The organism is Saccharospirillum sp. HFRX-2 (assembly GCF_043196805.1).
Classification (GTDB): domain Bacteria; phylum Pseudomonadota; class Gammaproteobacteria; order Pseudomonadales; family Natronospirillaceae; genus Saccharospirillum.
The window spans coordinates 1-56,183 of sequence record NZ_JBEBMU010000005.1; the positions used below are offsets into that span (position 1 = coordinate 1).

The 56,183-nt window shown below is 56.2% G+C and carries 56 protein-coding genes (1 of these 56 running past the window's edge); 38 read left to right on the forward strand and 18 right to left on the reverse strand.

The features are described from left to right. Positions 1-380: 380 nt before the first annotated feature. A complete protein-coding gene (locus tag ABMA60_RS11585; protein ID WP_392803130.1) occupies positions 381-1,136 on the reverse strand; it encodes an SDR family NAD(P)-dependent oxidoreductase in 756 nt (251 codons plus the stop codon). Between the two features lie 277 nt (positions 1,137-1,413). Between ABMA60_RS11585 and ABMA60_RS11590 the strand changes: the two genes are divergently transcribed. The 10 genes from ABMA60_RS11590 to ABMA60_RS11635 all read left to right on the forward strand — a co-directional run bounded on the left by ABMA60_RS11590 (position 1,414) and on the right by ABMA60_RS11635 (position 10,257). Then, the gene (locus ABMA60_RS11590; protein WP_392803133.1) at positions 1,414-2,337 is read left to right on the forward strand and encodes an AraC family transcriptional regulator N-terminal domain-containing protein; all 924 of its coding nucleotides are present in this window, start codon (positions 1,414-1,416) and stop codon (positions 2,335-2,337) included. A 194-nt stretch (positions 2,338-2,531) separates the two neighbouring features. Then, a complete protein-coding gene (locus ABMA60_RS11595) occupies positions 2,532-3,152 on the forward strand; it encodes a TetR/AcrR family transcriptional regulator (RefSeq protein WP_392803136.1) in 621 nt (206 codons plus the stop codon). Further along, the gene (locus tag ABMA60_RS11600; RefSeq protein ID WP_392803139.1) at positions 3,145-3,630 is read left to right on the forward strand and encodes a GNAT family N-acetyltransferase; all 486 of its coding nucleotides are present in this window, start codon (positions 3,145-3,147) and stop codon (positions 3,628-3,630) included. Before ABMA60_RS11595 ends, ABMA60_RS11600 begins: the two co-directional genes overlap by 8 nt. 220 nt (positions 3,631-3,850) lie before the next feature. Then, on the forward strand, positions 3,851-4,774 hold the full coding sequence (locus ABMA60_RS11605; protein WP_392803142.1) for a Fe(3+) dicitrate ABC transporter substrate-binding protein: 924 nt from the start codon (positions 3,851-3,853) through the stop codon (positions 4,772-4,774). Continuing rightward, entirely contained in the window at positions 4,775-5,761 is a 987-nt protein-coding gene (locus ABMA60_RS11610) for a FecCD family ABC transporter permease (RefSeq protein ID WP_392803145.1), read from the forward strand. Further along, on the forward strand, positions 5,758-6,774 hold the full coding sequence (locus tag ABMA60_RS11615) for a FecCD family ABC transporter permease (protein WP_392803148.1): 1,017 nt from the start codon (positions 5,758-5,760) through the stop codon (positions 6,772-6,774). The genes ABMA60_RS11610 and ABMA60_RS11615 overlap by 4 nt, the downstream gene beginning before the upstream one ends. Continuing rightward, positions 6,771-7,571, forward strand: coding sequence for an ABC transporter ATP-binding protein (locus ABMA60_RS11620; RefSeq protein ID WP_392803151.1), 801 nt, complete (start codon positions 6,771-6,773; stop codon positions 7,569-7,571). The genes ABMA60_RS11615 and ABMA60_RS11620 overlap by 4 nt, the downstream gene beginning before the upstream one ends. Before the next feature lie 100 nt (positions 7,572-7,671). Next, on the forward strand, positions 7,672-8,364 hold the full coding sequence (locus ABMA60_RS11625; protein WP_392803154.1) for a pirin family protein: 693 nt from the start codon (positions 7,672-7,674) through the stop codon (positions 8,362-8,364). 106 nt (positions 8,365-8,470) lie between these two features. Beyond that, positions 8,471-9,043, forward strand: a complete 573-nt coding sequence (locus tag ABMA60_RS11630) for a TetR/AcrR family transcriptional regulator (protein WP_392803157.1) — start codon at positions 8,471-8,473, stop codon at positions 9,041-9,043. Positions 9,044-9,075: 32 nt separating this feature from the next. After that, entirely contained in the window at positions 9,076-10,257 is a 1,182-nt protein-coding gene (locus tag ABMA60_RS11635; RefSeq protein ID WP_392803160.1) for an SGNH/GDSL hydrolase family protein, read from the forward strand. Between the two features lie 33 nt (positions 10,258-10,290). Here ABMA60_RS11635 and ABMA60_RS11640 read toward each other — a convergent pair whose 3' ends face one another. Then, complete coding sequence (locus ABMA60_RS11640) at positions 10,291-10,656, reverse strand: winged helix-turn-helix transcriptional regulator (protein WP_392803163.1); 366 nt, start codon at positions 10,654-10,656, stop codon at positions 10,291-10,293. Positions 10,657-10,765: 109 nt separating this feature from the next. On the opposite strand from ABMA60_RS11640, the gene ABMA60_RS11645 reads away from it, so the two are divergent. Further along, positions 10,766-11,890: an NADH:flavin oxidoreductase gene (locus ABMA60_RS11645; RefSeq protein ID WP_392803166.1), complete on the forward strand. Its 1,125-nt coding sequence runs from the start codon at positions 10,766-10,768 to the stop codon at positions 11,888-11,890. A 43-nt stretch (positions 11,891-11,933) separates the two neighbouring features. On the opposite strand, the gene ABMA60_RS11650 is transcribed toward ABMA60_RS11645, so the two are convergent. From ABMA60_RS11650 to ABMA60_RS11665, 4 genes are all read right to left on the reverse strand, one after another. Next, the gene (locus ABMA60_RS11650; RefSeq protein ID WP_392803169.1) at positions 11,934-13,760 is read right to left on the reverse strand and encodes a putative bifunctional diguanylate cyclase/phosphodiesterase; all 1,827 of its coding nucleotides are present in this window, start codon (positions 13,758-13,760) and stop codon (positions 11,934-11,936) included. A gap of 80 nt (positions 13,761-13,840) precedes the next feature. Beyond that, a complete protein-coding gene (locus ABMA60_RS11655) occupies positions 13,841-14,881 on the reverse strand; it encodes an osmoprotectant NAGGN system M42 family peptidase (protein ID WP_392803172.1) in 1,041 nt (346 codons plus the stop codon). Continuing rightward, positions 14,878-16,116, reverse strand: coding sequence for a M20 family metallo-hydrolase (locus tag ABMA60_RS11660; protein WP_392803175.1), 1,239 nt, complete (start codon positions 16,114-16,116; stop codon positions 14,878-14,880). Before ABMA60_RS11660 ends, ABMA60_RS11655 begins: the two co-directional genes overlap by 4 nt. Continuing rightward, positions 16,116-16,805 carry a DUF1028 domain-containing protein gene (locus ABMA60_RS11665; protein ID WP_392803178.1) on the reverse strand — a complete coding sequence of 230 codons (690 nt, stop codon included), beginning with the start codon at positions 16,803-16,805 and terminating at the stop codon, positions 16,116-16,118. The genes ABMA60_RS11660 and ABMA60_RS11665 overlap by 1 nt, the downstream gene beginning before the upstream one ends. A 186-nt stretch (positions 16,806-16,991) precedes the next feature. On the opposite strand from ABMA60_RS11665, the gene ABMA60_RS11670 reads away from it, so the two are divergent. The 5 genes from ABMA60_RS11670 (at position 16,992) to ABMA60_RS11690 (ending at position 23,418) form a co-directional block, all read left to right on the forward strand. After that, complete coding sequence (locus tag ABMA60_RS11670; protein WP_392803180.1) at positions 16,992-18,548, forward strand: ABC transporter substrate-binding protein; 1,557 nt, start codon at positions 16,992-16,994, stop codon at positions 18,546-18,548. Between the two features lie 284 nt (positions 18,549-18,832). After that, on the forward strand, positions 18,833-19,792 hold the full coding sequence (locus ABMA60_RS11675; protein WP_392803182.1) for an ABC transporter permease: 960 nt from the start codon (positions 18,833-18,835) through the stop codon (positions 19,790-19,792). Next, positions 19,789-21,708, forward strand: a complete 1,920-nt coding sequence (locus ABMA60_RS11680; RefSeq protein ID WP_392803185.1) for a dipeptide/oligopeptide/nickel ABC transporter permease/ATP-binding protein — start codon at positions 19,789-19,791, stop codon at positions 21,706-21,708. The genes ABMA60_RS11675 and ABMA60_RS11680 overlap by 4 nt, the downstream gene beginning before the upstream one ends. After that, positions 21,705-22,676: an ABC transporter ATP-binding protein gene (locus ABMA60_RS11685; protein ID WP_392803187.1), complete on the forward strand. Its 972-nt coding sequence runs from the start codon at positions 21,705-21,707 to the stop codon at positions 22,674-22,676. The genes ABMA60_RS11680 and ABMA60_RS11685 overlap by 4 nt, the downstream gene beginning before the upstream one ends. Before the next feature lie 13 nt (positions 22,677-22,689). Continuing rightward, positions 22,690-23,418 (forward strand): FadR/GntR family transcriptional regulator, encoded by a 729-nt coding sequence (locus ABMA60_RS11690; RefSeq protein ID WP_392803190.1) that lies wholly within the window; start codon positions 22,690-22,692, stop codon positions 23,416-23,418. A 12-nt stretch (positions 23,419-23,430) separates the two neighbouring features. On the opposite strand, the gene ABMA60_RS11695 is transcribed toward ABMA60_RS11690, so the two are convergent. Next, a complete protein-coding gene (locus ABMA60_RS11695) occupies positions 23,431-24,327 on the reverse strand; it encodes an AraC family transcriptional regulator N-terminal domain-containing protein (RefSeq protein WP_392803192.1) in 897 nt (298 codons plus the stop codon). Between the two features lie 142 nt (positions 24,328-24,469). Here ABMA60_RS11695 and ABMA60_RS11700 point away from each other — a divergent pair, with 142 nt between their 5' ends. The 3 genes from ABMA60_RS11700 to ABMA60_RS11710 all read left to right on the forward strand — a co-directional run bounded on the left by ABMA60_RS11700 (position 24,470) and on the right by ABMA60_RS11710 (position 27,018). Then, entirely contained in the window at positions 24,470-25,234 is a 765-nt protein-coding gene (locus ABMA60_RS11700) for an SDR family NAD(P)-dependent oxidoreductase (RefSeq protein ID WP_392803195.1), read from the forward strand. 112 nt (positions 25,235-25,346) lie between these two features. Continuing rightward, positions 25,347-26,618, forward strand: a complete 1,272-nt coding sequence (locus ABMA60_RS11705; RefSeq protein ID WP_392803198.1) for a D-amino acid dehydrogenase — start codon at positions 25,347-25,349, stop codon at positions 26,616-26,618. 76 nt (positions 26,619-26,694) lie between these two features. Next, positions 26,695-27,018: a hypothetical protein gene (locus ABMA60_RS11710; RefSeq protein WP_392803201.1), complete on the forward strand. Its 324-nt coding sequence runs from the start codon at positions 26,695-26,697 to the stop codon at positions 27,016-27,018. 3 nt (positions 27,019-27,021) lie between these two features. Here ABMA60_RS11710 and ABMA60_RS11715 read toward each other — a convergent pair whose 3' ends face one another. After that, complete coding sequence (locus ABMA60_RS11715; RefSeq protein ID WP_392803204.1) at positions 27,022-28,614, reverse strand: GMC family oxidoreductase; 1,593 nt, start codon at positions 28,612-28,614, stop codon at positions 27,022-27,024. A 254-nt stretch (positions 28,615-28,868) separates the two neighbouring features. Between ABMA60_RS11715 and ABMA60_RS11720 the strand changes: the two genes are divergently transcribed. Then, on the forward strand, positions 28,869-29,618 hold the full coding sequence (locus ABMA60_RS11720; protein ID WP_392803207.1) for a head GIN domain-containing protein: 750 nt from the start codon (positions 28,869-28,871) through the stop codon (positions 29,616-29,618). A 207-nt stretch (positions 29,619-29,825) separates the two neighbouring features. After that, positions 29,826-31,442 carry a hypothetical protein gene (locus tag ABMA60_RS11725; RefSeq protein WP_392803210.1) on the forward strand — a complete coding sequence of 539 codons (1,617 nt, stop codon included), beginning with the start codon at positions 29,826-29,828 and terminating at the stop codon, positions 31,440-31,442. A gap of 111 nt (positions 31,443-31,553) precedes the next feature. On the opposite strand, the gene ychF is transcribed toward ABMA60_RS11725, so the two are convergent. From ychF to ispE, 5 genes are all read right to left on the reverse strand, one after another. Then, positions 31,554-32,645, reverse strand: coding sequence for a redox-regulated ATPase YchF (gene ychF / locus ABMA60_RS11730; protein WP_392803213.1), 1,092 nt, complete (start codon positions 32,643-32,645; stop codon positions 31,554-31,556). Between the two features lie 29 nt (positions 32,646-32,674). Then, positions 32,675-33,262 (reverse strand): aminoacyl-tRNA hydrolase, encoded by a 588-nt coding sequence (pth, locus tag ABMA60_RS11735; protein WP_392803216.1) that lies wholly within the window; start codon positions 33,260-33,262, stop codon positions 32,675-32,677. Between the two features lie 66 nt (positions 33,263-33,328). Then, a complete protein-coding gene (locus ABMA60_RS11740; RefSeq protein ID WP_392803219.1) occupies positions 33,329-33,970 on the reverse strand; it encodes a 50S ribosomal protein L25/general stress protein Ctc in 642 nt (213 codons plus the stop codon). 164 nt (positions 33,971-34,134) lie between these two features. Next, positions 34,135-35,073: a ribose-phosphate pyrophosphokinase gene (locus ABMA60_RS11745; RefSeq protein ID WP_392803222.1), complete on the reverse strand. Its 939-nt coding sequence runs from the start codon at positions 35,071-35,073 to the stop codon at positions 34,135-34,137. Positions 35,074-35,147: 74 nt separating this feature from the next. Beyond that, positions 35,148-36,002 carry a 4-(cytidine 5'-diphospho)-2-C-methyl-D-erythritol kinase gene (ispE, locus tag ABMA60_RS11750; protein ID WP_392803224.1) on the reverse strand — a complete coding sequence of 285 codons (855 nt, stop codon included), beginning with the start codon at positions 36,000-36,002 and terminating at the stop codon, positions 35,148-35,150. 257 nt (positions 36,003-36,259) lie between these two features. Here ispE and ABMA60_RS11755 point away from each other — a divergent pair, with 257 nt between their 5' ends. The 4 genes from ABMA60_RS11755 (at position 36,260) to ABMA60_RS11770 (ending at position 42,732) form a co-directional block, all read left to right on the forward strand. After that, the gene (locus ABMA60_RS11755) at positions 36,260-37,240 is read left to right on the forward strand and encodes a TAXI family TRAP transporter solute-binding subunit (protein WP_392803226.1); all 981 of its coding nucleotides are present in this window, start codon (positions 36,260-36,262) and stop codon (positions 37,238-37,240) included. A gap of 82 nt (positions 37,241-37,322) precedes the next feature. Beyond that, the gene (locus tag ABMA60_RS11760; RefSeq protein ID WP_392803229.1) at positions 37,323-39,494 is read left to right on the forward strand and encodes a TRAP transporter permease; all 2,172 of its coding nucleotides are present in this window, start codon (positions 37,323-37,325) and stop codon (positions 39,492-39,494) included. 50 nt (positions 39,495-39,544) lie between these two features. Further along, on the forward strand, positions 39,545-41,383 hold the full coding sequence (locus ABMA60_RS11765) for an ATP-binding protein (protein ID WP_392803232.1): 1,839 nt from the start codon (positions 39,545-39,547) through the stop codon (positions 41,381-41,383). Further along, positions 41,380-42,732, forward strand: coding sequence for a sigma-54-dependent transcriptional regulator (locus ABMA60_RS11770; protein WP_392803234.1), 1,353 nt, complete (start codon positions 41,380-41,382; stop codon positions 42,730-42,732). The genes ABMA60_RS11765 and ABMA60_RS11770 overlap by 4 nt, the downstream gene beginning before the upstream one ends. On the opposite strand, the gene ABMA60_RS11775 is transcribed toward ABMA60_RS11770, so the two are convergent. Further along, positions 42,733-43,236, reverse strand: coding sequence for a hypothetical protein (locus ABMA60_RS11775; protein ID WP_392803237.1), 504 nt, complete (start codon positions 43,234-43,236; stop codon positions 42,733-42,735). It lies immediately after the preceding gene. 165 nt (positions 43,237-43,401) lie between these two features. Between ABMA60_RS11775 and yegQ the strand changes: the two genes are divergently transcribed. The 6 genes from yegQ to ABMA60_RS11805 all read left to right on the forward strand — a co-directional run bounded on the left by yegQ (position 43,402) and on the right by ABMA60_RS11805 (position 47,546). Then, positions 43,402-44,745, forward strand: a complete 1,344-nt coding sequence (gene yegQ / locus ABMA60_RS11780) for a tRNA 5-hydroxyuridine modification protein YegQ (protein ID WP_392803674.1) — start codon at positions 43,402-43,404, stop codon at positions 44,743-44,745. Next, positions 44,745-44,999 (forward strand): YfhL family 4Fe-4S dicluster ferredoxin, encoded by a 255-nt coding sequence (locus ABMA60_RS11785; protein WP_392803240.1) that lies wholly within the window; start codon positions 44,745-44,747, stop codon positions 44,997-44,999. The genes yegQ and ABMA60_RS11785 overlap by 1 nt, the downstream gene beginning before the upstream one ends. Positions 45,000-45,067: 68 nt before the next feature. Next, positions 45,068-45,601 (forward strand): GNAT family N-acetyltransferase, encoded by a 534-nt coding sequence (locus tag ABMA60_RS11790; protein WP_392803243.1) that lies wholly within the window; start codon positions 45,068-45,070, stop codon positions 45,599-45,601. A gap of 67 nt (positions 45,602-45,668) precedes the next feature. Beyond that, the gene (gene pip / locus ABMA60_RS11795; protein ID WP_392803246.1) at positions 45,669-46,634 is read left to right on the forward strand and encodes a prolyl aminopeptidase; all 966 of its coding nucleotides are present in this window, start codon (positions 45,669-45,671) and stop codon (positions 46,632-46,634) included. An 11-nt stretch (positions 46,635-46,645) separates the two neighbouring features. Continuing rightward, a complete protein-coding gene (locus ABMA60_RS11800) occupies positions 46,646-47,140 on the forward strand; it encodes a GNAT family N-acetyltransferase (RefSeq protein WP_392803249.1) in 495 nt (164 codons plus the stop codon). A 37-nt stretch (positions 47,141-47,177) separates the two neighbouring features. Further along, entirely contained in the window at positions 47,178-47,546 is a 369-nt protein-coding gene (locus tag ABMA60_RS11805; protein ID WP_392803251.1) for a hypothetical protein, read from the forward strand. 69 nt (positions 47,547-47,615) lie between these two features. On the opposite strand, the gene ABMA60_RS11810 is transcribed toward ABMA60_RS11805, so the two are convergent. Continuing rightward, positions 47,616-48,041, reverse strand: a complete 426-nt coding sequence (locus ABMA60_RS11810) for an organic hydroperoxide resistance protein (RefSeq protein WP_392803254.1) — start codon at positions 48,039-48,041, stop codon at positions 47,616-47,618. A gap of 126 nt (positions 48,042-48,167) precedes the next feature. Here ABMA60_RS11810 and ABMA60_RS11815 point away from each other — a divergent pair, with 126 nt between their 5' ends. After that, positions 48,168-49,007, forward strand: coding sequence for a cupin domain-containing protein (locus ABMA60_RS11815; RefSeq protein WP_392803258.1), 840 nt, complete (start codon positions 48,168-48,170; stop codon positions 49,005-49,007). A 4-nt stretch (positions 49,008-49,011) separates the two neighbouring features. On the opposite strand, the gene ABMA60_RS11820 is transcribed toward ABMA60_RS11815, so the two are convergent. From ABMA60_RS11820 to ABMA60_RS11830, 3 genes are all read right to left on the reverse strand, one after another. Further along, the gene (locus ABMA60_RS11820) at positions 49,012-49,986 is read right to left on the reverse strand and encodes a questin oxidase family protein (RefSeq protein ID WP_392803261.1); all 975 of its coding nucleotides are present in this window, start codon (positions 49,984-49,986) and stop codon (positions 49,012-49,014) included. A 130-nt stretch (positions 49,987-50,116) separates the two neighbouring features. Further along, the gene (locus ABMA60_RS11825) at positions 50,117-51,019 is read right to left on the reverse strand and encodes a DUF5694 domain-containing protein (RefSeq protein WP_392803265.1); all 903 of its coding nucleotides are present in this window, start codon (positions 51,017-51,019) and stop codon (positions 50,117-50,119) included. Between the two features lie 45 nt (positions 51,020-51,064). Beyond that, a complete protein-coding gene (locus ABMA60_RS11830; protein WP_392803267.1) occupies positions 51,065-52,003 on the reverse strand; it encodes a LysR family transcriptional regulator in 939 nt (312 codons plus the stop codon). 107 nt (positions 52,004-52,110) lie between these two features. Between ABMA60_RS11830 and ABMA60_RS11835 the strand changes: the two genes are divergently transcribed. The 6 genes from ABMA60_RS11835 to ABMA60_RS11860 all read left to right on the forward strand — a co-directional run. Continuing rightward, the gene (locus tag ABMA60_RS11835; protein ID WP_392803270.1) at positions 52,111-52,359 is read left to right on the forward strand and encodes a hypothetical protein; all 249 of its coding nucleotides are present in this window, start codon (positions 52,111-52,113) and stop codon (positions 52,357-52,359) included. A 129-nt stretch (positions 52,360-52,488) separates the two neighbouring features. Beyond that, on the forward strand, positions 52,489-52,710 hold the full coding sequence (locus tag ABMA60_RS11840; RefSeq protein ID WP_392803273.1) for a hypothetical protein: 222 nt from the start codon (positions 52,489-52,491) through the stop codon (positions 52,708-52,710). Between the two features lies 1 nt (position 52,711). Continuing rightward, positions 52,712-53,065 (forward strand): hypothetical protein, encoded by a 354-nt coding sequence (locus ABMA60_RS11845; protein WP_392803275.1) that lies wholly within the window; start codon positions 52,712-52,714, stop codon positions 53,063-53,065. Positions 53,066-53,077: 12 nt separating this feature from the next. Further along, on the forward strand, positions 53,078-53,515 hold the full coding sequence (locus tag ABMA60_RS11850) for a DUF6314 family protein (protein ID WP_392803278.1): 438 nt from the start codon (positions 53,078-53,080) through the stop codon (positions 53,513-53,515). 294 nt (positions 53,516-53,809) lie between these two features. Next, positions 53,810-55,984: a catalase/peroxidase HPI gene (katG, locus tag ABMA60_RS11855; RefSeq protein WP_392803280.1), complete on the forward strand. Its 2,175-nt coding sequence runs from the start codon at positions 53,810-53,812 to the stop codon at positions 55,982-55,984. Between the two features lie 142 nt (positions 55,985-56,126). After that, positions 56,127-56,183, forward strand: partial view of an aspartate/glutamate racemase family protein gene (locus tag ABMA60_RS11860; RefSeq protein ID WP_392803283.1) — the start only. The gene runs 639 nt beyond the window's last position; the window shows 57 of its 696 coding nt (coding positions 1-57); it begins with the start codon at positions 56,127-56,129; its stop codon lies beyond the right edge, outside the window.

The following is a 56,183-nucleotide window of genomic DNA, read 5'->3' on the forward strand; positions in this document are numbered from 1 at the left end:
GGTGGAGCAGTCTGGTAGCTCGTCGGGCTCATAACCCGAAGGTCGTAGGTTCAAATCCTGCCCCCGCTACCAATTAGGTTAAAAGCCCAGTCTGAAAAGACTGGGCTTTTTTCGTTGTGGATGTTTTTGGACGCTTTGAGTTTGTCTTTAGGGTTGGGCGTCCAAGCGGCCTGGTCCAGCCCGCACATCCATGTGCGGTCGCAATACCGACTAGCAAGCAGTGCTTGCTAGACAGTCGCTATTGCCCATGTGCGGTCGCAAAATCGACCAGCAAGCAGTGCTTGCTAAACGGCCGATTTTGCCCTGCCCCCGCTACCAATTAGATGACAGCCCGACTCGAAAGAATCGAGCTTTTTTCGTTTGCTGATTTTGTTTTCCGATCAGATGACCTGACCACCCGACACTTCGATTCGTTGCGCGGTTACCCAGCGGTTGTCCGGGCTGAGCAGGCTGGCGATCATCGGGCCAATATCATCCGGCAGGCCGACGCGGCCCAGTGCAATCATGCCGGCGAAGGCATCGTTGTACTCGGGAATGTCACGCACGGCGCCACCGAGGAAGTCGGTCTCGATCGCACCCGGGGCCACGGTGTTTACAGTGATACCGCGTTTGCCGAGTTCTTTGGCCAGGTAAACCGTGAGAATTTCCACCGCGCCTTTGGCTGCCGAGTAAGCCGAGAAGCCCGGATAGGAAACACGGGTCAGGCCTGAGGAGTAGTTGATGATGCGACCACCGTCCTGCAGCAGCGACAGCAATGCCTGGGTCAGAAAGTAGACGCCTTTGACGTGAACATTGAATAACGCATCGAACTGCGCCTCAGTGGTTTCAGCAAAGGGTGTCATTTCGCCATGACCGGCATTGTTGATCAGATGATCAAAGGTTTCGCGACCCCAGTTGTCTTTCAAGACGGTGCTCAGTCTGTTGGTAAAAGCGGGGAAGCTACCGGTCTCGCTGACGTCGAGTTGCAGCGCAACGGCCTTACGCCCCAGTTGCTCAATTTCCTGCACGACCTGCTGCGCGGGCTCTGCATTGCCGCGATAGGTCAGGATGACGTCGCCGCCACGCTGGGCAATACTGATCGCGACGTTACGTCCAAGACCCCGGTTAGCACCGGTTACCAGTGAAATAGTCGTCATTAGCTTGTTCTCCTGTGATGAAATGACGAGCGCTATGGTGCCCGGCGCTATGCTTTCACAGTTGCTTGATCAGCGACTATTTTTGCCTATTTCTCTGATTCTTCAGTTTGGTTTACGTGGTTTCGGAGCCTTATTCTGTCTCGGGCTTGAAAGATCTTAATTAAGGTAACTGATATTCCTAGGCGAACTAACGTCGTCCTTGCCCGAACCTCCGCTATATTTGCCTATTACTCCAGAGACTCTTGTCTGTCGCCAAGGCGCGCGCTAACTTTTATCGATGCAAAATGAACTCTTAAACCGGGCGCTTCGCTTCGCAGCATCCTGTGCTGACCCAGATGGGGTAGCGCCTACGGAGCTACCGGGTATCACCCTTATTCGGCAGACCAGACCAACGCCGTTGCAGTACGACATCTATAAGCCTTTGGTTGCGCTGGTGTTGCAGGGTGAAAAACAGGTGACGGTCGGTCGCGATAGTTTCCAGTTGCGGACCGGTGAATCTCTGGTGGTGGCGGCCAATGTTCCCAATGTCAGCCAGATCACCAAAGCGAGTTTGGCAAAACCCTATGTTTCGTTGGTAATCGATCTGGATCTGGCCATTCTCGAAAATCTGGTTCAGCAGATCGATGCCGTGTCCGAGGTCTATCAATCGCCGGTGGGGGTTGATGTTACCGAGGCAGAAGTGACCGAGGCAGCACTGAGGTTGATGCGCCTGCTGGATCGGCCGCAAACACGGCCAATATTACAAGACGCCTTGATTCGTGAGCTGCATTACTGGTTGCTGGTGGGGCCACATGGCGCTGCCATCCGCGAACTGGGCGCGGTTGAAAGTCATACCCAACGCATCACCCAGGCGATCGCTTTGCTGCGTGAACGATTTACCGAAACGTTGCGCGTCGAAACACTGGCGCAAAGAGCAGGCATGAGCGTGTCGTCATTTTACGAGCATTTTCGAGCCGTCACCTCGCTCAGCCCACTGCAATTTCAAAAGCAGCTGCGCTTGATCGAAGCGCGTCGCCGCATGCTGGCTGAAGGCGCGGCAATCAGCACCGCAGCCTATGGCGTGGGTTACGAAAGCGTGCCGCAGTTTACCCGTGAGTACGCCAGAACCTTTGGGCTACCACCGGCGCGTGAGATCAAAGCGGCGCGGGCTTATGGTAGCGGTGGCCTGGACGAAGTCGGCATAAAGGCGGTGCACTCTTAAAAATGAATGCTGTTACTGCTTAATCGGCGTCCTTTCCCAGCGATAAGTCGCCGCTTTAAGTTAGCGTCGAAGCTAAAATGAGTTCGTCAATATCTGAGTTACCTATAGCGCAGGCTCTATGGCACGAGATTGCCCGGGCGGATGTTAATAATAGTATCGTTGACAATGCGATACGTCTCGTCTAGTTTTTGGACATGACTGACAAGGCCGATAAAGCACCCGCCGCCAACCGGCGCTCTCCTGCCAAGCATCGCGCTATTCTGGCCGCTACCGCCGATTGGGTGGCGCAGGCCGGTTATGACGCCGTCACCATAGAGGGCGTGGCCAAACGGGCGGGCGTTGGCAAGCAGACGATCTATCGCTGGTGGCCGTCCAAGGCGGCGCTATTGGTGGAGCTTTATACCGAGCTTGTCAGCCGCGAAGCCTTGCAGGTAGCTCATACCGGCACCCTTGAGCAGCGCCTGGCCAGTTTGTTGCGCGCGCTGTTCGCGCTGTATCGCGACAGCTGTGCGGGCACGGTGCTGACCGGCTTGATTGGTGCGGCCTCCAATGATGCCTCGGTCCGGGCGTTGTTGAGTGACGGTCTGGTGGCTGGTCGTGAAGATATTGTTACCGCCATGGTCGAAGCGGCGAATCAGGCTGACGCCGGACGTTTCGATGCTCACGCCGTTAACGAGGTGGTGATTGCGGTTGTCTGGCAGCGGCTGGTGTTGCAACCGGCCAGTCTGGATGACGACTTTGCTGAGCATCTGGCGGCACTCGCGCTGGCAGCGGGCCAGGGCGGACGTAACGGGAGAGCAAGCTTCGATGATTGAGATCAGTGACCACTATCGTCCCGGTGTGCTGGCTGAGGTGATTCGGCTGCATATGGATTACTACGCACCGCGCTGGGGTTTCGGCGCTCAGTTTGAAGCCGGCGTTGCTGCCGGGCTGGGTGAATTCTTTGCCCGCTTTGAACGCAGTCGGGATCTGTTTCTGGCCGCTTATGACGACGCTGATTGTCTGGTTGGCAGCCTGACGCTGGACGCCATCGATGCTGCCGGCGCCGGCGTGCATCTGCGCTGGTTTATCGTCTCGGCACAGCTGCGCGGTCAGGGACTGGGCAAGTCACTGATGAGCCGGGCCGATACCTTTCTACGCGAACACGGCTACCAGCGGGCCTATCTCACCACCTTTGCCGGGCTAGATGCTGCCCGGGCGCTATACCAGCAGTATGATTTTCATCTGGTTGCTGAAGAGGTCAGCGACCCCTGGTCCGGTCAGGTTGGTTTGCAGCGCTTCGAGCGTTGCTAAAACCCCTCTCGCAAGACAGTGCTGGCATTTCGTCGTATTGGTAATAATGCTTATCAATTGTTTTTGCGTATGTGCCTCGTTATTATCCCGCTCCAAACTTGGTTGCCCATTGGTTGTCGGCCTCGCCAAGGCGCGGCCGTGCAATCGGCATTCCCACCTTTGCAGCACCGACTGAAGACTGTTTCGCGCAATCGGGTCGGCTGAATATGGAGATAACACAGTGCGCACCTTACTGGCTCGTCTTGGGTTGACTGCCTGCATCATGACTCTGGCCGCTGCGGCCCACGCCATTGAAATCGAACACGAACTGGGCACCACCGACGTTCCCGAGAATCCGCAACGCATCGTGGTTTTGGAATACAGCTTTGTCGATAGCCTGGCGGCGATTGGTGTGGCACCAGTGGGTATTGCCGATGACAACCGTCGTGAATCCATTATTCCGGCCTACACCGACATTATTGGGAACGACTGGGTGTCGGTCGGTACGCGTAAGTCACCGAGCCTGGAAATCATTGCCTCCTTGCAGCCGGATTTGATCATTGCTGACAAAAGCCGTCACAGCTCGATTTACGGTACGCTCAGCGATATCGCGCCGACGCTGGTGTTCGACAGCCTGACCGGCACCTATGAAACCGCCATGGAAGCGGCGGCGACCATCGCCCATGCGGTGGGTCAGGAAGCGGCGATGACGCAGCGTCTGGAACAGCACGAAGCGCTGATGAACGACTACAAAGCGCAGTTGGGTGATGTATCCGGTTGGTCGATTCAGTTCTTTATCGACAACGGCCAGGGCATCTATCTGCATTCGCCGACCAGCTATAACGGTTCCATGCTGAGTTGGTTCGGTTTCGACTCGGCAATGACGGCGACTGATGGCGAAACCACTTACGCCGATGCCATTGTGCAGACCTCGTTGGAGCAACTGTCGGTGCTCGATCCGGACATTCTGATTCGCGGCCTCTATGTCGACACCGGCCTGACCGACGAATGGGTTGGCCAGCCCTTGTTCGATAACTTAACGGCCATTAAAAACGACCGTCTGTTCGACATTACTGCTCATAACTGGTCGCGGTTGCGCGGTGTGATTGCTTCTGAAGCCAGCGCTGCCAGCCTGGTCGATATCATGGCGCAGATCGAGCGCTGAGTGCCGTTCGCGTTTCGCTATCTGTTGCTCGGCGTTGCCGTTATAGCGGCGGCGCTGTGGTCATTGACGCTGGGCCAGCGCACTGACATCCACCTCGCCAATATTCTCAGTTTGTTGTGGATTGATGATGGTTCGCTGGCGCGTTCGGCGGTGCTCGATCTGCGTCTGCCACGTACGCTGGTGGCTTTATTTGTCGGCGTTAATCTGGCTCTTGCTGGCCTGGCATTGCAGGCGGTAACGCGCAATCCGCTCGCCTCGGAATCCATTCTGGGTATTAACCAGGGCGCTTCTTTGGGCGTGGCGCTGGCGGTGGTGTTGCCGTTTCTGTCCGGCATACCGCTGGACCTGATGGCAATTTTTGGTGCTGCTCTCGCCGGTCTGGTGACCTTCGCCATCGCCGGTGGTCTGGGTGGCCGACTCGATTCCATTCGCCTGATTCTTGCCGGCGTTGCCGTCGGCGCCTTCAGTTACGCCTGTGTGCGTTTTACCTACACCCTCGATGACGATCTTTCCCGGCTGGTGATCAACTGGGTCTCGGCGGATATTTCTTCGGTCTCCGCCGACCATCTGGGTCCATTGATTGCCTGGTCAATCGCCGGGCTCTTAGGCAGCACCTTGCTGGCACATGGCTTCAATGTGCTGGCGCTCGGTGATGGCGCTTCGCAAGGCCTGGGCATCGATCCGCGCCGGGTTCGATTCCTCGGTGCGGCGCTGGCGGCGATTTTGACCGGCGCCAGTGTGGCGGTGGCCGGGCCGGTGATGTTTGTTGGCTTGGTGGTGCCGCATCTGTGCCGGTTCTGGTTTGGTCAGAATCATCGCTTGTTGGTGCCGGCGGTGGCCTTGGGTGGTGGTGCTTTGCTGGTGTTGGCCGATGCGGTTTCCAAGCTGGTGCGCTTTCCTTATGAGACGCCCTTGGGTGTGGTCTGCGCCTTAATCGGCGCGCCTTATTTTCTCTACGCGACCCTAACCGCCCGGAGGCTGGTATGAGCGCTGCGGGGCAGGGCGTTTACCAGCGGCGCGCCACGCTGGTGATGTTGCTCGCCGTGCTGACGCTGGCCTCGGCGATCTGGAGTCTGGGTGTTGGCGCGGTCAAGGTGCCGGTCGATGTCATCATCAATACCTTGTTCAATCTCGATGGCGATCAGCAACGCTATATCATTTTGAAATCGCGTCTGCCGCGCGTGGTGCTGGCGCTTTTGGCCGGCGGTGCCCTGGCGTTATCCGGGGCCATTATCCAGGCGGTGATCCGTAATCCGCTGGCGAGCCCGGGCATTATCGGCATCAATTCGGGTGCGGCTTTATTTGCGGTTTTGGTGGTCAGTCTGTTGCCGGATTTACCGCCAGCCTGGATGCCGGTCGCTGCTTGTCTGGGTGGTTTGTCGGCGGCTGGGGTGGTGATGCTGGTGGCACACTTTCGCACCCTATCGCCGGCGCATCTGGCCTTGATCGGTGTTGCTGTGGGTTTGGTGTTTGAAGCCGGTGTTGATTATTTGCTGGTCACCTCCAGCGACGCCGAACGCTCTGCACCACTGATCTGGCTGACCGGTTCCTTGTGGGGCCGCAGCTGGGATCATGTATCGATCAGCCTGGCGCCGCTGTTGATGTTTGCTGCCCTGGCCATGGCGCTGACTTATCGCCTCGATTTGCTCAGCCTGGGCGATGCCTCGGCAACCGGCCTGGGCATTCGCGTGCCGTTGTTGCGGTTGGCGTTGCTGGCGGTGGCGACGGTGTTGGCCAGTGTCTCGGTCGCCGTGGTCGGGGTGATGGGTTTTATCGGTTTGATGGCGCCGCATATTGCCCGGCGTTTGGTCGGTGGCTCGCATCGTTGGCTGTTGCCGGCCTCGGCCTTGACCGGCATGTTACTGGTGTCGCTGGCCGATGGTCTGGGCCGCGCGCTGGCACCGCCGATCGAGATTTCCGCCGGCATTCTCGCTGCCTTGCTGGGCGCGCCTTTCTTCGTCTACATCATGTTGACCACCGCTTCGGAGCAAGACGGATGAGTATTGTTTTGTCCGGCGTCAGTGCCGGTTATGGTCGCAATCCGGCGGTCATTAACAACCTTGATCTGACCATTCGCGATGGCGAAATCACCGTCTTTATCGGCCCTAACGGCTGCGGTAAATCGACGCTGCTGAAAACCATGGCGCGTCTGCTGAAGCCACGTAAAGGTCGGATTGAAGTCGATGGTTTGGATGTCTTATCCAGCTCGCCCAAAGCGGTGGCGCGAACCCTGGCTTTCCTGCCGCAAGAACCTCTGGTGCCAACCGGTATTACTGTTGAGCAGATGGTCGGTTATGGCCGCGCACCGCATCAATCGTTGCTGGGTTTTCGATCGGCACGGGATGTCGAACTGATCAACCAGGCGATTGCCACCGTGGGGATTGAACATCTGCGTGACCGGCCGGTGTCGGAGCTCTCCGGTGGCCAGCGCCAGAGTGCGTTTTTCGCCATGGTGCTGGCACAGGATACGCCCTACGCCATTCTCGATGAGCCGACCAACCATCTCGATATCACTCACCAGATTGATGTGCTCGAACAGATTCGCAAGCTTAACAGCGAGCATAAAAAAACCACCTTGGTGGTGCTGCACGACCTGAACCTGGCGGCGCGTTATGCCGATCGGCTGGTGCTGTTTAAAGAGGGCGCCATCTACGCCGATGGTACGCCTGAGCAGGTATTAACCCCGGCGAATATCGATGCGGTCTTTGCCGTCAACAGTCGCATTCTGACCGAACCGGTTGGCGGCAAACCGCTGTGTGTGCCTTACCCGCGTTCGATCAGTGAAACTGAACGATAACGCCGAAAAGCTCCGTTAGGTTTGTCAGCAATCAACCTCTATATTGGCCTCCATTCGGTGATCGAGTTTGACTCGACACGCTCAACCCCAGGAGGTCGTCATGATTCATCTTCGCCCGGCCAACGAACGTGGCCACGCCCAACACGGCTGGCTGGATTCGCACCACACCTTTTCCTTCGCTAACTATTACGACCCGGACTTCATGGGCTTTTCCGATTTGCGCGTTATCAATGACGATAGCGTCGCGCCCGGAACCGGCTTTGGCACCCATCCGCATCGCGATATGGAAATCATCACCTATGTGCTCAACGGCACCATTGAACACCGCGATACCATGCACAATGTGTCGCAACTCAAAGCTGGTGAAATTCAGGTGATGAGCGCTGGCAGCGGTGTCGCGCACAGCGAATACAACGCCTCGAAAACCGCTGCGCTGAACTTTTTGCAAATCTGGATCATGCCCAACGTCAGCGGTGTTGAACCGCGTTATGCGCAAAAAGATTTCTCCGCTTTGAGTGGCATCAACCTGGTGATATCGCCGCAAGGCGAGGGTGAGAGTCTGGCGATTCGTCAGGATGCCAAGCTGTATCAGGTGCGCTTAAACGAAGCCTCAGAAACCTTCACCACCCAAGCCGGTCGGTTGTATTACCTGCACGTGGCGCAAGGTGAATTGACGGTGAACGAGGTGGCCATGTCGGCCGGTGATGGCGCTTATATTGACGCCGAAGCAATGTTGAAGCTGACAACCACGAGCACGGTAGATGCTTTGTTGTTTGAACTACGCGGTCATTGATCCGCCGCCTGACCGACAGGGTTGGGCGACCAAAGCTAAAGCTATTATTTGAAAACCTAAAGGCTTTAGTTTAATCTGCGCGCCGGTTGATTCAGGAGTCTGTGCCGTGGCCGGTCGCGCGGGTTTAAACGTTCAAAAATTGATTCAGGCTGCTGCCGAAATGGCGGACGAGCTGGGCTTCGAGCAGGTTACGCTGTCGGCTCTGGCGCGGCGTTTCGATGTGCAGGTTGCCAGCCTGTATTCCCATCTGAAAAATTCTGAAGACCTCAAAACCCGGTTGGCGTTGCTGGCGCTCGATGAACTGGCTGAGCAGGCCAGCGAAGCGGTTGCCGGTCGTTCTGGTAAAGACGCTCTCGTTGCGGTGGCGAACGCCTATCGCGATTATGGCCAGACGCATCCGGGGCGTTTTATTGCCGCCCGTTATCCGCTGAGTGATGTCGATGCCGCAGGCAGTTCCGGGGTTAAGTTGTCGCGCATGCTCGGCGCAGTGTTACGCGCCTACGGTCTGAGCGAGCTCGAACAAACCCACGCCATCCGTTTTGTGGGCAGTGTTTTTCTCGGTTACACCACACTCGAATCCGCCGGTGGTTTTGCGCACACCGCAGTCGAGGCGCAGACCTCCTGGGAGCGCACTCTGGATGCGCTCGATCTGACTTTGCGTCACTGGCCGGGCGCCTGATCACAGCTGCAAAAAATTATTTCGGAGCCAAGATGACGACTTCTTCCGACGTTCGGGTTACGTCTATGCAGCCCGTTTTTATTAAAGGCGCCGCCGATATCGAGCGCCGTGACCAAGCTCTGGTAGCGCATCGGTTACCAGCCTGGGCGCGTAATTATTATGCCGATGCGGGCCTTGCCATGGCGCAATCTCAACCGTCCGGGGTGCGCATTGTGTTGCATACGGGCGCTCGCTGGATCGAGCTCGATACGCTTGTCTCGCGCTTTGGTTTTGTCGGTATGCCGCGCCGGCCGGAAGGACAGTTTGAGCTGTGCGTTGATGGCCAGCCTTATGCGTTAGCAACGCCGACCAGTGCTACGGAAATCAGTTTTGATATGCAAAGTGGTCAAACCCATCGCCAGCCAGGCGAGGTCAGTACGCTGAGGTTTGATGACTTGCCGCAAGGTGATAAGCGCATCGAAATCTGGCTGCCCTACAACGAAACCGTCGAGCTGTTGCAACTGCGCAGCGACGCCGAACTGCGCAGCGAGGAAACCTCCGGCCAGCCGATCTGGGTGCATTACGGCAGCTCCATCAGTCAGGGTTCCAATGCCGCCAGTGCTGCCGGCATCTGGCCGGCGCAGGTGGCCATGCAGGCCGGGCTGGATCTGGTCAATCTCGGTTTCAGTGGCAGCGCCATGCTCGATCCTTTTGTGGCGCGGGTGATTGCTGAGCAGCCAGCCGATCTGATCAGCCTGAAGATCGGCATCAACCTGGTGAATGCTGATCTGATGCGCGCCCGAGCTTTTGGACCGGCGCTGCTGGGTTTTCTGGATCTGATCCGGGACGGGCAAGCGGACACGCCGCTGCTGGTGATCTCGCCGCTGTATTGTCCGATTCATGAAACCACGCCGGGCCCGGGTGCCTTTGATGTTGCAGCGCTGGCGCAGGGCCAGATTCGCTTTCAGGCGACCGGCAACGACGCAGACAGCGCGACCGGCAAACTGACCTTGCAGTCGATCCGTTCGCAACTGACGGGTTTGGTGCGCAGGCGCATGGAAACCGATAAGAATCTGTTCTTTCTCGACGGTTGCGAACTCTATGGGCCGGACGATCATCAGCGCTGGCCGCTGCCGGATGCGTTGCATCCAGGTCCAGAAGCGCACCAGTCGATTGCGCGGCATTTTATCGAGCAGGCGCCAGCGACCGGCTGGGCGCGATCGGTATTTGGTTAAAGCGATGGGGTGACGTTCATTGCCGGAATCGCTTCAGTCACTCTGTAATTGATCGAACTGTTCGCGGGCGCGATTGACCTGCTCCAGATTGTCATTGGTCCAGCGGTACAGCGCTTTGAAAGGCGTCAGCAGACTCTGGCCAATCGGCGTCAATTCATATTCCACGGCTACCGGCGAACTGCTGATGACTTCGCGCGTGATAATGCCGTTACGTTCCAGTCGGCGCAGCGTCTGGGTCAGGGATTTTTGTGACACCCCTTCCAACTGGCGTTTGAGTTCATTGAATCGTTTTGGCTGATGTTCCAGCACCGTCAGGATCATCATGGTCCACTTATCGGCGATTTCGGCAAACAGCAAACGATTGGGGCAGTTAACGGTGAAGGCAGGATCCATCGGCATGGGTGGTTACCTTGATGTTACTTAGTGACTATTAAGTGCCTAATTTACACTAGGTATATAAAAGATACCATTTGCGTCTGTTAAACAAACGCCTAGGAAACCCCTTTTTATGCAAACCAAAGCAGTCGATACATCCGCTCTGTTTCAACCCCTTAATGTGGGTTCATTAACGCTGAAAAACCGCATCGTAATGGCGCCGATGACGCGCAATATGGCCAGCGATGGTGTTCCCGCTCAGACCAATGCTGATTATTACCGGCGCCGCGCCGAAGCTGAGGTGGGTCTGATTCTCTCCGAAGGCACGGTGATTAACCGTCCGGTATCGCGCAATGAACAGCACATTCCTTTCTTCCATGGTGACCAGGCTCTGGCTGGTTGGCAGGGCGTTATTGATGCCGTGCATCAGGCGGGCGGCAAGATGGGACCACAACTGTGGCATACCGGCACCGCGCCAAGCAGCTCCGGTTGGCAGGCAGAGGGCGAGATGGAAAGTCCGTCGGGGTTGTTTGCGCCGGATCAACCAGTCGGAAAGATCATGACCGAAAGCGATATCGCCGACACCATCGATGCCTTTGCAAAGGCGGCGGCCGATGCTCAGCGTCTGGGTTTCGATGTCGCTGAACTGCATGGTGCTCATGGTTATTTGATTGATCAGTTTTTCTGGTCGCGCACCAATCAGCGCACCGATCATTGGGGCGGTAAAACGCTCGTCGAACGGTCCCATTTTGCCGCAGAAGTGATTAAGGCGGTGCGTCGCTCTGTCGGCCCGGATTTCCCGTTGATCATTCGTCTCAGTCAGTGGAAACAACAGGATTACAGCGCTCGCCTGGCCGAAACGCCGGCTGAAATGGAACGCTGGTTAACAACTCTGGCCGAGGCTGGCGTGGATATTTTTCATTGCTCGCAACGTCGTTTCTGGGAACCCGAATTTCCGGATGTCGATGGTGATCAGGGTTTGAATTTCGCCGGTTGGGCGAAAAAGTTGACCGGTAAAACCACCATCAGCGTTGGTTCGGTGGGCTTGGATGGCGAGTTTCTCGGTGCCTTCGCTGGCCAGGGTTCGCAGCGTAGCGAGCTGGATCAGTTGGTGCAGCGTTTGGAGCGTGACGAGTTCGATCTGATCGCGGTCGGCAGAGCATTGTTAAGCGACCCGAATTGGGTGCAGAAAGTGCAGCGCGGCGCCAACGATGAACTGTCTGGTTTCAACCCGGCGCATTTGGCGGAACTGGTGTAATCGACTGAATAAAATCGGGATTCGTTGCCTAGCGAATCCCGATTTAGCCGGCGTCTTTCAAGACATTGATCATCAACTGATCGAACGGGACCGGCCGGCTGTAGCGATAACCCTGGAGGAAATCGCAGCCCTGTTCGGTCAGCCAGCGTTCCTGCTCTTCGGTTTCCACGCCTTCGGCGACCACCGCCATACCCAGGCCGCGTGCCAGACCGAGAATCGACAGCGTAATGGCGCAGTCATCGCGATCCGTAGGCAATTCCTTAACGAAAGAACGGTCGATCTTCAGCTTGGCAAAGGGCAGGTGTTTGAGCCGCGCCAGCGACGAATAGCCGGTACCAAAATCGTCAATCGATAAACCTGAGCCCTGGTCCACTAGCTGTTTCAGCAGGTTGCGCAGGTTTTCGGTATCGGCCTTGATGACGTCTTCGGTGACTTCGAAATCGAAGCAGTCGCCGCTCAAACCGTAGGCTTCGTAGACCTCTTTCAGGTGATTCGGTAATTCCGGATCGAGCAGTTGTTCCGGCGCTAAATTGATCGCCAGTTGTGGCAGTTTCATGCCAGCGAGCTGCGCCTGACGCAGATGGTCGCAGGCACGATGCATAACCGCCATGCCCAGCTCGGGCATCAGGCCGGCGGTCCGGGCGAGGTCGAGAAAACGGATCGGCGGCAGTAAGCCATGACTGGGGTGATTCCAACGCACCAGAACTTCCAGCTGTACCAACTCACCGTCTTTAGCCCGAACGATGGGTTGATAGTGGACGTCCAGTTGCTGGTTGCGAATCGCCTGGCGCAATTGCGATTCCAGTTGGAAACGTGAGCGCGCATCGGCGGAGATGGAGCTATTAAAGAACTGCGCCTGGCTGCGGCCCTTTTCCTTGGCGTGATACATCGCCGCTTCGGCGTGCTTAAGCAAGGTGTCGCTGTCCTGGCCGTCACCGGGCCAGATACTGATGCCGATGGAGGCGGTGATGGCGATCAATTGATCGTGCAATTGCATCGGCGCTGACAAGGTATTGAGGATGTTCTGGCTCAGGTGGCGCAAATGCGTTTCGTCAGTTTGGCGGCGAATCAGCATGATGAATTCGTCGCCGCCAACGCGGGCAATTTTGTCTTTGCCGGGAATGGACAGGTGACGCAAGCGATTGGCGACTTCGCCGATGATCTGGTTGCCGACCACCTGTCCCATGCCGTCGTTGATGGCCTTGATGCGATCCAGATCAATCCACAGCAAGGCGAAAGGCGCATCCTGGCGGGTGATGTGATGCAGGCGGTCACGCAGCGAATTGAGGTTGGGCAGGCCGGTTAAGGTGTCGAAATGGGTGACGTAGTCGAGCTGTTGTTGTGACTGTGACCAGGCTTCGTGGGTGTTGATCAGGCTGATGGTGTCGGCAATGGCCGTGGCCAGCGAAATATCAGCGAGCGACCAGTCGCGCGGTTGCAGCGCTTCCAGACAGATGACGCCACTGAGCTGTCCGGCATCGAAAATGGGCACATCGAGCATGGCGTGGATGCCGGTCGGTATCAGGTAGTGGTCGTTAAAGGCTTGGGTTCTTGGGTCTTGCCGGGCATGACGGGCATCGATGATGCGCGCTTCCATCAAAGCCTCGAAGTAGGCCGGATTACCAGCACGGGTCAGGTAGGCCGGTTCGAAACTGTGGCCGTCGCCGGAGCGGTACAGAATTTCACTTTCCAGATCATCGCCGCCACTTTGCAGCCACCAGACACTGACCCGGCCAACCTCAAGCAGGGAGGCGCACAGCGACGTCAGAGCACTCAGCTTGTTGCGACGGGTATCCTGAACAAAGGCTTTGTCATGACACAGCTGCGTCAGGGCTTGATGGTATTCGATGAACTGCTGATTCGGATCCATAGGGCACCACAGTCGCCGACAATGGATTTCCTAGAATGGCAGTCCGGCCCAGCGCTGTCCAATGGTTAGCGCCTGCAGTCTCACCGTTCCAGTGCGTAGCTCAGCAGTAAACGAGTCAGGGCGATCAGGCTGTTCTGGTGGGTGCGTTCATAACCGTGGGTGGCGTCGGTGCCGAAGCCGACCAGGGCGGTCTGGACGTCGTAGCCGGCGTGCAGTGCTGACGAACAATCGGAATGATAGTGGCGGAACACATCGCGCACGTACGGCAATTGCAGGCGCTGGCAGTGTTGCTCCAACTCGCTCAATAACGGCCGGCTGTGCGGCCCCAGGCTGTCTTTGTAGCCGAGTGTAATGGCGTCTTCGCGACTGGCCTGATTGGCCGCGACCGGGGCGATATCCAGGCTGATCAGGCTGTGCAGGTCGCGCGGCAGAGCGGTGCCGGCACCCAGGCCAATTTCTTCGGCGTTGGGGTAAGCCAGCAGCAGCGGCGAGCCGGGTTTGAGTCCGTTTTCTTTGAGCAGGGTGAGCATTTCCAGGGTGCAGGCGATGGCCGCCTTGTTGTCGAGAAAGCGGCTGTTGATATAGCCGTTGCTGATGTCCGGCCGGGCATCGAAGGTGACGATATCGCCCGGTTGAACACCTGCAGCCTGAGTTTGCTCGGCGCTGTTACTGGCAATATCGAGACGCAGCGACAGCTGTTGCCAGGCGCTGGGTTGCTGATCCACGGCGTCGTTGTAAGCATGACCGGATGCCAGCAGCGGCAGCACGGTGCCACGGATGACACCGCCTTCCGTTTTTACCGATACCCGGGCGCCTTCGGCAAAGCGCGCCGACCAGGTGCCCAGCGGCGTCAGTTCCAGGCGGCCGTCGGCGCGTATCGATTGCACCATGGCGCCGAGCGTATCCAGATGCGCCGCCAGGGCACGTTTGGGGTTCGCGCCGGTGGCGGCCAACACATTGCCGCGAGTGGTGGTGTGGACCTCAACCTCGAACTCACTCAGCCGGCGGCGCATTTCGGCTTCCATCGCGGCGGTGTCGCCGGTCGGGCTGTCGATGGCGAGCAGGTCGGTGAGCGTCTTGAGCAGTCGCTCGGTGTTGGGTTGCGGCAAGGCGGCAGTCATGCGGTTTCCTTGTTCCAGTCGAGCAGACAACGACGCAGCACGCGGGCGGCGGCATCGGCGTCGGCGGCGCTAATGGCTTCGTCGGGATGATGGCTGAGGCCATCTTTGCAGCGTACGAACAGCATGCCGACCTCGGTTAATTGATTCATTGCCAGGCCATCGTGGCCGGCGCCGCTGAACAGGTGATGCGGCCAGAATTGTTCGGCTTCGATGGCCCGCGCCAGGCGTTGCTGTAACGCCGGCGCGCAACTGACTTCGCGCTGTTCGTAAACCAGTTGGTGTTGCCACTGGCAGGGCGTGGCGGCGATGCGTTCGTCCAGTTCAGCGAACAATTTTTCACGCGCAGCCAGGCGGATTTCGGTCACCGGTGAGCGCAATTCGATGGTCAGTTCGACCCGGCTGGGAATGACGTTCACAGCGTTGGGCGTGACGCTCAGTTCGCCAACGACGCCGACCAGATCGTCCGTCTCGCGGCAATGCGCGTCCAAGGTGCGTACCACCTCGGTGGCGGCCACCAAGGCATCGCGCCGCAATTCCATCGGTGTGGTGCCGGCATGGCCGGCCTTGCCGTCGAGGCGCACTTTATGGCGTTCGATACCGGTAATGGCGGTGACCACACCGATCGGTAGATCCAGCGATTCCAATACCGGGCCCTGCTCGATATGCACTTCCAGAAAACCGGCGATCTGTTTGGGGTTTCGCGCCAGAGTGGGAATCTTGTCCGGGTTGCTGCCCAGATCACGCAATGCCTGAGCGAGGGTGACGCCGTCGGCACCGGTCGCTTCAAGCATGGCCACATCAAAAGTGCCGGCCAGCGCCGAGCTGCCGATCAGCGTCGAGGAAAAACGCGCGCCTTCTTCGTCGCTGAAGGCGACCAGTTCGATGTTCAGCGGCAGCGTTTCGCCACCTTGATGTAAGTCCTCCAGCACAACCAGCGGCAGCAGCACGCCGAGCATGCCGTCGTAAGCGCCGCCCTGGCGCACCGTATCCTGATGCGAACCGATAATCAGCGTTTTGGCGCCGGGCACAGTCTTGGTGCGCCCGACCAGATTGCCGGCGGCGTCCAGTTCGGTATTTAGCCCGGCTTTTTGCATCCATTCGGTCAGATCGTTCAGCACAGCACGATGCTCGGCGGTGCCCAGCAAGCGGGTGACGCCGGGGCCGGGTTCTGAATGGCGCGCGGCCAACTCCGATAATTGCATGATGCGCTGACCCAGATTCTCCGAGGTTGCCATCAGCGGATCTCCTCATTGCTGACATGCCCCGTTTTGGACGGATGGGTATAGGTTGGCACGCCATCCAAAAACGCCTGAAAGGCATGCGCCTTGGTCTTGGTGTAGAGCGCTTTGAGCTGATCGATGCAGCCGGCGTCGGCCCAATCGACGCGTAAATCGACCGGTGGTTTATCCGGGCTGTGCACGCGCAAGGCCGCGCTGTGAGTGCCGCGCTGGTCACCGCCTTCGGCTTCGCCAGCGGCCAGCGCAGCGAGCAAGCGTTCGTGCAAGGGCAGGTCGGGGTGAGTGAGAAAGGCGTCGAGCATGGCGTCGATCACCGCCGGGCTGGTCAGAATATTGCCTGCTAAAGCCAGGTTGTGCTGACAGTGCTGGGTCTTCTCGCCGAGGTTGGCGCTGCCAGTATGGGCTGCTGTGTTGCCCTGGGCATCGCAGACCAGAAACTGGCGCTGCATTTCACCTTCGTCGGCATCGATCAGCTGCTGACGTACCTGGTCGGCGCTGTGGCCTTGTGCCAGTAGCGCCAGACCGCGGTCGCCATACAGCCAGTTGGTGAAGGCACCCTGGGTGGCAATGGCGCCAACGTCCTGGCGCAGATGGGGAACAAAGCCGCCGACGGCGACACTGCCGGTGGCGGTGGCGACGCCCAACGATCCGTTAGTCGGATCGCGGGCGACAAGCGAATAGGTCATACCTCTAGCCTGAAGTTGCTGCGATCTACCTTGAATTTATCATCATAAAATTTGTTGCGTCCACTAATTTGTAGTGATAAATGTATTTGGCGTCAGCGTATCGAGCTGACCCGGCAATCGGTCGTGCAGAAGCCGAGTCGGGCAAATCACAATAATTCGAATCTTGCAGCGAGAGAGGCGCCTACCGTGAAAAAACTGATTCACTCCCTGACGCTGGGTGTAGCTGTCCTGGCGAGCGGGTCGCTTTGGGCACAAACGCCCTCGGACGTCCTGGTCGTGGGGCAAATTGCCGAACCCCAGTCGCTCGACCCCCATACCGTTACTGCCGTGAACGACTTCCGCATCCTGGTCAATATCTACGATGGCCTGGTGCGCTACGCCGACGGCACTTTGAATGTTGAACCGTCGCTGGCGGAAAGCTGGGACATCAGCGACGACGGCCTGGAATACACCTTTGAGCTGCGCGAAGGCGTCGAATTTCACGATGGCACGCCCTTTAATGCCGAAGCTGTGGTGTTCAACTTCGAGCGCATGCTCGATGAAAACCATCCTTATCACGACACCGGCCCCTTCCCGTTGTCGTTCAACTTCGGTCAGGTCGACAGCGTGGAAGCCATCGATGACTACGAAGTGAAATTCACCCTGTCCGAACCCTTCGCGCCCTTTTTGTCGAACCTGGCGTATCCGACCGGGCTGATTATTTCTCCGGCGGCGGTGCGCGAATACGGCCAGGACGTGGGTCGTCATCCGTCCGGTACCGGCGCTTTTAAATTCGAAGAATGGCAGGCCAACCAGCGCGTTGTGGTCAGCGCCAACGCCGATTACTGGGATGGCGCGCCGGACCTCGAAGCCGTGGTTTTCCGCCCCATTACCGACGCCAACACCCGCGTTGCCGAAATGCTTTCCGGTGGTATCGACATGATGGTGGAAGTGCCGCCGGATAACGTCGCCACCTTTGCTGAAGACAGCGCTTTCAATGTTTATGAACAGGCTGGCCCGCATCTGTGGTTCCTGATTCTGAACCTGAAGGAAGAACCCTTCAGCGACAAGCGCGTGCGTCAGGCTGTGAACTACGCCATCAACAAGCAGGCGTTGGTCGATAACGTGCTGCAGGGTACCGCCACCGTCGCCACCGGCCCGACCCCGCCTGCCTTCGGCTGGGCTTACAACGAAGACCTGGAACCCTATCCGTACGATCCGGACAGGGCCCGTGAACTGCTCGCCGAAGCCGGTGCCGAAGGCGCGGAAGTGACCTTCTACGTCACCGAAGGTGGCTCCGGTATGCTCGACCCGATTTCCATGGGCACCGCTATTCAGGCCGATCTGGCCGCTGTCGGTCTGGATGTGAACATCGAGACTTACGAGTGGAATACCTTCCTCGGCCGCGTTAACCCGGGTCTGGAAGGCAAGGCCGATATGGCGGAAATGGCCTGGATGACTAACGATCCGGATACGCTGCCGTTCCTGGCCTTGCGCACCGAAGCCTGGCCTGAAAACGGCGGTTTCAATTCAGGTTATTACTCCAATCCGGAAGTCGATGAACTGCTGAACCAGGCGCGTACTGCCACCGATCAGGACGAACGCGCGGCGCTCTATAAAGAGATGCAGGAAATCGTTTACGACGATGCACCCTGGGCCTTTATCGCCAACTGGCAGCAGAATGCGGTAGCGACCGATGCGGTGGAGAATTTCTCCCTGCAGCCGTCCTTCCTGTTGCAGTTGCATGATGTGAGTAAGCCTTGATGGGCTGAGGTAATCGGGGCTTTTATTAAGCCCCGGTTTTTTGTTGCGGATTTATTCATCGTATTTTGGGTGGTTAAGGTCCGCAGCTACCTTGGCTGAGCTGTTTGGAGGCACGCCGATGTGTCGGACCACGTAAACCCATCCATGGAGGCTCGGCTTTGGCCGTCCTGGCCAAAGACGTCCTCCAAACAGCTCAGCCAAGGCAACTGCTACCACTGTGGTTGATCTCGGTTGTGTGCCATAAGCCACTAAAACCATAAAACGGCCAAAATATCGGGGCATTTATGAACCCTTCCATAGCGGCCTATATCGGCCGACGACTTTTATTAACGGTGCCGGTTCTGTTCGGTCTAACCATCATCGTTTTTTTTATTATGGCGATGATTCCCGGTGATCCGGCGCTGGCCATTCTGGGTTCCTATGCGACGCCGGAAAACGTCGCTCAGGTGAATCAACAACTGGGCCTCGATAAACCCCTGGTGCAGCAATACACCACCTGGTTGGGCAATGTGTTGCAAGGGGATTTTGGCCGTTCTTATCGTCAGAACCGCGACGTGTTGGACATCATCGGCGAACGCTTTGGCGCGACCTTAATTCTGGCCGGTACCGCCTTGGTGCTCTGTTCCATCTTCGGTATGTTGGTCGGCATTGTTTCCGCTGTACGTCAGTACGGCTGGGCCGATAAGGTGCTCACGTTGATCGTCTTGATCGGTATTTCCACCCCGGCGTTCTGGTTGGGTTTGTTGTTGATCATGTTGTTTGCTGTGCAATTGCGCTGGCTGCCCGCCAGTGGCATGTACGCCATTTACGGCGGCGGTGATCTGCCTGATTTAATTGTCCATCTTATTCTGCCGGCTTCGACGCTGGCCTTTATTGCCACCGGCGTTATTGCGCGCTTAACACGCGCCTCCATGCTCGAAGTTTTGCGTCAGGATTATATTCGGACCGCTCGTGCCAAAGGCTTGCATGAAGGTCGGGTTATTTATCGGCATGCCTTTAAAGCAGCGCTGGTTTCCATCGTTCCGGTCATCGGAATTCAGGCGGGTTTTGTGTTGGGTGGCGCGGTTTATATCGAAACAGTTTTTCAATGGCCCGGCATCGGTTCCATGTTGGTGAACGCCATTTCCACGCGCGATTTGTTAGTGGTGCAGGGCGGCGTGCTGATCGTCGCGGCGGCCTATGTGTTGTTTAATCTGGTCGCCGATGTGGTCCAGGTTCTGCTCGACCCGAGGGTGACGACATGACCACTGCCACCGCTCCTACCCCAATGAGAAAACGCAGCGGTCGCGCTGGAACTTTGGCCTTGCTGGTGCGTAATCGACTGGCCGCTTTTGGCTTGGTCGTTATCCTCGCGGTTATCGCGCTGGTGCTGGTGACGCCCTGGTTGCCATTAGCCGATCCCGATATCACCGAGCTCGCCAATCGGCTGCAGCCGCCGTTCAGTGACGGCCATTTTTTAGGCACCGATCAGCTCGGTCGCGATCTGCTGTCGCGTCTGTTGTGGGGCACTCGCGTTTCACTCGCCGTTGGCATTGCCGCCACTTTGGTGGCGGCCTTTTTCGGCTCGCTGATCGGTCTGGTCGCCGGTTATTTTGGCGGCCGTATCGACGGCAGTCTGATGCGCGGCATCGACATGCTGATGGCCTTTCCTTACATCTTGCTGGCGCTGGCGATTGTTGCCGCACTCGGCCCGGGTTTGATGAATGCGCTGTACGCCATCGCCATCGTCAATATTCCCTTCTTCGCGCGTAATGTGCGTGGCGTGGTGGTGACCTTGCGCAATCGGGAGTTCGTTGATGCCGCGCGCCTATCCGGTAAAGGCGATGCGCGCATTTTGCTCAGCGAAGTGCTGCCTAATGTGTTGCCGGTGATTGTGATTACCATGTCGACCACCGTTGGTTGGATGATTCTGGAAACTGCCGGCCTGTCTTTTTTGGGTTTGGGTGCGCAACCACCAACGGCTGATCTGGGTTCCATTCTCGGCGAAGGTCGCAGTCTGATTATCAATGCGCCACACGTTGCCAGCCTCGCTGGTCTGGTGATTTTTATTCTGGTGATGAGCATTAATCTACTGGGCGACGGCGTGCGCGATGCGCTCGATCCGCGCCTGAAAGCCGGTGCGTTGCGCCGGCCGGCGGCACGGACTGAAGTTGCCAAGGCAGCGCGCCAACCGGCCAGCGGTGAACAAAATGGCTTGCTGGAGGTGAAGGATTTACGCACTGAATTTCATCTCGGTGGCAGCGTGCATCAGGCCGTGAATGGCCCGAGTTTCAGCATTCAGCCAGGCGAGTGTTTGGGCATTATCGGCGAATCCGGTTCCGGTAAATCGGTGACGGCCATGTCGTTGCTGGGTTTGGTGGCGTCGCCGCCGGGTGTGATTGTCGATGGTCAGGTGAACTACAAAAACGACAACATTCTTGGTGTTAATGACGAACAACTGCGTTCGCTGCGCGGTGGTGAGCTGGCTTATATTTTTCAGGATCCGTTGTCGACTTTGCATCCGCTGTTCAGCATTGGCGATCAACTGGTCGAGGCGATGCGCGCTCATGCGCTGATCAGCCATCGCGCTGCCTGGAAACGCGCGGTCGAATTGCTGGAATCGGTGCGCATTCCCAACGCGGCACAACGCGCCAAACTCTATCCGCATCAGTTGTCGGGTGGCATGCGTCAGCGTGTGTCTATTGCCATGGCGTTGGCGAATGAGCCGCAACTGATTATTGCCGATGAACCAACCACGGCGTTAGATGTGACGGTTCAGGCGCAGGTGTTGCGGCTGCTCAATCAATTGCGTCGTGAGCGTAACGCCAGCCTGATGTTTATTACCCACGACTTCGGCGTGGTCTCGGAAATTTGTGACCGAGTGGCGGTGATGTACGCCGGTGAAATTGTTGAAATCGGACCCGTGGCGGAAGTGCTCGCCAAGCCTGCGCATCCCTATACACGCCGGCTGATCGAATGCGTGCCGGACATCCGCAAAGGCGGCACCGAGCTGGCCGAAATTCCCGGCCTGCCACCGACCGTCAGCGACCTGCCGGTCGGCTGTAAATTCGCCGATCGCTGCGACCGCGTGACCGATAGCTGCCGCCAGGCACCGATCGAATTAACGACCCTGACCGAAGCGCGACAGGCGCGCTGTATTTTCGCGCAGGAGGTGCTATGAACAAGCTCGAAGTCAATGAACTGGTCAAGCGTTTTGGCGGTGGCCGCAATCTGTTCGGCCAGTCGATTCCTGCCGTTCATGCGGTGCGCAATCTTGGTTTTGAGGTGAAGCCGGGTGAAATTCTCGGCATTGTCGGGGAGTCTGGCTGCGGCAAATCGACCTTGGCGCGTATGTTGGTCGGGCTCGATCAACCGACCGACGGCAGCATTCATCTCGATGGCGAACCGCTGGCGAAGGCTGGTAAAAAAGTCGATCTGAAACAGCTCTCGCGCAAGGTGCAGTACATTTTTCAGGACCCGAATAGTTCGCTCAATCCACGCAAAACCATTCGCGATATTCTGTCGGCGCCGCTGATTCATCTGCGTCATTTAAATGCCGAGCAGCGCGAGCAACGATTGCTAGAGCTGATGACTCACGTCAACCTGCGCCCGGAATTTCTCGACCGTTATCCGCACGAATTCTCCGGTGGCCAGGCGCAGCGTATTGGTATCGCCCGGGCACTGGCAGCCGAGCCGGATGTTCTGGTTTTGGACGAACCAGTGTCGGCGCTCGATGTCTCGGTCCAGGCTCAGGTACTGAACCTGCTCAAGCGCTTGCGCGATGAATTCCAACTGACCTATCTGTTTATCAGTCACGATCTGGGTGTGGTGCGCAATTTCTGCGACCGGGTGGTGGTGATGTATTTCGGCCGCATTGTTGAGCAGGGCGGAGTCGATGATCTGTTCGAACATCCGCGTCATCCATACACCCAGCGTCTGCTCGATTCGGTACCCGGCAATACCCAACTGCGCCTGCCGCCGGAAAGCGATGCCGTGGTATTACCCGACCCGTTCGACCCGCCATTGGGCTGTGCCTTTGAGCCGCGCTGTCCATTTGCCCAGGCGGACTGCACGCGCAGTGATCCGAGCTTAATTGAAGTGGGCTCTGGCCAGCGATTGGCGTGCTATCATCCGCCGGATAATCATTGAACCGAATGCTTCTATGACCAAACGCTCCGATCAGGTAACCGACGCACTCAAGGCGATGATCGCCGAACACCGACTTAAACCCGGTGACCGTCTGCCACAGGAAAAGAGGCTGATGGAAGACTTCGGCGCGGCCAAAGGTACGGTACGCGAAGCCTTAAAAGCGTTGGAAACCCAGGGACTGATTGCCACCCGAACCGGGCCGGGTGGTGGCGCTTTCGTTGCTGATGTGCCGCCGGATCGGGCCATGTCGTTATTGGCGAATTATTTCTACTTTAAGCAGATCACCATTCACGATATTTACCAGCTGCGCATTCATCTGGAACCGGAGATGGCGGCGTCGGTGGTCGGTCGGTTAAGTGACGAGGATTTCCGCCGCCTGCAAACCACCATGACCGTTTATGATGTGCCGCCCACCAACCAGCAGGAAGAACATGCGCTGCGTCTGGCGGAGCTGAGTTTCCACGAAGTGTTGGTCGATCTGTGCCCTAATCCTATTCTCAGTTTTACCTGCCATTTTTTGCTCGGCCTGCTGAAAAATCTGCGTCTGTGTCACGATATTTATGACCTGCCCAACCCGGAATTATGGGAAACCGGCAAGTACTATCAGATGCAGTTAATCGGTGCGCTTAAGCGCGAAAACGAAGCCGATGTGCGACGCATTATGCGCGAGCATATGCAACGTGCCGAAGCGCTGATGCAGCAACAGGAAACCATTGTTCTGGATGGTTTTCTGCCCGCCTAGACCTCCTGAAACTCAGCCATATTCCGGCATGGTTGGTGTCGCGCGGGCGTCGCGTTTGGGCGGCCGGCCGAACATACGGGCGTATTCACGGCTGAATTGCGATGCGCTTTCATAACCGGTGGCGTAGGCGGCGCTTTCGACTTTGGCACCTTCGGTGAACAACAGTCGGCGCGCTTCCAGCAGTCGTAATTGTTTTTGATATTGCAACGGCGTCATGTCGGTGACGGCTTTGAACTGGCGATGAAAACTCGACAGACTCAGCCGCGCTTGCGCCGCTAATTCTTCCAGCCTTAAGGGTGCAATAAAATCATTTCGGATGCGGTGGACGGCGCGCATGATCGGCGCCGGATGGTCGCGTCCCAAGGTCAGCGCCACCAGGGAATTGCCGTAAGGTCCGCTGAGTAGCCAGTACGCCAGTTCGCGTTGAATCAGTGGCGCCAGGATGGGAATGGCATCGGGCTGGTCGAGCAATTGCACCAGTCGCAACACGCAGTCCTCCAGTCGTTCATCCAGTTCAATCACCAGAGCGCTGCCCGTCTTGGCGTTTGCGGCCTGTGGCGGTGGCTCAAGTTGATCGTAGACATCACGCAGAATAACCGGGTCGAGTTCGACCACAGCACCGAGAAAAGGCGCCTCCGGACTGGCCTGAATAATGCGACCGACCGACGGCAATTCCATATTCACCAACAACGCCTGGCCGGCACGAAAAGCGTGTTGCTGTTCGCCAAAGCTGGTTTGTTTGCTGCCTTGAGTGGCGATGCAGAGCGATGGTTGGGAGAGGATGTGCTTGGGTTCATCCGGCACGTCGGCACGCAGTAAAACCAGACCATCGATGGCGGTCAGCCAGGGATTTTCGCCCGGGTTTTGGTCGGTGTAGGCGGCAATGGCCTGATTCAGTCGGCTGGACATAAACACCTCCGTCACGCTCAGGGCCGCCATGATAGAGAAAACGTTATGACATGAATAGGCATAAAATACCGGATTTCCGGCATTAATATCGGCAGGTCGATGACATTAAATGGCAGGCGTTCACTGAAGAGGAGCCACTGTCATGAACACATCCACTCAACAGATTGCACTGATCACCGGCGGCAGCCGCGGCCTGGGCCGTGAAACTGCCTTGAACCTCGCCCAGCGTGGCGTCGATGTGATTTTTACCTACCAGAACAACGCAGCGGCGGCGGCCGAGGTGGTCGAGCAGATCGAAGCACAGGGCCGTCGGGCGATTGCCCTGCAACTGGATACCGGCGCCAGCGACAGCTTCGCGGCTTTTGCCCGGTCTCTGACTGAAGCGCTGTCTGAGCTTGGTTCCGACCGCCTGGATTTTCTGGTCAACAACGCCGGCGGTTCGCACCATGCGCTGATCGCCGAAGCCGCCGGAGACGATCTGGATACGCTCTATCAGGTGCATTTCAAAGGCGTCTTTATGCTCACCCAGACGGTGTTGCCGTTGATCCGCGACGGTGGCGCCATCGTCAATATTTCTTCCGGCCTGACCCGTATTATTTATCCGGGCAGCGCGGCCTATGGCGCCATGAAAGGCGCGGTGGAAGTCTTTACCCGTTACCTGGCAAAAGAGCTGGGCCCGCGTGGCATCCGCGTCAACGTGGTCGCGCCGGGTGCGGTGCAGACCGATTTCAGCGGCGGCATGGTGCGCGACAATCCTGAGGTCAACCAGGCGGTAGCATCGGTAACGGCTCTGGGTCGTCCGGGTCTGCCGAGCGACATTGGCCCGATGATCGCTTCGCTGTTATCCGACGATAATCGTTGGATCAACGCCGAGCGCATCGAAGTCTCCGGCGGCATGGCGATCTGATTCTTTACCGCTGATATTTCCCTCGCACAGGCTATCGCAGGCGATGCCGTATCGTTAGGCTGGTGGTTGGGCCGGGTCGTTGTGCACAACCATTAGAGGGGAATATCGCAGTATGAAAATTCTGATCATCGGCGCTGGTGTGATTGGCGTCACCACTGCCTGGACGCTGCAACGGCGTGGCCATGACGTCACCGTTGTCGATAAAGCCAGTTCTGCGGCGCTGGAGACCAGTTATGCCAATGCCGGTCAGCGTTCCTATGGTCATGTCTCGCCCTGGGCCTCGCCGTCGATGATTCGTCAGGCGCTGCCATCGATGCTGCGCACTGAAGGTCCGCTGAAACTGAAACTGTTGCCGTCGGCGCGGATGATTCAGTTCCTGATCAGCATGACCCGTTTTGCCGGCCAGCCCGCGCTGTTCCGGCGCAACCACGAAGCCATGCTGCGGCTGGCGCAATTCAGTCGCGAGCAGTTTTTGGCGTTGGAAGACGCCGAACCCTTCGACTTCGACGGCGGCCATCGCGGCCTGCTGAAACTCGCCAACACCGAAGCCGATAAGCGCGAACTGCTGCATATCGGTGAGCTGTTAGCGCGCCTGGGTATCGATAACCGCTGGCTCGATCCGGATGAAACTCTCGCTCAGGAACCGGGGTTGTCATCGGGCGGTGCCGGCAGTTTGCTGGTGCCCGGTGACGGCACTGGCGATTGCCAGCGCTTTACCGAGCGCCTGGCTGAACGCGCGGCGGCTGCGGGTGTGCAGTTCCGTTATCGCACCGAAGCCACGCATCTGCGCACCGACGATAAAACCTTGCACTCGGTGCAGCTCACCGGCCCCGAGGGCGAAGAATGGTTCAATGCCGATGCCTTCGTCATCTGCGCGGGCTGTGGCAGCCGTGAACTGGCGTTTTCGCTGGGTGTGCATCTGCCCATTTATCCGGTCAAAGGTTATTCGCTGACCGCGCCTGTTGCCGATGCTTCTCGTGCGCCGCAATCGACCATGATCGACGAGAACCGCAAGGTCGCGATTACTCGGCTTGGTGATCGGGTCAGAGTCACCGGTTTTGCGGAACTCGCCGATTTTGACCGTCGTCTGTTACCGCGCCGCTTGAAGTCCATTCGCACCAGCCTGGAAAGCCGCTTTCCCGGCGCTGCCGATTGGAGCCAGGCCGAACCCTGGACCGGCTTCCGACCGATGACACCGGACGGTCCGGCGGCCATTGGCCTGGGTCGGCAAAGCAACGTCTACTACAACACCGGCCACGGCACCTGGGGCTGGACGCTGGCCATGGGCAGCGCTGAAATTATTGCTCAGCAGATTGCCGGTGAAGAACCGTCAGTCGAGATGACCGCCTTCCGTGCGCGTCGCTTTACCGGCGGTCTGACATGAGCTGAGACGATTTAGCCGCTAGCGCCAGGGCTTTGTTATACTGACTCGTTAATCTTGGCTAAAGGCGAGGGCGGTAGTGAAACGACCCCCCAGCAAAAAAGACATCCGTCACGACCTGGAAGACCAGGTCGAGGCCTTTCTGCGTGAAGGCGGCGAGATTGAGTGGGTGGACCGTGGTCGCTCCGGGCTGGAAGCCAACAAGCCGTGGAGCAATCCGTTCCATGCCTCACCCAGCGACGAACCCAAAGCGTCGCGCACCCCGGTGCCAGAAGTGGTTGCTGCCATCGATTCGCGCAAACAGAAAAAACCGCCACAAACCACTCGCAACCACCGCCGCCCGCGCAAGCAATGGATCTACGACGATTTCGGCGAACCGGTGCGCTGGGTGTGGAAGGAATAAGCCTTACTCACCGGCTTTAATCCAGTCGGCGGCGCGCTCGGCCAGCATCACCGTCGGTGCGTTGGTGTTACCGCCAATCAGCGTCGGCATGACACTGGCGTCGACCACTCTTAAACCCTCTATCCCGCGAACGCGAAAGCGTTGATCTACCACCGCTGCGTCATCGACGCCCATGCGACAACTGCCCACCGGGTGATAAATGGTGTCGGCGCGCTGACGGATGGCGGCGATTAACTCATCGTCGCTGGCGTTGTCAGCGACAAAAAACGGCCGACCGCGAAATTGATCCATGGCGCTTTGCTGGATGATATGACGAGCCTGTTTAACGCCCGCCAGCAACACCGGCAGGTCGCGCTCGTCGCTGAGAAAACCCATCTCCAGGCGTGGCGGCGCCAGAGGGTTAGCGCTGTGCAAACCCACCCGACCACGCGAATGGGGGCGCAGCTGGCAGGCGTGCAGACTGAACCCCTGGCCGTAGTGTGGGCGTCGGTTGTGATCATCGCCGGGGCTGATCAGGAAATGCAGCTGGATATCGGGGCGGTCGAGTTCGGGCCGGGTTTTGATAAAACCGCCCGCCTCGGCGCCGTTGGTGGTCCAGATGCCCCGTCCGCGCGCCAGTTTCGGCAGATCCAGGGCCAGCCGTGCTAAACCGGTCAGGCTGTAACCCACCAGATGTGACGAAGAACTGCGCCAACTGCTGAGAAAATCCAGATGGTCCTGAAGATTGGCACCGACTTCCGCGCGCTCCAGTTTCACCTCGATGCCATGGCGCTCCAGTTCTGCTTTCGGGCCGATGCCTGACAGCATTAATAATTGCGGCGATTGAAAGGCGCCCGCGCTGAGGATGACTTCGCGTCGGCAATAAAAATCTTGCGGCGCCGAGCGACCGCCTTGTACACGCACTCCCGTTACCCGACTGTCGCTCAGCAGCAATTGGGTGGCCCGAGTGCGTGTCAAAATGGTCAGGTTCGGGCGCTCCATAATGGGGTGCAGAAAGGCGCTGGCGACACTGCAGCGGCGTCCGTTGTGCTGTGTGACCTGATAGCGACCAACGCCTTCTTGAAGCTCGCCGTTAAAGTCGTCGTTGTGAGACCAGCCCGCTTGCTGGCCGGCGGCGATAAACGCATCGACGACCGGATTCGGATAACGCAGATCATTCACCGCCAGTGGTCCGTCCTGACCGTGGAAGGCGTCGTCGCAGCGGCCGTTACCTTCGCTGTGGCGAAACCAGGGCAACACTTCGTTCCAGCCAAAGTCAGTTAAGCCAAGTTGGGCCCAGTCGTTGTAATCGTCGTGATGACCGCGGGTGTAGATCATGGCGTTAATGGCGCTGCTGCCGCCCAAGGCGCGTCCGCGCGGCTGATAACCACGCCGTCCGTTTAACCCCGCCTGGGGTTCGGTATCAAAGGCCCAATTATGCAATTTTGTCGGCACACTGAGGGCGATACCAATGGGCCAACGGATCAGGGCGCTGCGGCCATTGCCGCCGGCTTCAATCAGCAGCACCTGGTGACCCGGATCTTCCGATAAGCGAGCGGCCAACACCGCACCGGCTGATCCGCCGCCGACGATGATGGTGTCGAACGAATTTGTCATTATTGTTAGCTGCTGGCTGTCGACGGCCATTAACCTAGGCCGGTCTCGGCCAGACCACAAGACAGCGACTCGCTGCACCGATGATTTGGTCGCAATGGCGAATAATAATGAGCAAATTGGCTAAATTTTATCTTAAGGCTGTGGCTGTTCAGACCACCAAGGCAGCCAGGCTGCGGTTTTCAGCGCTGCACTGGCAGTTGGCACGACCTTGGCAAAGGTCAGAGCAATTGAATCACTGTAAAAAGGAAAGTCTTTTGAACAACGCCCCGGTTTCTTCCGCTTTTTATCGCACGCTTACTGTTGGTCTCGCCTTATTCAGTGCGCTGTTGTTATCCGCCTGTGCGAACCAGATGAGGGTTCAGGGACAGGGACCCATTGTTGAGCAACGTTACGAACTAAATGGTATTGACCGAGTGCATTTTTCCGGTCGGGGTGAAGTGCGAATTCTGCCGTCCGATGAATCGGTGTTGGTGGTTTCAGCCGCGCGTAATGTGCAGAGCGCTCTCGACATCGATATTAACGATGAACGGCTCAAAGCCGGACCGCAACGGCATGTCTATTTTTCCTCAGACAGCCGTCCGGTCTATACCCTCTATGTGAATGACCTGGAACGGCTGAGTGTCAGCGGCGCCATGTCCATCATGGCTGATGAACTGCGGGGCGAGGAACTGACGCTGTCGGTATCGGGCAGGGCAGAAGTGGATATGAACGTCGAAGCGACGGCGTTGAATATCCATTGTTCAGGCAGTGCTGATATCACCGCGAGAGGTTTGGTTGATCAGCTCGAGATTCACACCTCCGGCTCGGTCAAACTGGAAGGCGGCGACCTGCTCGCGCGGCACGTGGACATTGCCACCTCCGGCAGTTCGCGGGTGACCATTTGGGCCGAGGAAAGCCTGAATATACGCAGCAGCGGATCGACCCGGGTGCGTTACCGTGGCCAGCCTTTGGTCAGCCAGAGCGTCAGTGGTTCGTCGTCGGTGGAGGCCTTGGACGACGAATAAAAACTGGCCTTTTACATCACCCTAATTCGGTAGGCGCGGCCAGAGCTGCAGCCGCCTACCGATCTATCTTATCTATAAAGTGAACTGCTTCTCATATTCTTAGAATACAACGTTTATTCAAACGGCGTGCTTGTTGGGCGCGCTTTATCATGCGCTTGGCGATTAATTTCGATCAAACACAGCGTATGAAAAAGCTGGGAGGCTTTTATGAATAAGCAATGGATATCAAGGAAATGGTTAGCCCTGGCGCTCACCGGATGGCTGCTGGCTGGGTGTAACAGTGAGTCGGGCGGTAACGGTGGTTCCACTATCACTCCCCCGGAAGAGTTATTTTTAACAAGGTTGAGCGTAAAACTGGACGGTGTTGTTAGAAACGGTCTGATGCTGAGTGCCTACAAAGGCGAAGTGTTGGTTGAGGAAACGCCTGAGCAGGGTATTTCAGGTGTAGCCGATTATCAGTTTGAGACGACCTATGCAGAGAATGATAACTACAAAGTTGTGATAGCCCATCAACCCGAAGAACAACTCTGCCGTGTAATCAACGGCAGCGGAATAATCAATCCAGAAAATACTGCAGATATCCGTATTGAATGTCGTTCCTGGGAAGATAGTGAGCAAGACGTATCAGCAGCTACGACTAGTAACTTCCACGCCGCACTGAATGATCAGGGTGATGCAGTGGTGGTTTGGAAGACGGCAGGGGCTAACAGTATTTATTCTTCAAAATTTTATTCAGAGGGCCAGGTGAATGAATCTGTCGCACAATTTGGGGATGTAAAGGGTGGTTATTTTAAAACTGCTATCGATTCAGACGGCAACGCGGTAACGGTTTGGCGGCATGGCGGAGACAATGGACTTTATTCTCAATCCCGCATTAAGGATTCAACGAATTGGAGTGTGCCCATTCGTATTGATGACGATGTGAAAACCAAAGACCAACCAATATCACTTTCGATGAATGCAAGCGGGGAGGCCATGGTAGTCTGGTCTCCAGAAACCGGCAGCTCCGCCTTGGGCGTTAAGCACTATGAAGGCAACAACGGGTGGACAGGCGATTTGAAGCATTTTGGTGCCAATAAAGGCATTGCCAACTCTCCCAAGGTGGTGGTCAATGACAGTGGCGAAGCGGTGGCTATATGGGGAGAGTTGAATGCGGCTCTATTAATAAGAAGCAGCTTCTATACACCGGCCAGTTCACCAGGGGAAGGAACCTGGAATGACATACATGACATCTCTATGCATACCCACTCTATTGGCTCGCTACCACTGATCACTCTGAACAATAACGGCCAAGCAGTGGCGATTTGGAATGTTGATAATAATCTCTATGCCAGCGTTCTTTCACCACTAAATAATGAATGGAGTGAAGGTGCCTTGTTAACTGAGAGTGGACCTCTCAATCACCGTATTGTGCTCGACAATCAAGGCCGGGCGATGGCACTTTGGTTGCAGAAAGATAAAGACGGCAGCGCAGATATTGTGGTGAGCCATTACAACTTCGGTTCAGATGAAGCCGTTTGGGAAGATGCCCAGGTTTTGGTTGACCTGGCTTCGCCACTTACCGTCAACGGTTTTGATATTGCGATGAATGCTCTGGGTGAAGCGGTGTTGCTGTGGGAACAGGCAGGAGGGGGAGGTAACAATAAAATGTATTCATCTCTGTACGCGCCAGATCAGAAAGCCTGGTCGACTACTCCAACTCAATTGGGAACCGCTGATGGACCATATGACGATTTAATCCAGGTAGTGATCAATCAAAACGGGCAGGCACTGGCACTTTGGGCTGATCTTAGTCGAAACATCAAAGCTAAGTTTTTTAAATAAAAACAATCCAAGAAATACACTGCATTTGTTAAACGATAAAGGCGCCTTCGGGCGCCTTTATGGGTTTTCAGCCTTGTTTTAGTAAAACAGATAAACGAGACAGGACTGGTTTTAAACATTAAACCGGAAATGCATCACATCGCCGTCTTTAACGATGTATTCCTTACCTTCCAAACGCCATTTACCTGCTTCCTTGGCACCCGCTTCGCCGTTGTACTGCACGAAGTCGTCGTAGGAAATGGTTTCCGAACGGATAAAACCTTTCTCGAAATCGGTGTGAATAACGCCCGCTGCTTGCGGCGCGGTAGCACCGACTTTTACCGTCCAGGCGCGCACTTCTTTGGGCCCGGCGGTGAAATAGGTTTGCAGACCGAGCAGTTTGTAGGCGGCGCGAATCACACGGTTTAAGCCCGGTTCTTCCATGCCCAGGTCGGCAAGGAATTCGGTTTTTTCTTCGTCGTCCAGCTCGGCAATTTCGGCTTCCAGCTTGTTGCAGATCACCACCACTTCGGCGTTTTCTTCGGCGGCGATGGCGCGCACCCGGTCGAGGTGCGCGTTATTTTCAAAACCGTTTTCGTCGACGTTGGCGATGTACAGCGTCGGTTTGGTGGTGAGGAAAAAGAATGGCTTCAGGTCGGCTTTTTCGTCGTCGGTCAGATCAACGCTGCGAATCGGTTTGGCGTCGTCCAGGGCTGGTTTGATTTTCTCCAGCACCGCGACCTGACGCACCGCTTCTTTGTCCTGGCCTTTGGCTTTTTTCTGCAACTTAAGCAGTTGTTTTTCTACCGCATCGAGGTCTGCCAGCGCCAATTCGGTGTTGATGACTTCGATGTCGTTGATCGGATCGATCTTGTTGGCGACGTGAATGACGTTGTCGTCTTCGAAGCAACGCACTACGTGGGCGATGGCATCGGTTTCACGAATGTTGGCGAGGAACTGGTTGCCCAGGCCTTCACCTTTGGATGCACCAGCGACGAGACCGGCGATATCGACAAATTCCATCGTCGTCGGAATGATTTTTTCCGGCTTCATAATGGCGGCGATTTTGTCCTGACGCGGGTCGGGCACCGGCACGACGCCAGTGTTCGGCTCGATGGTGCAGAACGGAAAGTTTTCGGCGTCGATGCCGGCCTGGGTGAGGGCGTTGAACAGAGTCGATTTGCCGACGTTAGGCAGGCCGACGATGCCGCATTTAATGCCCATAGAAATTCTCCCGAAAAGGTTCTGGCCGGTCAGTCGGCCTGAAATTGATGCAATTGATTCATGGCTTTTTGCCAGTCTCCGGCGACGACTTTGTCGGTCTCGGCGATGGCCGCGTCGATGGCGCGTGCCAGCCGGATCTGGTCGTCCGGATGCGCCTTGCCCAGTACGTAATTAACCACTTCGGGTGCAGAACCCGGATGGCCGATGCCCAGGCGCAGGCGATAAAAATCTTTGATATTTCCCAGGCGCGCTATGATATCGCGCAAGCCGTTGTGGCCGCCATGGCCGCCGCCAAGTTTGAAACGGGCGACACCGGGCGAGAGGTCAAGTTCGTCGTGCGCGACCAGTATTTGCTGGGCGTCGATCTTATAAAAGTTGGCAAAGGTGGCGACGCTTTGGCCGGAGCGGTTCATAAAGGTCATCGGCTTCATCAGCCAGACGGTGCGTCCGCCCAGCGTTACCTTAGCCATTTCTGCTTGGTATTTGCTGTCCAGCTGCCATTGACCGCCGGCTTTAGCCAGCAGTTCGTCAACGTACTCAAAGCCGGCGTTGTGCCGGGTTCGGTCGTATTGGGCGCCCGGGTTACCCAGGCCTACGATGAGTTTTAACGCTGCCATCTGTGTGTCCTAACTAAAAAAGGGCCCGCAGGCCCTTTTATTTTGCACGCGTTGGTAACGCGAGCCTTACTCTTCGCTGTCGGCTTCTGCTTCGGCGTCGCCTTCATCGGCGCTGTCGACACCGGCCGGACGAGCGATGCTGACTACCGGTACGTCGTGTGACTCACCTTTGTTCAGTTCGGTCAGGGAAACGCCTTTCGGCAATTTCAGATCGGACAGGTGAACGATGGCGCCCAGTTCCAGATCCACCACGTCGACTTCGATGAATTCCGGCAGGTCACCGACCTTGCAGGTGACTTCAACGTCAGTGACGGCGTGCTGGATTTTACCGCCTTGCAGTTTAACGGCTTTGCACTTGTCTTCGTTGAGGAAGTGCAGCGGAACGCGCTTGTGGACCACGGTGGTCTTGGTAACGCGCTCGAAGTCGGCGTGCAGCGGCAGGCCTTTGGCAGGTGAACGCTGAATGTCCATCAGGATGGCTTGTTCGGACTTGTCACCAATGTTGATGGTCAGAACGTGTGAGTAGAAGGCTTCTTCTTTCAGGGCGCGGCTCAGCTCGCGCTCTTTCAGGGTCAGGCTCATCGGTTTGCGGTTCTTGGCACCGCCGTAGATGATGGCCGGGACCCAGCCTTCACGACGCAGGCGGCGGCTCGCACCCTTCCCTGCAACCTCACGCACTTCAGCGTTCAAAGTAAAAATGTCAGACATTGCGGTTGTTCTCCAACTCAAGGTGACAGCGAACCGCGACCAGTTCGACTTGCCACCGTTTCAGTAAATCCAGGCAAAAGGCCTGAAAGGAATAAAGCAAAATCAACAAAATAGCGGCTAAAAAGCCGCTATTTGTCGTTATTCAGTGTTGTTCTGAGACTAACTTAGCGGAACATGGCACTGATGGATTCTTCGTTGCTGACGCGGCGGATGGACTCGGCGAGTACCCCCCCCATCGAAAGCTGGCGGATATTAGCACAGTTTTTCGCCGCTTCCGATAGTGGAATGGTGTCGGTGACCACCAATTCCAGGTGCGAGTTGGCGATGCGTTCAACCGCCGGACCACTCAGTACCGGATGGACGGCGTAGGCGACCACTTTCTTGGCGCCAAACTTGACCAGCGCATCGGCGGCCTGGCACAGCGTGCCGGCGGTATCGACCATGTCATCGACCAGCACGCAGGTGCGGTCTTTGACGTCACCGATGATGTTCATGATCTCAGCGTGGTTGGCCTTGGGACGACGTTTATCGATGATCGCCAGGTCGCAGCTCAGCTGCTTGGCGATGGCACGGGCACGAACCACGCCGCCAACGTCGGGCGAGACCACAACCATGTCTTCGAATTCGCGCTGGCGAATGTCGTCGAGCAGCACTGGCGAGCCATAGATGTTGTCCACCGGAATGGAGAAGAAGCCCTGAATCTGGTCGGCGTGCAGGTCGACGGTCATGATGCGGTCGATACCGACCACGGTCAGCATGTCGGCCACGACCTTGGCGGAAATAGGCACCCGCGAAGAACGCGGACGACGGTCCTGACGGGCGTAACCGAAGTAGGGCATCACCGCCGTGATGCGACCAGCCGAGGCGCGACGCAAGGCATCGGCCAACAGGATGACTTCCATCAGGCTGTCGTTGGTGGGCGCACAGGTGGGCTGAATGATAAAGACGTCGGCGCCGCGCACGTTCTCGTTGATATCAATGGCGGTCTCGCCATCACTGAACTTGGTGATGGTAGCGTCACCCATCGGAATACACAGGCGTTCAACCACCTGGTTGGCGAGATCGGGATTCGCATTCCCGGTAAAGACCATCATTTTAGACACTTAGGACCACCCTGTTTTGGTTAGCTCATTCGGGTGGCCCGCAACCACCCGACGTTCGGAATCGGTAGTTGCAGTCAGGCCGTGTCGGCCAGCATTCGCTGCAAAGGCGACAGATTGACTCCCTGGGCAATAAAGCCGCTATAGCCCGGGTAGTGCTCAACAATGCTGCGCAGTAGGTCTTGGGCTGCCATGTCGCTTTGCGTCGTTAGAAAGAGTGAGGCGCCGCTGCCGCTGAGCCGAACCTGGCCAAAGTCAGCCAGGCGTGTGAAAGCCAGTTCGATCTCAGGGTAGCGCTTCCTGGCAACGGCTTCGAAGTCATTGTGACCTGCCCCTGCCAGCGCGGAGCGTATTGTGCTGACTGGGGTATTTCGTGTCAATTCCGTGTCAGCGAACAGCCGTGCTGTATTCACCTCTATGCCCGGTTGTATCACCACAAACCATTGCGCTGGCAACTCGACGGCGGTCAGACGTTCACCCACACCCTCGGCCCAGGCACTGCGACCACGCACGAATACCGGCACGTCGGCGCCCAGCGATAACCCCAGTTGCGCCAGTTGGTCTTCATCCAAACCGCACTGCCACAGATGATTCAAAGCCACCAGAGTGGTCGCCGCATCGGAGCTGCCACCACCGAGTCCGCCGCCCATGGGCAGGCGTTTTTCCAGGCGGATATCGACGCCGGCATCGGCTGAGGCATAGGGCTTGAGCAAGCGGGCGGCTTTGATGATCAGGTTGTCGTCATCGGTGACGCCAGGCAGGGCAGGTGAGAGTCGAATGCAGCCATCGGAAGTTGGACTAAACTCCAGCTCGTCGCCACGGTCGAGCAACTGAAACAGGGTTTGCAGTTCGTGGTAGCCATCGGCCCGCCGGCCAGTGATGTGCAGCATTAAATTCAGCTTGGCCGGAGCGGGAAGGTGCAAAGCGGGCATGAGGTGATGAAGGTCCGAAGGCTGGAGGGCGCCATCATACCGCAATGAAGCCTCAGGCCAATGGGCGGATGCTGACTCATTGGATGGTTAAAAGTGGGTGGAAAGCCACCCATTTAAACAGGATGGGATGGTAGTCGTTGCGCTAACCAGGGGCTTTGCGCGCCTTGGCCCGCTGCTTGCTATGGCAGGCCGAGGCATAAAGCCCGCTGATATCGCAGTGATATCCCAAACAACGACAAAAAAATGTGGAGAATACAATGAAGGCAACCCGCACCCTGATGTTGGCGGCGCTGTCCGCGTCCACCCTGGCACTGGGCACCGCCCAAGCTGAAGATCGTTCCGATTGGCCAAGCAACTTTACCGTTGGTACTGCCAGCCAAGGCGGCACTTATTTCGCTTATGGTTCTGGCTGGGCCAACTTTGTGGCCGAAAACCTGGGCGTTTCCGGCGGTGGTGAAGTGACCGGCGGCCCAATGCAGAACATGGCGCTGGTGCATACCGGTGATCTGGCCTTTGGTCTGACCACCATGGGTCCGGCTCGTGAATCCATGGACGGTAACAGTCCGCTGGCTCCGGGCATGGAAATGAACAATGTCTGCGCCATCTTCCCGATGTACCAGACGCCGTTCTCGGTCACTGCGCTGACCAGCTCCGGCATTACTTCCATTGCTGATATTCCTGACGGTGCCCGCATCGGTTTCGGTCCGGCCGGTTCCACCTCCGATACCTACTTCCCGCGCATGCTGGAAACCCTGGGTGTCGATTTCGACCGCCGCAACGGCAGCTGGAATGACCTCGGTGGTCAGTTGCAGGATGGCCTGCTCGACGTGATCGCATTCGCCGCGGGTATTCCGATTCCGGCTGTTAGCCAGTTGGAAGTGCAGACCGATGTGAACATCATCGAGTTCAGCGAAGACGAAATGAACACCATCCTCGACGCCTTCCCGGTATCCGAGTTCACCATCCCTGCCAGCACTTACCAGTCGCTGGACAGCGATGCCCGCGCGGTGTCCATGTGGAACTTCGCCATCGCTAACTGCGATCTGTCGGAAAGCTTCGTTTACGAAGTCACCAAGCTGACCATGGAAAACAACGATCAGATGATGTCGATCCATAAGGCAGCCCGTACTTCGGTACCGGAAAACTACACCAAGAACACCTTCATCCCTTGGCATCCGGGTGCGGCTCGTTGGTTCAACGAGAACGGCTACACCATTAATGCCAACATGATTAAGTAACACCTCTGATAGGCCGCAAGGCCTTTGCCACCGGGCCGTCTCCTTCGGGAGTCGGCCCGGTTCTGTTCGCTGAGAAGCCGTTATGACTGATAAAGATTACCAAGCGCCCACCAGTGAAGCCGTCGATGATGGCCTGGTGATTGAAGGCGTTGACGACGAAACCATCGAATCCAATCGCCGTTTGTTTGAAGGCTGGGTGTTCTGGGGCGTAATGTCCCTGGCGGTGATTTTTTCGGGCTTTCACCTCTACACCCTGAACATTGCTCCGCTGGAAACCTGGACCTTTCGCATTATTCACATCTGCGGTGCTTTGATTCTCGGTTTTCTGCTTTATGCCGGCACCCGTTTCAGTGCCGATGATGAATCTCCGCGCCGCTGGACCTCCATCGTCGCAGGCCTATTGATGTTGCCAGCGCTGTTTGCGCTCTATCAGACCGGCGCCATGGCACAGATGATTGCCGGTGGTGCTCTGCGTATCGATCCGGCCATTGAAGCCAACCTCTATGGCTGGCCGCTGATCGCCGCCACCTTTGGCGGCATTATTTTAAGCTGGTTCCATCGCGGCCGCCGTTCGGCGTTTTCCTGGCCGGATCTGCAACTGGTGATCTGCGCCATCGCCGCTGCCAGTTACTTCCTGTTGATGTACAACACGCCATTGCGCATGAGTACCGGTACTTCTTTTGCGCCGGTTGGTATCTCCTTTGCTGCCGTTGCTGGCATAGCGTTGATTATGGAATTGACGCGTCGCGTTGCTGGCCTGGCACTGGTGATTATCGCCTGCATCTTTTTGGTGTATGTGTTCGCCGGTCCCTATCTGCCGGGCTTTTTGGGTTACCCGGGTTTGTCGGTGCAGCGCTTCTTCAGCCAGGTTTATACCGACGCTGGGGTGTTGGGCCCCACCACGGCGGTATCTTCTACCTACATTATTTTGTTCATTATTTTCGCCGCCTTTTTGCAGGCCTCGAAAGTGGGCGATTACTTCGTGAATTTCGCCTTTGCCGTGGCCGGTCGTGCGCGCGGTGGTCCGGCCAAGGTGGCTATTTTTGCGTCTGGTCTGATGGGCATGATCAACGGCACCAGCGCCGGTAACGTGGTATCTACCGGTTCGCTGACCATTCCGTTGATGAAGAAAGTCGGCTACTCGAAAAAATCATCCGGTGCGGTGGAAGCTGCGGCCTCAACCGGTGGGCAGATCATGCCGCCGATCATGGGCGCCGGTGCCTTTATCATGGCGGAAATTACCGGTATTCCTTATACCGAGATCGCCATTGCCGCGATTATTCCAGCCATTCTGTACTTTGCGTCTGTCTACTTTATGGTCGATTTCGAAGCGGCCAAGCTGGGCATGCGTGGTATGAAGGAAGACGAGATTCCGCGCTTCCGTAAATTGGTTAAACAGGTCTACCTGTTCGCGCCGATCATCATTTTGATCGTCGCCCTCTTTATGGGTTACTCGGTGATTCGCGCTGGTACCTTGGCGACGGTTTCTGCCGCCGTGGTGAGCTGGATTTCCCCGCACAAGATGGGCATTCGCTCTATTTTGAAGGCGTTGGAGTTGGCCGGTGTGATGTCGATTCAGATCATCGCTGTCTGTGCTTGCGCCGGTGTTATCGTGGGTGTGATTTCACTCACCGGTGTTGGTGCGCGGTTCTCCTCGTTGTTGCTCGGCCTGGCCGAAACCAGCCAGTTGCTGGCGCTGATTTTCGCCATGTTCATCTCCATTTTGCTGGGCATGGGTATGCCGACCACGGCCGCTTATGCGGTGGCCGCATCGGTGGTGGCACCGGGCCTGATTTCATTGGGCATTGATCCGCTGACGGCGCACTTCTTTGTGTTCTATTTCGCGGTGGTCTCAGCAATTACGCCACCGGTTGCGCTGGCGTCTTATGCAGCCGCTGGTATTTCTGGTGCCAACGCCATGGAAACCTCGACGGCTTCGTTCAAGATTGGTCTGGCGGCCTTCATCGTGCCCTTTATGTTCTTCTACAATGGCGCCTTGTTGATGAATGCTGACTGGTTTGCCATCAGCCGCGCTTTGATCACTGCCACCTTTGGTGTCTATTTGCTCTCGGGCGGCGTTATGGGTTGGTTTATGCGTCTGGCGGCCAACTGGCCGGTGCGCATCTTGTTGATGGTCGCTGCCTTCGCCATGATTGAAGGTGGTATTGTGACCGACCTGGCAGGCCTGGCGATTGCTGTTGCTGCCTTCTTTATCCAGAAAGCCCGGGGTGGCCGATTAGCGCCTCAGGCCTGATCGTTGTTCTTATGGCTGCGACGATTGTCGCAGCCTGACCGGGTTAACGGATGTCGCTGAGACACTACTTTACGAACTATCGTTTTTGGGTGCTGGTGCTTTTCGCCAGCACCTGTTTGCTGTCCTGGGTGGTTGGTTCCTGGGCCGGCTATCGATTGCTCGAACGTGAGAGCATTCAGGAATCGTTTCGCTACAGTCAGTTGGTCGCCAACGAACTCAATCGCTACCGGCCCATTCCCGAATTGATGGCACAACATCCACTGATGCTGGCGGTACTGGAGAACCCGGGCAGCGAACAGCTGGTGCTCGAAGCCAACGAAGAAATGCAACAGATGGCCAGCATCGTCGCCAGTTCCGATGTCTATTTGATGGACCGCAGCGGCCTGACCATTGCAGCCAATAATTACCAATTACCGACCAGCTTCATTGGCCGCAATTTTGCCTTCCGGCCGTACTTTCACGAAGCAATGTTAACAGCCGATTCGGCCATTTATTTTGCCCTGGGTGTGACGACCGATCAGCGCGGTCTGTATTTTTCGCATCCGATATTGAACGATGCCGGCGAACCCTTGGGCGTGGTCGCCATCAAAATTCAGGTCACCGATCTGGAAGACCAATGGCAGCGCCCGGCGGCGTTTACCGAATCAGAAATGGTGGTGCTGGATCTGGATGGCATCAGTTTCTTAGCCAGCCGACCTGCCTGGTTATACCGCGCTTTCGAATCCATCAGTGAGTCGCGCCGCCGCGCAATTTTTGCCGACCGTCGTTATCACGACGAAGAACTGGCGGCGATGAGCATTGTCGATCAGGGCCGGCCATTGGGCGTGAGTGACTTGTCGGAACGGTTGTTGATTGGCGCCGGTGACAGCGCCCGACCGTACCTCAGTGTCGAAACGCCTTTGCCGCAACTCGATTGGCGCTTGCGCGTATTGATCGGAACCGAGCCGGTGCTCTTTACCCAGCTGCAATTTTTAATCGCCGGCACGGTGTTATTCCTCGGTGGCTTTTTAACCTGGCTGTATTTGCGTGAACGCTATCGCCGCGAAGCGGAATTGGCCGAACGCGGTGAACAGTTGGAGCAGCGTGTTGCCGAACGCACGGCGGACTTGGAAAACTCCAACCAGCAGCTATTGGCGGAAGTCGCCGAACGTGAAAAAGCCGAACAGGTATTAACCGAAACTCAGCAGGAATTGATTCAGGCGGCCAAGCTGGCGGTGCTCGGTCAGATGTCAGCGGGTTTGAACCACGAGATGAATCAACCGCTGACGGCGATACAGGCCTACGCTCGTAACAGTCGGCGTTTTTTAGAACGCGGTGATCGCGAAACGGTCGATGCCAACCTCAGTGAAATTGTTGCATTGTGCGATCGCATGGCGGAATTGACGCGCCAGTTCAAAGTGTTTGCGCGCAAATCCGAAGGCCCGCCCAGCCCGGTCGATATGCGTCAGCCGGTCGATGGTGCTTTGAAAATTATCAGTGCTCAGGATAACAGCGAAGGCGTGCAGTTCGATTGGCACCGGCCGCAACAACCGGCCTGGGTGCATGGCGATTTAATCCGTATTGAACAGGTGTTGGTGAATCTGATTGCCAATGCGGTGCAAGCTACCGAAGCGGTCGAACAACCAAAAATTACCATCGATGTGCAGCATCATGATCATTGTTGGCAATGTCGGGTGCGCGATAATGGCTCGGGTTTACCAGCCAATACTGAACAATTATTTGAACCGTTTTTTACCACCAAATCGATGAAGCAAGGCCTGGGTTTGGGGTTATCGATATCACGTCAGATTGTCGATGCACTTGGTGGCCGCTTGATTGGGCAGAACCGCGCCGATGGACAGGGCGCCGAATTTATTTTGACGCTGACGCAGCGAGAGGGCACCGCATGAGTCAACGAGCTGTGGTCTTTATTGACGACGAAGCTGACATCCGCCAAGTGATGGCGCAGACGCTGGCGCTGGAAGAATTGCCGGTCGATTGTTACCCCGATGGTGCGACCGCTGTCGCTGAATTATCGGCCGATGAAAACCTGGTGGTGCTGTGTGACTACCACATGCCGGGCATGAATGGGCTGGAAGTATTGCGCGCGGTGCACGCCATCGACGACGCTATTCCAGTGATTATTCTCACTGGCCAGGGCGATATCAGCACCGCTGTGGCGGCCATGCAGGAAGGCGCTTATGACTTTATTGAAAAGCCGTTCGATCACGACGAACTGATTGAACTGCTGAAAAAAGCGCGCGAAAAACGTCAGTTGGCGTTGGAAAATCGTGAGCTGAAAGCACGGCTGCGTCACTTTGCGCGTCCCGGTCCGCGGGTGCTGGGGGAAAGCGCCGGCATGCTGCGTTTAATGTCACAGCTCGATCCGGTGATCGATACCTCGGCCGTGGTGTTACTGAACGGCGAAACCGGTACGGGTAAGGACGCGCTGGCGCGTTATATCCACGAAAACAGCATGCGTTCAGATCATAACTATGTCGCTGTTAACTGCGGTGCTGTGCCGGAAAATCTGATTGAAAGTGAGCTCTTCGGTCACGAGGCTGGCGCCTTTACCGGTGCCGATAAAAAACGCATCGGCCGCTTCGAACACGCCAGCGGCGGTACGCTGTTTTTGGACGAAGTCGAATCGATGCCGCTGGGTTTGCAGGTCAAATTATTGCGTGTGCTGGAAGACGGCAAGATTGAACGACTCGGCTCCAATACCACCATCGATGTCGATGTGCGCATTATCGCTGCCACCAAAACCGATCTGAAAAAACTCAGCGACGGCGGCGATTTTCGCGCTGATCTCTATTACCGCCTCAACGTCGTTGAATTACAGATTCCGCCGCTACGCGAACGCAAAGAAGACATTCCGCTGCTGTTCCATCACTTCGCCCTGATCGCCGCTGCTCGTTACGATCGCGAAAGCGTACCCTTGCTGCCGGATCAGACCGCTCGTCTGTTACATCACTCCTGGCCAGGCAACGTGCGCGAACTGCGTAACCTGGCCGAACGCTATGTGCTGATGGGTCCGGCCGCCTTGGACGAAGCCAACGAACCGACGCAGCCGGAAGTTGCCAACCGCCGCACGCTGACAGAAATGATGGATGGTTTTGAACGTTCCTTATTGCAATCGGCGCTGCGCGATAACCAGGGTTCGATCAAGGACACCATGGTGAGCTTGGGTCTGGCACGCAAGACACTGTATGACAAGATGCGTAAGCATGGGTTGGATAAATCTGAATTCAAAGACTGATCATTCAGCCTTGTTTTCGTTATCGGCGTCAGGCTGAGTTAGATCATCGCTATCAACTGAGTTGTTTAGTTTTTTAGCTAACCAAATAACGACGGCCAGTGCGAAAATATTGCAACCGATAAGATAGCTCTGGCTGCTGTCGTTGATCGAGAAACTAAAAATGCTGCCCAGTTGAAAATTCACCAGCCAACGGATAGGTTCCCATCCCACCGTCGTTGTTAAGTAAAAACCGGTAGAAATAAAATACCCCAGAAAAGGTGAGCTTAAGAAAGGCACCTGAAAGAGCCAAAACAGGCGAAGCCGTGCGGGTGCATTTGGGTTTCGTTCAAGTAATTTTATACCCAGCCAGACTCCCCAACAGTAGTACAGACAATATAGAAGCAGTGCCGCCCAGATGACGGGATTACGATTGGAAATCAATACTTGTAAAACCGATACGATGCCTATGCAGGCACCGCCAAGAGTTAATACCGCCAAAGTACGTCTTTGCCACAAGCTCATCATTGGTCGAACCCTGCTACAGCCTTGTTGGCAACATAGCGGCGTTTTAGACCGGCGGTCAAGCTAATCTAAGGTTGATATAAATCAGTACGACCAGCCGGTCGTTCGCGTTAAATAGCATTGTCTAATATTCCGGTCGATCTAGCAGTGCTGTTAAAAAATACCTTTATCCCTGAACTCCTGTCCCCCGCTGGCAGCCTGAAAAATATGCGTTACGCCTTCGCCTATGGCGCCGATGCGGTTTACGCCGGTCAGCCGCGCTACAGCTTGCGGGTGCGCAATAATGAATTTGATCACGCCAATCTGAAGATCGGCATCGATGAAGCCCATGCGCTGGGTAAGCGGTTTTATGTGGTGTGCAATATTCAGCCCCATAACGCCAAGTTGAAGACCTTTATCCGTGACTTGCAACCGGTGATTGAGATGGCGCCGGATGCGCTGATTATGTCCGATCCGGGTTTGATCATGATGGTGCGCGAGGTGTTTCCGGAAATGCCGATTCATCTGTCGGTGCAGGCCAATGCGGTGAACTGGGCGGCGGTTAAATTCTGGGCCTGGCAGGGCATTGAGCGGGTAATTTTATCGCGTGAATTATCGCTCGATGAAATTGCCGATATTCGCGAACACTGTCCGGATATTGAACTGGAAGTCTTTGTTCATGGCGCGCTGTGCATGGCTTATTCCGGGCGCTGTTTGTTGTCGGGTTATATGAACCGGCGTGATCCGAACCAGGGCACCTGTACTAACGCCTGTCGCTGGTCTTATTCGGTTCAATCGGGTCGGGAAGATGATGTTGGTCAGGTGGTGGAAGTTGTGAATCCAACCTTGGGTGAAGGCCCGATTCACAGCGAGCCGGTGTTGCTCACCGAGGCTAACCGACCCGATGAAAAAATGACCGCCTTCGAAGATGAGCACGGCACCTACATTTTTAATTCGCGTGACTTGCGTGCGGTGCAACACGTTGAGCGACTGACACAACTGGGCGTTCATTCGTTAAAAATTGAAGGCCGTACTAAGTCGTTTTATTACTGCGCGCGTACGGCTCAGGTTTACCGTAAAGCCATCGACGATGCGGTTGCTGGTAAGCCCTTTGATAAGAGCCTGATGAGTACCTTGGAAAACCTAGCGCATCGCGGTTATACCGAAGGCTTTTTACGCCGTCACTCACATGACGCTCATCAGAATTACGACTACGGCCATTCGGTGTCCGAACAGCAGCAGTTCGTTGGCGAGTTCAGCGGTGAGCGTCGCGATGGCTGGGCTGAGGTTATCGCTAAAAATAAATTCTGCAGTGGCGACAATCTGGAACTGATGACGCCCCAGGGCAATGTCACCTTCACGCTCAGAGTGATGCGCAACGCTCAGGGCGCTGAGATTGATGACGCCAAAGGCAGTGGCCACCGAGTGTTTATCTCGTTGCCGGAAGACATCGATTTAGATTACGCCTTGCTGATGCGCAACCTCAAAGCGGGCCAGACAACTCGTAAGGCGCAAACTCAGGGTGCAGCCTGATGGCGTTGTTGATTAATGAGCGCTGCATCAACTGCGATATGTGCGAACCAGAGTGTCCGAACCAAGCCATCAGTCTGGGTGAACTGCACTACGAAATTAATCCGCAATTATGCACCGAATGCAAAGGGCTCTACGACACACCAACCTGCCAGTCGGTATGCCCGATCAGTCGTTGTGTTGTGCCCGACCCCCAGCAACCGGAGACCGAAGACGAACTGTTCGATAAGTTCGTCGCACTGCAAGGCTTGGTTTGAGTGGCAGCCCCGACCGGACAATGGCTATGATGCACACTTACAACAGCAATCAGGTTGAGACAGTTGTCATGAATATTCCGGTTCTTGAAACCGAACATTTGCGCTTGAGGGGCTTTACCCAAAGCGATGCCGATAACTTCGCTGCTCTGAATGCCGATGCCGACTTTATCCGTTTCCTCGGCCAGGGTGTGCCCATCGACAGCGGCGAAAGCTGGCGCGTGATGGCCACCATTCTGGGGCACTGGCAGTTGCTGGGTTACGGCCTTTGGTTGGTCGAGGAAAAACACAGCGGTCGTTTTGTTGGCCGAGTGGGGTTGTTGAATTTACCGGGCTGGCCAGGCATTGAAATTGGCTGGGGGGTCGCGCCGGAATTCTGGGGACGCAGTTACGCTTATGAGGCAGCCGTGGCGGCCATGCGTTGGGCCTTTGACGAACTGCAACTCGAACGATTGATCAGCCTGATTCACCCCGACAATCTGGCCTCACAAAAGCTGGCGTTCCGGGTGGGTGAAAGCTTCAGCCATCAGCAGGAAGTCGCCGGTAAGCTGTGTGATATCTATGTCGTGGAACGGCAGCATTTCCTGGCGTTGCATTCGTTGTGATCGGTTGGCTTTAACGGCTCAGTTGACGTGCTAGTATCCACTTTCGCAATTCATATTCTGGTGCGTCATGTCCGCTAACAACGTCTTCGATCAAACCGCTTACCCACCTATCGAACCCTACGATTCCGGCATGCTCGATGTCGGCGACGGTCATCAAATTTATTGGGAACGCGTCGGCACGCCCGGTGCCAAACCAGCGGTGTTTCTACACGGAGGTCCGGGCGGTGGTTGCGATGCCGACCATCGCCGCGTCTTCAACCCGGCCAAATACGATGTGCTGTTGTTCGACCAGCGCGGCTGTGGTCGGTCGTTACCGCACGCCGATCTGAACGCCAACACCACCTGGCATCTGGTTGCCGATATTGAACGCCTGCGCGAGCTGTGTGGCGTGGAAAAATGGCAGGTATTCGGCGGCAGTTGGGGTTCTACCCTGGCGTTGGCTTACGCTGAAACGCACCCGGAACGCGTCAGTGAATTGATTTTGCGCGGCGTCTATACGCTCACCAAAGCCGAACTGGATTGGTACTACCAGTACGGCGTTTCGGAAATGTTTCCTGATCGCTGGGAACACTTTATTGCGCCCATTCCCATCGCTGAGCGCGATCAGATGATGGCGGCCTATCATCGCCGCTTAACCGGCGATAACGAAGCCGAAAAACTGGTCTGCGCCAAAGCCTGGAGCCAGTGGGAAGGTTCGACTATTTCGTTGCTGCCGGCGCCGGACCGGGTGGAAGATTTTGGTGGCGACCATTTCGCGCTCGCCTTCGCGCGCATCGAAAATCATTTCTTTATGAACGCAGGCTGGTTGGAAGAAGGCCAGTTGCTGCGCGATGCGCATAAACTCGCTGGCATTCCCGGCGTTATCGTTCATGGCCGTTACGACATGCCGTGCCCGCTACGCACCGCCTGGAATTTGTCGAAGCAATGGACCGATGCTGAATTACATATTGTCGAAGCCGCTGGTCACACCATGGGCGAGCCGGAGATTTTGAATCGCTTAATTCAGGCAACGGATGCCTTTGCTGATCGTTAACCGGAGTCATGATGTCTGCCATCACCGTACGCCACGCTGAGCAATTTGATGCCGCCGCCATTCATGCCATTTACGTAGGCGAGCAAGCCTTTGGCAGCACGCTGCAGTTGCCGTATCCGTCGTTGCGAACTTGGGAGCAGCGTCTGGCAGAGCCCAAAGAGAGCTTTTACAACCTGGTAGCAGAACTGGATGGCGAGGTTGTCGGTCAGTTGTCGTTTGAGCATTTTATCCGGCCGCGCCGCCGTCACGCCGGTACCTTTGGTATGGGGGTGCGTGCCGACTCACTGCGCCAGGGTGTTGGTCGTGCCTTGATGGATGCGATGATCGAATTGGCGGATAACTGGTTGAACCTTAAGCGAATTGAAATGGAAGTTTACGTCGATAACGAGGCGGCCATTGCTCTGTACAAGTCTTTTAATTTTGTCATTGAGGGCGAAAGCAAAGACTTTGCGTTTCGTAACGGTGAGCTGGTCGATGTGTATCAGATGGCAAGAATTCGTTCCTAACCCTTGGTCTGTCGATCCAAACGTTAAGGTTACTATCATGAAAAAACACATTGTGATGTTCACTCTGCTATTCCTCGCGCTGGGTACTGCTCAAGCGCAAGACGGGCGGCAAAGCACGTTAGAGACACCGCACTACAGCGTGACCATCACTGTTCATTGTGCTGAAGGTAATGTCAGTTGCGATCAGGTGACTTACCAAGGCACTTCCAAGCGTTCAGGCAATGCCATTACGCTGCGCGGTGCCACTTGGCATACCTACTGTGCCGACGGTTCGCCTTGTCGGTTTTTGGGTTATCGCTTTGAGAACGGGGATTATCGCTATCTGGTACAGGAGTCAGGTTTGCTGGAGGTGCTGCGTGGCGAGTCTGATGTGTTGGTGCGCGAACAGGGTGAATGGCATTACTGAAAACGCTGAGCACGATCAGGGTTTAAAAAGATCAAAAGCGCTCGGTTGAGCGCTTTTTTTGTGCCCGAATCAGGCGACCGACAGGGTTACGTCGATGTTGCCTTGGGTAGCGTTGGAGTAAGGGCAGACGATGTGTGCGCGTGCCACCAGATCTTCGACCTTGTCTTTGTCCAGACCCGGTACGGTGATGGTCAGTTCCGCTTCAATGCCGAAACCGGTCGGGATGCCGCCAATACCGACACGGGCGCTGACGGTGGTTTCGCTGGGCAAGGCAATTTTGTCCTGAGCGGCCACAAATTTCAGTGCGCCCAGAAAGCAGGCGGAATAACCGCTGGCAAAGAGTTGTTCCGGATTCGTGCCGGCACCGCCGGCGCCGCCCAGTTCTTTGGGGGTCGACAAGGCAACGTCCAGTACCTTGTCGGAGGTGACGGCACGGCCATCGCGGCCGCCGGTTGCGGTTGCATAAGCGTTATAGAGTACTTTTTCGATCGCCATTGTATTACTCCTGAGCCTGTCGGCTTGTGCTGAATGAGGTTGGTACTTTAAGGGATTATCAGTACTATAGGTTTTAAATAGTGTTTATTTCTTAACTTTAAGTATCGATTAGGCGGAATTGTTCTTATGGCGGATCGCTTGGAAGCACTCTTGGACCGGTTCTCCGTCCATGCCAGCCTGTTTCATTCTGGTCGCTTGTGTGGCGTGCAGAATATCCCGGCGGGCGAGGGCGTGGGGCAGTTACATCTGGTTAAGTCCGGTCGCTTGAAGGTACGTCATTCCGGTTTGGCCGATTTAGAGATTCACGAACCCAGTCTGCTGCTCTATCCGCGTGCGCTCAGTCGGCAGTTTATCGCCGATGAAACCAACCCGGCCGAGCTGGTCTGCGCCGACCTGCATTTCGATGGCGGTATTAGTAACCCTTTGGCGGATGCCTTGCCGGCGGTCACCTGTCTGCCGCTGTCGAGTCTCTTTGGCACCGATGCGTTATTGGCCTTGTTGTTTGAAGAAGCCTTTGATCAGCGCTGTGGGCGCCAGGCGTTGATCAATCGTCTGTTCGAGGCGGTGCTGATTCAGGTGGTGCGCTACCTGATGGAAACTGATCAGGTCGACAGCGGCATGCTGGCCGGTATGGCGCATCCCAAACTGCGTCATGCGCTGATTGCGATGCATGAAAACCCGGCCCATGCCTGGGCGCTGGAATCGCTGGCGGAACAGTCGCGAATGTCGCGCAGTGTGTTCGCCAATACGTTTAAGGCGGTGGTGGGCGTGACCATGGGCGCTTATCTGCAGGGCTGGCGGATTCGGCTGGCGCAGCAGTCATTACGCCGGGGACGATCGTTAGCAGTTGTTGCCGCCGAGGTTGGTTACAGCGGAGAAGCGGCGTTGTCGCGGGCGTTCAAATCCCAATGCGGTGTGTCGCCACGCCATTGGCTGTCGTCCTTGGCGCCGGCGTCCTTGGTGTGAGCCGTTATTTTTCCAGTGCGCGCTGGGCCGCGTGCAGATAGAGCACGTCGTCGCTTTGTTGATAGAGGCTGAGGCAGGCGGCGACCAATTTAATGGTGTGGTCGTTTGTGCTCTGCGTTGCGCGCTGGCGCAATGGGTCAACCGACAGCGCCGGAGGCTCGCTCGGCCATGCCACTTCCCGCCATCTTATTCCTTTCGATAACCAGGCAATCACCAGACCTTTCCAGTAAGGCTCCAGTAACACCTCCGGTCGTTCCAGCCAGACGCTGAGGCGTTCGATGGCGAGCGAACTGGTGACGCCATGCAAGAGAGTGAAATCGTCGTGCATCCAGTAAGCCTGGATGGCCAGTTGGCGCAGCGCGCTCAGTTCCAATTGCTGCGGGTGCAGTTGAAACCGCAGTTGCTGGTAGGCCGGCAGACGGGTGACGGCAAGAAAGTCGTCGCTGATAAGCGGGCCGCCGTCGATGCGGTGCTCAGGCCAGTCCACCGCCGTCAATAAGGTGGGAAAGACGTCGGCCGGTGTTTTATCGGTCGGCTGATCCGCGCTGGGGTAAGGCAAGGATTGGTAGGCCCACACCCAGTAGGCGAGGGCGGCGGCGACTTCTTCGGTGTTGCGATCGTGCACGGCGTGACCGAGCCGGATCAGCGGGTGGAAGGCGCGGCTGGCTAAACCTTCGGCCAGGCCGGGCAGGTAGCGGTTGAGCAGGGTGTGCAGGTCGGTGCTTTGAGTTTGCTGATAAAAATAACGATACAGGCCACTGTAATTGGTTTGCCGACCGAGCCAGCCTTGCAGCACGCTGTCGTTGGAAATGTCCGTTGGTGGTTCGGTGATGGCTTGCAGCTTGGCGGCTGTGAGGTCCTGGTAGCGGCGTATAACCTGTTCGCTGGCGCCCAGTTCCTTAAGCGCGCTGATCACCATGGGTACGTGGTTGGTCAGGCCGTTGGCCAGTTCGGGGTGGTCGATGGGCAGAGGTTTCATCAGCGAGGTCTCCGGCTTGTGATCAGCCTAGTAGACGCCCAGAGAGATTAAATAAGTATCAGTATTTATAAAATGGAGCGATAGCGACAACCAATGATCAGCTGGTTGCCGCTATCGCTGGCGGTCGTGGCTACTGAGCGAACGAAGCGGCCAGACGTTCGGCTTCGTCGCTGTGTAGATAGACCAGCGGCGAGACGATCTCGTAGTTGGGGTTGTTGGCGAATAATTCCTGCAATACGCCGATGTGCAATTGACCAAAGATCACCAGTACTCGTTGCGCACCCGATTCCAGTTGAGCGTTCAGAATATTGGAATAAATATTCAGGTTGCGCTGGTAAAAAAGGCCGATAAATTCGGCGCCGATATAGTCGGAATTGATGCTGTCCAATTCCATTTGTTGTTTGGCTTCTTCGCTGAAATCACCGTGCATCACATAGGCCGGTGTATTGAACAAAATGCGATGCGTGAAACTGATGGTTTCGGGTTGGTTCATCAGCGCCAGATAGTCGTAGAGTGACAGTTCATCGTTTTGCACGGCTTGAATCAGTGGACGAATATTGCCTTGCAAGTCGCCCAGTGCAGCCTGGTATCGCTCTATATTGTTGCCGCTGTCTAAGGCCCATTGGGGTGTGTAGTCGTAGGAATCGGCGGCTGTAAGGTCTTTCAGGCCGAGTGTTTGAGCCAGCTTGTAACCGATTTGATAGCGTTCACTGCGGCCGTAGGGCTGGCCTTTAATGATCATGTCGCCGTTTAAATAAGCTTGGTAATTAGCGCTTAATTGCGCTTGTTCACTGCGGTCGATTTCCACCATGATTTGCTGCGGTGCAAAGGCGGCCAGGTCGTCGCGAATGGCCGCTAATTCGGCTTGTTTTTTATCGCTGAAAACATCGGATTCTGGGGTGTCGTTGTACAGTTGGCGCAGATGATCGACACCCAGCAACATGATTTGAATGGGTTCGTCGGCAAAGCTGACGGCGGGTTTCAGGCAAATAATCAGGGCGATCAACAGAGCGCTGGAAAAGCGGGAGTACATCGGTTTCTCCTTAGTTAAGAATCCATAGGGCACAAAACGGCAGACTTAGGCGTGAACCGATTCGTCGAGGTTGGCTGTTTGCTCAACAGCCGTCGGTGCCCAGAGTGACTGGGCCAGCGCAATAACCGACGCCAGGGTTTTGCGGTCTTTACGATCGCGGCGAATCACCAGATTGAGACCGGCGGTGATCGGTTTGTCTTTCATAATGCGCACACTGCCGCGGTCTTCCCAGTGTTGCGACAGTTCCTTTTCGACCACGCCATAACCCAAGCCAGCGCGAATCATCGACAGGGTGACGTGTTCATCCTCCGACGATGACACCACCTTGGTCTGTTCGCGCTCAAAGCCAATGATGCCGGGCATCAGATGCGAGACCGGGCAATTGCATGAGGCCCAAATCCACGGCAGGTTGCGACGCTCTTCAGCGCTGGGCGGTAGGGCTGCGTGGCCGCAATCGGGTGGGCCGACCACACAAAATTCAATGTCGGCCAGGCGGATGGGCAACACCGCTTCGTGTTGCGGGTCGCCGTACATAAAGCCCAGATCGAGCTTACCCTCACGCACCTGGTCGGCAATCATATAGGAGCTGCTGGTCACCAGTTCCAGCTGGGCTTCAGGCAGATCACGCGCCACCTGGCGCAGCAGTTGATCGACCTTCAGATATTCCGGCGGTGCATTGAGACCGAGCAATAAAGTGGTGGGTTTTTCGGTGCGCAATGAGCGTGCAATCTCATCCAATTCGGCAATCTGCATCAGCGCCTGGCGCGCTGGTGGCAGCAGTTTGCGACCCTCGGGCGTGAGTTCCATACCACGGCTGGAGCGATCGAACAGCGGTACCCCGAACTGATCTTCCAATTGACGTAAGTGCTCGCTGACGGCCGAAGGCGTGGTATGACGCTGCTTGGCGGCGCGCGTCAGGTTGCCCTCGTCGGCCACCAGCACGAAGGAGCGGAGCTTATCCAGCTTGATGTTGTTGATGTTCATGTTTTACGAACGCCTCCTTCGCCAAAGACTGATGGATAAAGCCACTATAGAGCACTTTAATAGCAATCGCAGGTCTGACTCAATTCATATTTCATGGAGATGACACTATGAACACTGCATTGCTGAATAACTCTAAAGCGAGCGTTGACGACGCCGTCGAGCACGGTCGTTCCGCCCTGGTGCGTCGCCTGAAACTGGCTTTGGCAACGCTGAACGTATGGCACCGCCGCTCTGAATCCCGCGCGCGTCTGCGCACTGAACTGATTGTTATGGACGTTCACCGTGTGGAAAAAGACGCCGGCCTGACACCCGGAACTCTGCGCCGTGAAGCCAGTAAACCGTTCTGGAAGGAATGATGGGTACGGTTCAGACTCTGTCGCCCGCTACCGATTATTTTTTGGTGCGCAGCGACAGAGTCCTTTCAAACTAGTAAGCCTATTCCAAGGGCCGTAGAATAAATGCATCAGTCAGCGACGGGAGCTGAAATGATGCCGCCAACCGAAGCGCAAGTGCGCGAAACTGTTCAGCGCATGGAACACTCCTTAAAGCAGAATTCTCTAAGCGAAATCCAATCATTGCTTGAGCATTATTATCAGCTCCGCTCCCGCTTCCAGTCCGATCTCGGTAATCATCGGGATTGTTATCTTGCCCAGGCCAGTGCCTTAATGCTGATCCAGGCCGTTGCCCAAAGTCATACGAGAGGTTGATGTGTTGTTGCGCAAAGCTGTGATACTGGCGCTCGGGTTTATCGTTGCCGGTTGTGCTGAAACGATGAATTCACCCTCGACAGACTTGAACTGGCAAGGCCGCTGGTGGGGCCCGGAAGGCACCTATCTGGATATCGCCGGTGGGCCAGATCAGTTTCAACTAACCATCGCCAATCTGGACGGCCCGGTAAACTATGTTGGTGTTGCCGACGGTGACCATATTCGTTTTGATATGAATGGCGAGACCGCCACCATTCGTGCTACCGATGGTGAAGGCACGGGTATGAAATGGTTAATGGATAAAGAGAATTGTCTGAATGTTGAGCCTGGTGATGGCTATTGCCGGGATGAATGATATTGAGTTGTTATGTTTGAAGTAAGAGCCGACCAATTGCTGAATTACTTTCGCGGCCATTGGCGATTGCAGCGCGAGGTTAGCAATCAACCTGTAATGAATGGAACGGCGGAATTTACTGATAGCGCTGATCACAACCCTCAACTGGATTATCTGGAAAAACTATCCTGGCCGGGCCCGAACGGTCAGCCGATTCATGCACAACGAGCTTACTTGTATCGCCAGACGGACACGGGTCTGGCCATCGATTTTGCCGATGGCGTCAGTACCGGCAAGCTGTTTTTGGCGTTCGATTTTGAACGCGCGCACGAGCTGACCTCCCATCATCTGTGCATTGCTGACCACTATGACGGCCGTTTTGTATTTTATTCGGCCGAACGGTTTGAACTGAGTTTCCAGGTGGTCGGGCCGCATAAGGATTATCAAATCACCACGGTGTTTGAGCGCTGAAACGGCTTGCCTGCGTCGATATCATTGCAGCGATTAGACAACCTCTTCATCTATCCGGACTTTTTAATAGCCTTTGCTTGTAAAAAATCCGACGACATCAGTGTCATCCGTCTACCATCTTCGTCTGCGAATGGCGTTTGTAGGCAGCTATGCCGGCGTTCTCCGCTGTTTAAGTTAAAAACTATCGCCCGCTTAAAGATCATAAATTGGAGTGATCATCGGCTCCTCGACTATACCTATAAGCCACGACAGAGTTGTTTCGTGAAAACGTAAACACCCACAGGAGAGCGAATCATGACCGACAATAATAAATGCCCGTTTAACCACGCTGCAGGCGGCGGCACCTCCAACCAGGATTGGTGGCCGAAAAAACTGCGCCTGGACATCCTCCATCAGCACACCTCCAAGTCCAATCCGATGGATGAGGATTTTGATTACGCTGAAGAATTCAAAAAGCTCGACCTGGCGGCGGTGAAGTCCGATCTGCACGCTTTGATGACCGACTCCAAAGATTGGTGGCCGGCCGACTTTGGTCATTACGGTGGCCTGATGATCCGCATGGCCTGGCACAGCGCTGGCACCTACCGCGTGCAGGACGGCCGTGGTGGTGGCGGTACCGGCAACCAGCGTTTTGCACCACTGAACAGCTGGCCGGATAACGCCAACCTCGATAAGGCGCGCCGCCTGTTGTGGCCAGTGAAACAGAAATATGGCAACCGGATTTCCTGGGCCGATCTGATGATTCTCGCCGGTAACGTGGCGCTGGAATCCATGGGCTTTAAAACCTTTGGTTTCGCCGGTGGTCGTGAAGATATTTACGAACCGGAAGAAGACATCTATTGGGGCCAGGAAAAAGAATGGCTCGACGATGGTCGTTACACCCAAGACCGCGATCTGGAAAATCCGCTGGCTGCGGTGCAAATGGGTTTGATCTATGTAAACCCGGAAGGCCCCAATGGCGATCCCGATCCAGTGAAGGCCGCGGTCGATATCCGCGAAACCTTTAAGCGCATGGCAATGAACGACGAAGAAACCGTGGCGCTGATTGCCGGTGGCCACACCTTCGGTAAAACCCACGGTGCCGGTGATGCCGCCTTGGTCGGCGCCGAGCCGGAAGCTGCCGGCATGGCTGACCAGGGTTTTGGCTGGAAGAGTGCGCACGGCAGTGGTAAAGCCGGCGATGCCATTACCGGTGGACCGGAAGTCACCTGGACAACCACGCCGACGCAATGGAGCAATAACTTCTTCGAAAACCTCTTCGGTTTTGAATGGGAATTAACCACCAGTCCGGCCGGTGCCAAGCAGTGGGTGGCCAAGGATGCGGGTGACATTATTCCCGATCCGTTCGATGCGTCGAAAAAGCGCAAGCCGACGATGCTGACGACCGACTTATCACTGCGTTTCGATCCGGCTTACGAAAAAATTTCGCGCCGTTTTTATGAAAATCCGGATCAGTTTGCCGACGCCTTTGCGCGCGCCTGGTTCAAATTAACGCACCGCGACATGGGTCCGAAAACGCGTTACCTCGGCCCGGAAGTGCCACAGGAAGATCTGCTCTGGCAGGATCCGATTCCGGCACTGAATCATCCGGTGGTGGATGAAGGCGATATCGCTCAATTGAAGAAAAAGATACTGGCAACGGGGCTGTCGGTATCAGAGTTGGTAGCAACCGCCTGGTCGTCGGCATCCACCTATCGCGGCTCCGATATGCGCGGTGGTGCCAATGGTGCGCACATTCGTCTGGCACCGGCGAACAGCTGGGACGCCAATGAACCCAAGCAACTGGAAAAAGTGCTGAAAAAACTCGCAGGCATTCAGAGTGAGTTCAATGGCGCTCAGACCGGCGGTAAACAGGTTTCGATGGCCGATCTGATTGTGCTTGGCGGTGCTGCCGCTGTCGAAAAGGCCGCTCAGGATGCCGGTCATGGCGTTACGGTGCCCTTTACGCCGGGGCGGATGGATACGACTCAGGATATGGTCGATGAAGAAAACTTCGACTGGCTGGAACCCTTCGCTGATGGCTTCCGTAACTTCCAGAAGAAGAAATACGCGGTACGCGCTGAGGACATGTTGGTCGATCGCGCTCAGTTGCTGACGCTGACGGCGCCGGAAATGACGGCGTTGGTCGGTGGCCTGCGCGTGCTCGATGCCAACCACGGTGGCAGCAAGCATGGGGTGTTCACTGATCGTCCAGGAAAACTGAGCAACGACTTCTTCGTCAACTTGCTGAGTATGGATACCGAATGGTCATCCACCGATGCCGATGAGTCAGAATTTGTCGGCAAGGATCGTAAAACCGGTAAACAAAAGTGGACCGGTACGCGCAACGATCTGGTGTTTGGCTCTAACGCTCAGTTGCGGGCGATTTGTGAAGTTTATGCCGGCGCCGATTCCGAGAAACGCTTTGTTGATGACTTTATCAAAGCCTGGGACAAGGTGATGAATCTGGACCGGTTCGATCTGAAGTAAGCGCATCGAGCAGTGCAAGAAGCGTCAGGGATTCCTGGCGCTTTTTTTGTTGCATATCTAGTAAGCGGCACCACAGGTTGATGAAAATGTGTTGTACTAGGATGTCAGTTGTTGCTATTGCATCAGGGTGTGAGGAGGACGGATGAAAACCATCGGTTTATTGGGCGGTATGAGCTGGGAAAGCACGGTGGGTTATTAC

What these genes read in the sequence shown, in the direction of transcription:
- ABMA60_RS11585 (WP_392803130.1), bottom strand. Translation starts at nt 1,136, where the DNA reads ATGACGACTATTTCACTGGTAACCGGTGCTAACCGGGGTCTTGGACGT.
- ABMA60_RS11590 (WP_392803133.1), top strand. Translation starts at nt 1,414, where the DNA reads ATGCAAAATGAACTCTTAAACCGGGCGCTTCGCTTCGCAGCATCCTGT.
- ABMA60_RS11595 (WP_392803136.1), top strand. Translation starts at nt 2,532, where the DNA reads ATGACTGACAAGGCCGATAAAGCACCCGCCGCCAACCGGCGCTCTCCT.
- ABMA60_RS11600 (WP_392803139.1), top strand. Translation starts at nt 3,145, where the DNA reads ATGATTGAGATCAGTGACCACTATCGTCCCGGTGTGCTGGCTGAGGTG.
- ABMA60_RS11615 (WP_392803148.1), top strand. Translation starts at nt 5,758, where the DNA reads ATGAGCGCTGCGGGGCAGGGCGTTTACCAGCGGCGCGCCACGCTGGTG.
- ABMA60_RS11620 (WP_392803151.1), top strand. Translation starts at nt 6,771, where the DNA reads ATGAGTATTGTTTTGTCCGGCGTCAGTGCCGGTTATGGTCGCAATCCG.
- ABMA60_RS11625 (WP_392803154.1), top strand. Translation starts at nt 7,672, where the DNA reads ATGATTCATCTTCGCCCGGCCAACGAACGTGGCCACGCCCAACACGGC.
- ABMA60_RS11635 (WP_392803160.1), top strand. Translation starts at nt 9,076, where the DNA reads ATGACGACTTCTTCCGACGTTCGGGTTACGTCTATGCAGCCCGTTTTT.
- ABMA60_RS11640 (WP_392803163.1), bottom strand. Translation starts at nt 10,656, where the DNA reads ATGCCGATGGATCCTGCCTTCACCGTTAACTGCCCCAATCGTTTGCTG.
- ABMA60_RS11645 (WP_392803166.1), top strand. Translation starts at nt 10,766, where the DNA reads ATGCAAACCAAAGCAGTCGATACATCCGCTCTGTTTCAACCCCTTAAT.
- ABMA60_RS11650 (WP_392803169.1), bottom strand. Translation starts at nt 13,760, where the DNA reads ATGGATCCGAATCAGCAGTTCATCGAATACCATCAAGCCCTGACGCAG.
- ABMA60_RS11655 (WP_392803172.1), bottom strand. Translation starts at nt 14,881, where the DNA reads ATGACTGCCGCCTTGCCGCAACCCAACACCGAGCGACTGCTCAAGACG.
- ABMA60_RS11660 (WP_392803175.1), bottom strand. Translation starts at nt 16,116, where the DNA reads ATGGCAACCTCGGAGAATCTGGGTCAGCGCATCATGCAATTATCGGAG.
- ABMA60_RS11665 (WP_392803178.1), bottom strand. Translation starts at nt 16,805, where the DNA reads ATGACCTATTCGCTTGTCGCCCGCGATCCGACTAACGGATCGTTGGGC.
- ABMA60_RS11675 (WP_392803182.1), top strand. Translation starts at nt 18,833, where the DNA reads ATGAACCCTTCCATAGCGGCCTATATCGGCCGACGACTTTTATTAACG.
- ABMA60_RS11680 (WP_392803185.1), top strand. Translation starts at nt 19,789, where the DNA reads ATGACCACTGCCACCGCTCCTACCCCAATGAGAAAACGCAGCGGTCGC.
- ABMA60_RS11685 (WP_392803187.1), top strand. Translation starts at nt 21,705, where the DNA reads ATGAACAAGCTCGAAGTCAATGAACTGGTCAAGCGTTTTGGCGGTGGC.
- ABMA60_RS11690 (WP_392803190.1), top strand. Translation starts at nt 22,690, where the DNA reads ATGACCAAACGCTCCGATCAGGTAACCGACGCACTCAAGGCGATGATC.
- ABMA60_RS11695 (WP_392803192.1), bottom strand. Translation starts at nt 24,327, where the DNA reads ATGTCCAGCCGACTGAATCAGGCCATTGCCGCCTACACCGACCAAAAC.
- ABMA60_RS11700 (WP_392803195.1), top strand. Translation starts at nt 24,470, where the DNA reads ATGAACACATCCACTCAACAGATTGCACTGATCACCGGCGGCAGCCGC.
- ABMA60_RS11705 (WP_392803198.1), top strand. Translation starts at nt 25,347, where the DNA reads ATGAAAATTCTGATCATCGGCGCTGGTGTGATTGGCGTCACCACTGCC.
- ABMA60_RS11715 (WP_392803204.1), bottom strand. Translation starts at nt 28,614, where the DNA reads ATGACAAATTCGTTCGACACCATCATCGTCGGCGGCGGATCAGCCGGT.
- ABMA60_RS11725 (WP_392803210.1), top strand. Translation starts at nt 29,826, where the DNA reads ATGAATAAGCAATGGATATCAAGGAAATGGTTAGCCCTGGCGCTCACC.
- ychF (WP_392803213.1), bottom strand. Translation starts at nt 32,645, where the DNA reads ATGGGCATTAAATGCGGCATCGTCGGCCTGCCTAACGTCGGCAAATCG.
- pth (WP_392803216.1), bottom strand. Translation starts at nt 33,262, where the DNA reads ATGGCAGCGTTAAAACTCATCGTAGGCCTGGGTAACCCGGGCGCCCAA.
- ABMA60_RS11740 (WP_392803219.1), bottom strand. Translation starts at nt 33,970, where the DNA reads ATGTCTGACATTTTTACTTTGAACGCTGAAGTGCGTGAGGTTGCAGGG.
- ispE (WP_392803224.1), bottom strand. Translation starts at nt 36,002, where the DNA reads ATGCCCGCTTTGCACCTTCCCGCTCCGGCCAAGCTGAATTTAATGCTG.
- ABMA60_RS11755 (WP_392803226.1), top strand. Translation starts at nt 36,260, where the DNA reads ATGAAGGCAACCCGCACCCTGATGTTGGCGGCGCTGTCCGCGTCCACC.
- ABMA60_RS11760 (WP_392803229.1), top strand. Translation starts at nt 37,323, where the DNA reads ATGACTGATAAAGATTACCAAGCGCCCACCAGTGAAGCCGTCGATGAT.
- ABMA60_RS11765 (WP_392803232.1), top strand. Translation starts at nt 39,545, where the DNA reads ATGTCGCTGAGACACTACTTTACGAACTATCGTTTTTGGGTGCTGGTG.
- ABMA60_RS11770 (WP_392803234.1), top strand. Translation starts at nt 41,380, where the DNA reads ATGAGTCAACGAGCTGTGGTCTTTATTGACGACGAAGCTGACATCCGC.
- ABMA60_RS11775 (WP_392803237.1), bottom strand. Translation starts at nt 43,236, where the DNA reads ATGATGAGCTTGTGGCAAAGACGTACTTTGGCGGTATTAACTCTTGGC.
- ABMA60_RS11785 (WP_392803240.1), top strand. Translation starts at nt 44,745, where the DNA reads ATGGCGTTGTTGATTAATGAGCGCTGCATCAACTGCGATATGTGCGAA.
- ABMA60_RS11790 (WP_392803243.1), top strand. Translation starts at nt 45,068, where the DNA reads ATGAATATTCCGGTTCTTGAAACCGAACATTTGCGCTTGAGGGGCTTT.
- pip (WP_392803246.1), top strand. Translation starts at nt 45,669, where the DNA reads ATGTCCGCTAACAACGTCTTCGATCAAACCGCTTACCCACCTATCGAA.
- ABMA60_RS11800 (WP_392803249.1), top strand. Translation starts at nt 46,646, where the DNA reads ATGTCTGCCATCACCGTACGCCACGCTGAGCAATTTGATGCCGCCGCC.
- ABMA60_RS11805 (WP_392803251.1), top strand. Translation starts at nt 47,178, where the DNA reads ATGAAAAAACACATTGTGATGTTCACTCTGCTATTCCTCGCGCTGGGT.
- ABMA60_RS11810 (WP_392803254.1), bottom strand. Translation starts at nt 48,041, where the DNA reads ATGGCGATCGAAAAAGTACTCTATAACGCTTATGCAACCGCAACCGGC.
- ABMA60_RS11815 (WP_392803258.1), top strand. Translation starts at nt 48,168, where the DNA reads ATGGCGGATCGCTTGGAAGCACTCTTGGACCGGTTCTCCGTCCATGCC.
- ABMA60_RS11820 (WP_392803261.1), bottom strand. Translation starts at nt 49,986, where the DNA reads ATGAAACCTCTGCCCATCGACCACCCCGAACTGGCCAACGGCCTGACC.
- ABMA60_RS11825 (WP_392803265.1), bottom strand. Translation starts at nt 51,019, where the DNA reads ATGTACTCCCGCTTTTCCAGCGCTCTGTTGATCGCCCTGATTATTTGC.
- ABMA60_RS11830 (WP_392803267.1), bottom strand. Translation starts at nt 52,003, where the DNA reads ATGAACATCAACAACATCAAGCTGGATAAGCTCCGCTCCTTCGTGCTG.
- ABMA60_RS11835 (WP_392803270.1), top strand. Translation starts at nt 52,111, where the DNA reads ATGAACACTGCATTGCTGAATAACTCTAAAGCGAGCGTTGACGACGCC.
- ABMA60_RS11840 (WP_392803273.1), top strand. Translation starts at nt 52,489, where the DNA reads ATGATGCCGCCAACCGAAGCGCAAGTGCGCGAAACTGTTCAGCGCATG.
- ABMA60_RS11850 (WP_392803278.1), top strand. Translation starts at nt 53,078, where the DNA reads ATGTTTGAAGTAAGAGCCGACCAATTGCTGAATTACTTTCGCGGCCAT.
- katG (WP_392803280.1), top strand. Translation starts at nt 53,810, where the DNA reads ATGACCGACAATAATAAATGCCCGTTTAACCACGCTGCAGGCGGCGGC.